Annotated in this window: 52 protein-coding genes and 3 tRNA genes (1 of these 55 only partly in view); 31 read left to right on the top strand and 24 right to left on the bottom strand. The window is 55.8% G+C overall.

The features are described 5' to 3' along the window. From truB to HB393_RS14060, 3 genes are all read right to left on the bottom strand, one after another. Positions 1-822 carry the 5' portion of a tRNA pseudouridine(55) synthase TruB gene (gene truB, locus HB393_RS14070; RefSeq protein ID WP_213805821.1) on the bottom strand. Its footprint begins 60 nt before the window's first position, so 822 of the gene's 882 nt are visible here — the first part of the coding sequence; it begins with the start codon at positions 820-822; its stop codon lies beyond the left edge, outside the window. A gap of 289 nt (positions 823-1,111) precedes the next feature. Continuing rightward, on the bottom strand, positions 1,112-2,071 hold the full coding sequence (locus tag HB393_RS14065; RefSeq protein ID WP_213805820.1) for an alpha/beta hydrolase: 960 nt from the start codon (positions 2,069-2,071) through the stop codon (positions 1,112-1,114). Between the two features lie 162 nt (positions 2,072-2,233). Beyond that, entirely contained in the window at positions 2,234-2,785 is a 552-nt protein-coding gene (locus tag HB393_RS14060; RefSeq protein ID WP_213805819.1) for a YceI family protein, read from the bottom strand. Positions 2,786-3,219: 434 nt separating this feature from the next. On the opposite strand from HB393_RS14060, the gene HB393_RS14055 reads away from it, so the two are divergent. After that, complete coding sequence (locus tag HB393_RS14055) at positions 3,220-4,029, top strand: methyltransferase domain-containing protein (protein ID WP_213805818.1); 810 nt, start codon at positions 3,220-3,222, stop codon at positions 4,027-4,029. Positions 4,030-4,625: 596 nt separating this feature from the next. Here the strand turns inward: HB393_RS14055 and folE are convergent. From folE to HB393_RS14035, 4 genes are all read right to left on the bottom strand, one after another. Then, entirely contained in the window at positions 4,626-5,225 is a 600-nt protein-coding gene (folE, locus tag HB393_RS14050) for a GTP cyclohydrolase I FolE (protein ID WP_213805817.1), read from the bottom strand. Between the two features lie 14 nt (positions 5,226-5,239). Next, entirely contained in the window at positions 5,240-5,671 is a 432-nt protein-coding gene (locus HB393_RS14045) for a 6-carboxytetrahydropterin synthase (protein ID WP_213805816.1), read from the bottom strand. Continuing rightward, on the bottom strand, positions 5,671-6,081 hold the full coding sequence (locus HB393_RS14040) for a 6-carboxytetrahydropterin synthase (protein WP_213805815.1): 411 nt from the start codon (positions 6,079-6,081) through the stop codon (positions 5,671-5,673). The genes HB393_RS14045 and HB393_RS14040 overlap by 1 nt, the downstream gene beginning before the upstream one ends. Before the next feature lie 122 nt (positions 6,082-6,203). Then, positions 6,204-7,307: a glycosyltransferase family 2 protein gene (locus tag HB393_RS14035; protein WP_345945199.1), complete on the bottom strand. Its 1,104-nt coding sequence runs from the start codon at positions 7,305-7,307 to the stop codon at positions 6,204-6,206. A gap of 30 nt (positions 7,308-7,337) precedes the next feature. Here HB393_RS14035 and HB393_RS14030 point away from each other — a divergent pair, with 30 nt between their 5' ends. Further along, a complete protein-coding gene (locus HB393_RS14030; RefSeq protein WP_213805814.1) occupies positions 7,338-7,820 on the top strand; it encodes a redoxin domain-containing protein in 483 nt (160 codons plus the stop codon). Here HB393_RS14030 and HB393_RS14025 read toward each other — a convergent pair. Continuing rightward, positions 7,817-8,419: an HAD family phosphatase gene (locus tag HB393_RS14025; protein ID WP_213805813.1), complete on the bottom strand. Its 603-nt coding sequence runs from the start codon at positions 8,417-8,419 to the stop codon at positions 7,817-7,819. The two genes, HB393_RS14030 and HB393_RS14025, sit on opposite strands and share 4 nt — an antisense overlap. A gap of 61 nt (positions 8,420-8,480) precedes the next feature. Between HB393_RS14025 and HB393_RS14020 the strand changes: the two genes are divergently transcribed. From HB393_RS14020 to HB393_RS13990, 7 genes are all read left to right on the top strand, one after another. Beyond that, positions 8,481-8,759, top strand: coding sequence for a hypothetical protein (locus HB393_RS14020; RefSeq protein ID WP_213805812.1), 279 nt, complete (start codon positions 8,481-8,483; stop codon positions 8,757-8,759). Between the two features lie 64 nt (positions 8,760-8,823). Next, positions 8,824-8,900 (top strand) — tRNA-Arg (locus HB393_RS14015). A gap of 83 nt (positions 8,901-8,983) precedes the next feature. Continuing rightward, positions 8,984-9,060 (top strand) — tRNA-Arg (locus HB393_RS14010). A gap of 238 nt (positions 9,061-9,298) precedes the next feature. Then, the gene (locus HB393_RS14005) at positions 9,299-10,567 is read left to right on the top strand and encodes a Fe-S-containing protein (protein WP_213805811.1); all 1,269 of its coding nucleotides are present in this window, start codon (positions 9,299-9,301) and stop codon (positions 10,565-10,567) included. A 152-nt stretch (positions 10,568-10,719) separates the two neighbouring features. Further along, entirely contained in the window at positions 10,720-12,030 is a 1,311-nt protein-coding gene (locus tag HB393_RS14000) for an ABC transporter permease (protein WP_213805810.1), read from the top strand. Beyond that, the gene (locus HB393_RS13995; RefSeq protein WP_213805809.1) at positions 12,027-13,169 is read left to right on the top strand and encodes an FtsX-like permease family protein; all 1,143 of its coding nucleotides are present in this window, start codon (positions 12,027-12,029) and stop codon (positions 13,167-13,169) included. The genes HB393_RS14000 and HB393_RS13995 overlap by 4 nt, the downstream gene beginning before the upstream one ends. Positions 13,170-13,220: 51 nt before the next feature. Then, positions 13,221-13,982 carry an ABC transporter ATP-binding protein gene (locus HB393_RS13990; protein ID WP_213805808.1) on the top strand — a complete coding sequence of 254 codons (762 nt, stop codon included), beginning with the start codon at positions 13,221-13,223 and terminating at the stop codon, positions 13,980-13,982. Between the two features lie 32 nt (positions 13,983-14,014). Here HB393_RS13990 and HB393_RS13985 read toward each other — a convergent pair whose 3' ends face one another. Together HB393_RS13985 and HB393_RS13980 are read right to left on the bottom strand one after the other, a co-directional pair. Further along, positions 14,015-14,881 (bottom strand): NAD(+)/NADH kinase, encoded by an 867-nt coding sequence (locus tag HB393_RS13985; protein ID WP_213805807.1) that lies wholly within the window; start codon positions 14,879-14,881, stop codon positions 14,015-14,017. Positions 14,882-14,887: 6 nt separating this feature from the next. Continuing rightward, positions 14,888-15,670: a TlyA family RNA methyltransferase gene (locus tag HB393_RS13980; RefSeq protein WP_213805806.1), complete on the bottom strand. Its 783-nt coding sequence runs from the start codon at positions 15,668-15,670 to the stop codon at positions 14,888-14,890. A 199-nt stretch (positions 15,671-15,869) separates the two neighbouring features. On the opposite strand from HB393_RS13980, the gene HB393_RS13975 reads away from it, so the two are divergent. The 3 genes from HB393_RS13975 (at position 15,870) to HB393_RS13965 (ending at position 18,162) form a co-directional block, all read left to right on the top strand. Continuing rightward, positions 15,870-16,436 carry a sigma-70 family RNA polymerase sigma factor gene (locus tag HB393_RS13975; protein WP_213805805.1) on the top strand — a complete coding sequence of 189 codons (567 nt, stop codon included), beginning with the start codon at positions 15,870-15,872 and terminating at the stop codon, positions 16,434-16,436. Continuing rightward, a complete protein-coding gene (locus tag HB393_RS13970) occupies positions 16,433-17,314 on the top strand; it encodes an anti-sigma factor (protein WP_213805804.1) in 882 nt (293 codons plus the stop codon). Before HB393_RS13975 ends, HB393_RS13970 begins: the two co-directional genes overlap by 4 nt. A 440-nt stretch (positions 17,315-17,754) precedes the next feature. After that, entirely contained in the window at positions 17,755-18,162 is a 408-nt protein-coding gene (locus tag HB393_RS13965) for a cupin domain-containing protein (protein ID WP_213805803.1), read from the top strand. An 18-nt stretch (positions 18,163-18,180) separates the two neighbouring features. On the opposite strand, the gene aroA is transcribed toward HB393_RS13965, so the two are convergent. The 3 genes from aroA to miaB all read right to left on the bottom strand — a co-directional run bounded on the left by aroA (position 18,181) and on the right by miaB (position 21,449). Continuing rightward, positions 18,181-19,470: a 3-phosphoshikimate 1-carboxyvinyltransferase gene (gene aroA / locus HB393_RS13960; protein WP_213805802.1), complete on the bottom strand. Its 1,290-nt coding sequence runs from the start codon at positions 19,468-19,470 to the stop codon at positions 18,181-18,183. A 69-nt stretch (positions 19,471-19,539) separates the two neighbouring features. After that, positions 19,540-20,013 (bottom strand): bifunctional nuclease family protein, encoded by a 474-nt coding sequence (locus HB393_RS13955; RefSeq protein WP_255551104.1) that lies wholly within the window; start codon positions 20,011-20,013, stop codon positions 19,540-19,542. A gap of 44 nt (positions 20,014-20,057) precedes the next feature. Next, complete coding sequence (miaB, locus tag HB393_RS13950; RefSeq protein WP_213805800.1) at positions 20,058-21,449, bottom strand: tRNA (N6-isopentenyl adenosine(37)-C2)-methylthiotransferase MiaB; 1,392 nt, start codon at positions 21,447-21,449, stop codon at positions 20,058-20,060. Between the two features lie 201 nt (positions 21,450-21,650). On the opposite strand from miaB, the gene HB393_RS13945 reads away from it, so the two are divergent. Together HB393_RS13945 and HB393_RS13940 are read left to right on the top strand one after the other, a co-directional pair. Then, the gene (locus HB393_RS13945) at positions 21,651-22,514 is read left to right on the top strand and encodes a transporter substrate-binding domain-containing protein (RefSeq protein WP_213805799.1); all 864 of its coding nucleotides are present in this window, start codon (positions 21,651-21,653) and stop codon (positions 22,512-22,514) included. Positions 22,515-23,015: 501 nt separating this feature from the next. Then, entirely contained in the window at positions 23,016-23,336 is a 321-nt protein-coding gene (locus HB393_RS13940; RefSeq protein ID WP_213805798.1) for a hypothetical protein, read from the top strand. Positions 23,337-23,342: 6 nt separating this feature from the next. Here the strand turns inward: HB393_RS13940 and HB393_RS13935 are convergent, their stop codons facing one another. Next, positions 23,343-24,473 (bottom strand): acyltransferase, encoded by a 1,131-nt coding sequence (locus HB393_RS13935; RefSeq protein WP_213805797.1) that lies wholly within the window; start codon positions 24,471-24,473, stop codon positions 23,343-23,345. 391 nt (positions 24,474-24,864) lie between these two features. Between HB393_RS13935 and HB393_RS13930 the strand changes: the two genes are divergently transcribed. Beyond that, complete coding sequence (locus HB393_RS13930) at positions 24,865-25,149, top strand: hypothetical protein (protein ID WP_213805796.1); 285 nt, start codon at positions 24,865-24,867, stop codon at positions 25,147-25,149. On the opposite strand, the gene HB393_RS13925 is transcribed toward HB393_RS13930, so the two are convergent. Further along, positions 25,146-25,538: a hypothetical protein gene (locus HB393_RS13925; protein ID WP_213805795.1), complete on the bottom strand. Its 393-nt coding sequence runs from the start codon at positions 25,536-25,538 to the stop codon at positions 25,146-25,148. The two genes, HB393_RS13930 and HB393_RS13925, sit on opposite strands and share 4 nt — an antisense overlap. Positions 25,539-26,087: 549 nt before the next feature. Here HB393_RS13925 and HB393_RS13920 point away from each other — a divergent pair. From HB393_RS13920 to HB393_RS25695, 4 genes are all read left to right on the top strand, one after another. Further along, complete coding sequence (locus HB393_RS13920; protein WP_213805794.1) at positions 26,088-26,384, top strand: hypothetical protein; 297 nt, start codon at positions 26,088-26,090, stop codon at positions 26,382-26,384. A gap of 318 nt (positions 26,385-26,702) precedes the next feature. After that, positions 26,703-27,989: an MFS transporter gene (locus HB393_RS13915; protein ID WP_275951542.1), complete on the top strand. Its 1,287-nt coding sequence runs from the start codon at positions 26,703-26,705 to the stop codon at positions 27,987-27,989. 87 nt (positions 27,990-28,076) lie between these two features. Then, positions 28,077-29,033 carry an acyltransferase gene (locus HB393_RS13910; RefSeq protein ID WP_255551103.1) on the top strand — a complete coding sequence of 319 codons (957 nt, stop codon included), beginning with the start codon at positions 28,077-28,079 and terminating at the stop codon, positions 29,031-29,033. Next, the gene (locus HB393_RS25695; protein ID WP_345945215.1) at positions 28,922-29,206 is read left to right on the top strand and encodes an acyltransferase family protein; all 285 of its coding nucleotides are present in this window, start codon (positions 28,922-28,924) and stop codon (positions 29,204-29,206) included. The genes HB393_RS13910 and HB393_RS25695 overlap by 112 nt, the downstream gene beginning before the upstream one ends. A gap of 45 nt (positions 29,207-29,251) precedes the next feature. Here the strand turns inward: HB393_RS25695 and HB393_RS13905 are convergent, their stop codons facing one another. Together HB393_RS13905 and HB393_RS13900 are read right to left on the bottom strand one after the other, a co-directional pair. Then, positions 29,252-30,310 (bottom strand): amidohydrolase family protein, encoded by a 1,059-nt coding sequence (locus tag HB393_RS13905; protein WP_213805793.1) that lies wholly within the window; start codon positions 30,308-30,310, stop codon positions 29,252-29,254. 53 nt (positions 30,311-30,363) lie between these two features. Further along, positions 30,364-31,347 carry a carbohydrate kinase family protein gene (locus HB393_RS13900; RefSeq protein WP_213805792.1) on the bottom strand — a complete coding sequence of 328 codons (984 nt, stop codon included), beginning with the start codon at positions 31,345-31,347 and terminating at the stop codon, positions 30,364-30,366. A gap of 76 nt (positions 31,348-31,423) precedes the next feature. Here HB393_RS13900 and HB393_RS13895 point away from each other — a divergent pair, with 76 nt between their 5' ends. Together HB393_RS13895 and HB393_RS13890 are read left to right on the top strand one after the other, a co-directional pair. Beyond that, entirely contained in the window at positions 31,424-32,611 is a 1,188-nt protein-coding gene (locus tag HB393_RS13895) for an SIS domain-containing protein (protein WP_213805791.1), read from the top strand. Further along, complete coding sequence (locus HB393_RS13890) at positions 32,612-33,901, top strand: D-tagatose-bisphosphate aldolase, class II, non-catalytic subunit (protein WP_213805790.1); 1,290 nt, start codon at positions 32,612-32,614, stop codon at positions 33,899-33,901. Between the two features lie 9 nt (positions 33,902-33,910). Here HB393_RS13890 and HB393_RS13885 read toward each other — a convergent pair whose 3' ends face one another. Both HB393_RS13885 and HB393_RS13880 read right to left on the bottom strand, forming a co-directional pair. Next, positions 33,911-34,894, bottom strand: a complete 984-nt coding sequence (locus tag HB393_RS13885) for an aldose epimerase (RefSeq protein WP_218623970.1) — start codon at positions 34,892-34,894, stop codon at positions 33,911-33,913. Positions 34,895-34,927: 33 nt separating this feature from the next. Then, positions 34,928-36,289, bottom strand: a complete 1,362-nt coding sequence (locus HB393_RS13880; RefSeq protein WP_255551102.1) for a Gfo/Idh/MocA family oxidoreductase — start codon at positions 36,287-36,289, stop codon at positions 34,928-34,930. Positions 36,290-36,511: 222 nt separating this feature from the next. Between HB393_RS13880 and HB393_RS13875 the strand changes: the two genes are divergently transcribed. Next, positions 36,512-37,702, top strand: a complete 1,191-nt coding sequence (locus HB393_RS13875; RefSeq protein WP_213805789.1) for a DUF5009 domain-containing protein — start codon at positions 36,512-36,514, stop codon at positions 37,700-37,702. Positions 37,703-37,897: 195 nt separating this feature from the next. Then, positions 37,898-38,638 carry a DeoR/GlpR family DNA-binding transcription regulator gene (locus HB393_RS13870; protein ID WP_255551101.1) on the top strand — a complete coding sequence of 247 codons (741 nt, stop codon included), beginning with the start codon at positions 37,898-37,900 and terminating at the stop codon, positions 38,636-38,638. Positions 38,639-38,719: 81 nt separating this feature from the next. On the opposite strand, the gene HB393_RS13865 is transcribed toward HB393_RS13870, so the two are convergent. Continuing rightward, entirely contained in the window at positions 38,720-42,169 is a 3,450-nt protein-coding gene (locus HB393_RS13865; protein ID WP_213805788.1) for a TonB-dependent receptor, read from the bottom strand. A 759-nt stretch (positions 42,170-42,928) separates the two neighbouring features. Here HB393_RS13865 and HB393_RS13860 point away from each other — a divergent pair. Next, positions 42,929-45,700: a cytochrome P460 family protein gene (locus HB393_RS13860; protein WP_213805787.1), complete on the top strand. Its 2,772-nt coding sequence runs from the start codon at positions 42,929-42,931 to the stop codon at positions 45,698-45,700. Positions 45,701-45,717: 17 nt separating this feature from the next. On the opposite strand, the gene HB393_RS13855 is transcribed toward HB393_RS13860, so the two are convergent. Continuing rightward, positions 45,718-46,137: a DUF3291 domain-containing protein gene (locus HB393_RS13855; RefSeq protein ID WP_213805786.1), complete on the bottom strand. Its 420-nt coding sequence runs from the start codon at positions 46,135-46,137 to the stop codon at positions 45,718-45,720. 146 nt (positions 46,138-46,283) lie between these two features. Further along, the gene (locus tag HB393_RS13850) at positions 46,284-47,504 is read right to left on the bottom strand and encodes a PQQ-dependent sugar dehydrogenase (protein ID WP_213805785.1); all 1,221 of its coding nucleotides are present in this window, start codon (positions 47,502-47,504) and stop codon (positions 46,284-46,286) included. A gap of 353 nt (positions 47,505-47,857) precedes the next feature. Here HB393_RS13850 and HB393_RS13845 point away from each other — a divergent pair, with 353 nt between their 5' ends. Beyond that, positions 47,858-48,934 (top strand): 3-deoxy-7-phosphoheptulonate synthase, encoded by a 1,077-nt coding sequence (locus HB393_RS13845; protein WP_213805784.1) that lies wholly within the window; start codon positions 47,858-47,860, stop codon positions 48,932-48,934. Positions 48,935-48,949: 15 nt separating this feature from the next. On the opposite strand, the gene HB393_RS13840 is transcribed toward HB393_RS13845, so the two are convergent. Then, positions 48,950-49,840 carry a hypothetical protein gene (locus HB393_RS13840; protein WP_213805783.1) on the bottom strand — a complete coding sequence of 297 codons (891 nt, stop codon included), beginning with the start codon at positions 49,838-49,840 and terminating at the stop codon, positions 48,950-48,952. Positions 49,841-50,366: 526 nt separating this feature from the next. Here HB393_RS13840 and HB393_RS13835 point away from each other — a divergent pair. From HB393_RS13835 to HB393_RS13815, 5 genes are all read left to right on the top strand, one after another. Next, positions 50,367-51,335, top strand: coding sequence for an AraC family transcriptional regulator (locus HB393_RS13835; protein WP_213805782.1), 969 nt, complete (start codon positions 50,367-50,369; stop codon positions 51,333-51,335). Positions 51,336-51,475: 140 nt separating this feature from the next. Next, positions 51,476-52,234: an AraC family transcriptional regulator gene (locus HB393_RS13830; protein WP_213805781.1), complete on the top strand. Its 759-nt coding sequence runs from the start codon at positions 51,476-51,478 to the stop codon at positions 52,232-52,234. A 287-nt stretch (positions 52,235-52,521) separates the two neighbouring features. Then, a complete protein-coding gene (locus HB393_RS13825) occupies positions 52,522-53,313 on the top strand; it encodes an alpha/beta hydrolase (RefSeq protein ID WP_213805780.1) in 792 nt (263 codons plus the stop codon). Between the two features lie 556 nt (positions 53,314-53,869). Next, positions 53,870-54,076 (top strand): hypothetical protein, encoded by a 207-nt coding sequence (locus tag HB393_RS25250; protein ID WP_255551100.1) that lies wholly within the window; start codon positions 53,870-53,872, stop codon positions 54,074-54,076. A 233-nt stretch (positions 54,077-54,309) separates the two neighbouring features. After that, the gene (locus HB393_RS13815) at positions 54,310-54,978 is read left to right on the top strand and encodes an alpha/beta hydrolase (protein ID WP_345945195.1); all 669 of its coding nucleotides are present in this window, start codon (positions 54,310-54,312) and stop codon (positions 54,976-54,978) included. A gap of 362 nt (positions 54,979-55,340) precedes the next feature. Here the strand turns inward: HB393_RS13815 and HB393_RS13810 are convergent. Next, a tRNA-Glu gene (locus HB393_RS13810) sits at positions 55,341-55,416 on the bottom strand. A 153-nt stretch (positions 55,417-55,569) separates the two neighbouring features. Here HB393_RS13810 and HB393_RS13805 point away from each other — a divergent pair. Then, complete coding sequence (locus tag HB393_RS13805; protein ID WP_213805778.1) at positions 55,570-56,739, top strand: tyrosine-type recombinase/integrase; 1,170 nt, start codon at positions 55,570-55,572, stop codon at positions 56,737-56,739. The last annotated feature ends 932 nt before the right edge of the window (positions 56,740-57,671 follow it).

The following is a 57,671-nucleotide window of genomic DNA, read 5'->3' as shown; positions in this document are numbered from 1 at the left end:
CATCTCCGTAGGCGAAGTAAACACCTTCACCAGCGGAGCCTCCGAGAACTCCGGCAGATTCACCTGCATCCCATTCCTCAACCGCCCTGCCAACTGGTCATCCACCGTCACCGACGGCATCTCCGGCAAAATCGTCCTCGGATGCGGCAGCCACGCCTCGATCTCCGCGGCATTCGCCAACCCCTTCAGCTCCACGACCGTCACCGCCTGCTCCAGCGTAAACAGCCCCGCCTGCGTCCTCCGCAGACTCGAAAGATGCGCCCCACACCCCGCCAACAGCCCCAACTCATGCGCCACCGACCGCACATACCCACCCGCCGACACATGCATCGTGAACCTTGCCTCGCCCGTCTCCTCATTCAGATCCAGCAACTCGAACCCAAACAGATGAATCCGCGCCGCCTTCACCGGCACCTCCACCCCCGCCCGCGCCAGCTTATGCGCCGGAACCCCATTGATCTTCTTCGCCGAAAAGATCGGCGGCACCTGGTCCATCTCCCCATGAAACCGAGCCGCCAACACCCTCAGCTCAGCCAGCCCCACCGTCAAAGCGGCCCTCGCCCCCACCGCCACCCCATCCGCATCGAAGCTATCCGTAGCAAACCCGAACTGAATCGTCCCCTCGTACTTCTTCTCCGCCCTGCCGAAGAACTGCGTCAGCCGCGTGTACTTCCCCAGCAACAGCGGCAACACCCCGGTCGCCATCGGATCCAGCGTCCCCAGATGCCCAATCGCCCGCTCACCTGTTGCCCGGCGCACAATCGACACCACGTCATGCGAGGTTATCCCCGCAGGTTTGTCCAAAATCAAAAGACCATTCATCCCCACCAGATTACTTGCTCTGCAAACCCCACGCTTCCGTGCTAAATCCTCACCCAACATCAGCACGAAGCAGCACAAAAACGGGTGCCCCACCCTTTTTGCAGCTTCATCGCAAATAGGGTGGGGTATCGTGCGAAGCACGACCGCACTCCTCTCCCAAGAACCAAAGCCCGGGTGCCCCATCCTTCGCGCCTTTGCCTCTCGCGAAGGGTGGGAAGTAGAACTTACCCGCCGCAGCCCCAAAACTCCGCCCACCCCATCCTTCCACGAAGGATTCCAATACCACGCACTACAACTCCCGCAAGAACCGAATCAAAGCAGCATTCACCTCATCCGGCTTCTCCTGCTGAGTCCAGTGCCCACAATCCGGAAGCCGCACGCTCCCTCGCAAATTCGGAACAAGATCCTTCAACCCCGCAACTACCGAATCAAATCCAAGAAAGCGCCCGACAACATCGCGGTCGCCACAGATATAAAGCCCCGGAACCCTTACCTTAGCCCCATCCCACGGCGCCAGAAGCTCCCAATTCCTGTCCATGTTTCGGTACCAATTCAACCCGCCCGTAAAGCCGGTCTTGTTAAATTGAGCAGTGTACTGGTTCAAATCCTCATCGCTCAACCAGGCCGGCAACTCCGCGGGCCGGGGAAAATTAACCAGGAGTCCCCGCACAGGGTCAGCCATGACGAGTTTGTCGTCCGGCAACGTCTCCCCGAATCCAGACCCCATCAACGTATACAGGGACTCCCGGACATCCCGTCCAAACTCCGCGTCGGCCCTCCCATACTCTTGGAAGTACAGCGAATACCAGATGGCGCCCTCCCGCCGCGGCATCAAGGTCGTCGGACGCACAGCAGATCGGGGCCGTATCGGCACACTCAACCCAACAACGCCGCGAAACAGATCCGGCCGCATCAAAGCCGCATTCCACGCCACCGGCGCGCCCCAGTCATGGCCAACGATCACCGCCTGAGATTCACCCAGCGCCTGCACCAGCCCAACCATATCGCCTACATGATGGATCAACGTGTAGCTCTCGACAGCCTCTGGCCGATCCGTCCCCCCATAGCCCCGCATATCCGGCGCAACCGCACGAAACCCAGCCTTCGCCAGCGCCTTCAACTGATGACGCCACGAGTACCAGCTCTCAGGAAAGCCATGGCAGAGCAGAACCAGCGGGCCCTCTCCCTGCTCAGCGATATGAATACGAATCCCGTTGCTCTCGACAGTACGATGTACGATTCCAGCCATGATGCCTCCGGCTTGTAAAGGTATAGAAGTCGGAGAAAAGAACCCTTCAACGATTAATTTATTCCAGCCAAAAACATCCGCCACATCAGCGGAGAACAGAAGAGGGTGGACAGATCACCTGTCCACCCTCTTTGCGGCTTCAACTGCATTTGCAGCGGGAAACTACGCCTTGATCAGCTCAACATCCAAAGTGAGGCTAACCTCATCGCTCACCAGAACTCCACCGGTCTCCAGAGTGACGTTCCACACCAGCCCAAACTCCTTGCGGCTGATCTTGGCCGTCGCCTCCAATCCGATGCGGATGTTCCCCCACGGATCCTTACCCGGAGCGCTCGGTCCTTCCACCAGAAACTCGACGTTATTGGTGATGTCACGAATTGTCAGATCGGCATTCACCACCAGCGTATCTTCCGACTTGCGGGTGACCTTGGTCGACTTCAACGAAATGGTCGGGAACTTCTCCACATCGAAGAACTCAGCACTCTTCACATGCGTATCGCGCTGCTCATCGCTCGTATTGATCGTTGCAACTTCAACGCTTGCGGTTCCATGGGACTTCGTTATATCGCTTTCGTCCAGGCTCAGAACGCCGGAGATGCCGGTGAACTTCCCCTTCACGTTAGAGATCATCATGTGTTTTACCTTGAACTCGACGACCGAATGAGCCGGGTCGATGTTCCAGGTGCTGACAACGGGAGCGGTGCTCGTACTCATGTCTTATTACCCCTTAACGTGTGGAAACCTGCATCCCTATATAACACGAATCGTCTCTGGAAATTCCCGCACAATTCCTGATCGGAAAGCTGATTGTTACTAGATGACAGGAAATCCCGAATTGATTCCCAAACTCTTCTTACTAAAAATTTACGGAGAAGAGCTACTCCTTGTATACCCATCAGTTCAAAGGCAACTGGTACGATCATCATTTTGTGCCATTTGCGATAGATTGATAGAAAGATTATTATTCGTCTCTCCTCGGAAATGGTAGAGCGTCTGTATACAGATAGAAGGCTCGTAACGATACTTTAGGGGCATAGCGGAACAGCAACCCCTTGCGCAATAAGTATCCAGTTCCATGCTTCGAGCCTACCTGGCTCCATAAAAGTTCAATTAACAAGCTGCGCGTCGAACTCAACAAGGAGCTGCAAGTGAAAAGAGTTTCGTTTGATCCGTCTTGGCCAGAATCAGTGAAGACCAGCCACTTTTACGACGAGCTGGAGTTTTGGCAGAGCCGTTCTAATCTGGGCTATACCTACGGATATGAAAATCGTTTCAAGATTACAATCGACCTTGTCAAAAAAGCTGCAGCGGCGCCTGCTAGAGTTTTGGACCTTGCGGCCGCGCAGGGAAATTTTTCCCTGACCTTAGCTGAAATGGGGTATCAGGTTGTATGGAATGATCTGCGGGCCGAGTTGGTCGACTATGTCCGTCAGAAATATGAGTTCGGCTCAATAGACTATCGCCCTGGCAATGTATTCGATCTTCAGATCGAGGAGATCGGATACTTTGATGTCATAGTCGCCGCCGAAATCATTGAACATGTCGCCCACCCCGATCAGTTCCTTAAAAAGTTATCCCTATTACTCAAACCTGGCGGAACCATTGTCTTGACCACTCCGAATGGAGGATACATTCGAAATGGCTTGCCGCGTTTTTCAGACTGCCCGGACCCTTCAATCTACGAATCCGTACAATTCGGGCCAAATTCCGATGGACATATCTTCTTACCCTATGCCGATGAGCTAGAAGTATGGGCAAAGAAAGCTGATCTAAAGCTCGAACATCTCATCCTCTTTGGAAACTCACTTACAAAGGGTCACGCAAAGACAGGAGCGTTGTTGCCTTTTCTGCCGAAGTCATTAATCTTCGCAATCGAGAAGCTAACAAGGACTGGGCCAAAAATCTCTAACTCTCGCCTGAATTCGGCTATGGCAGCATCGCTAACGCGTTCAGCATAATGCTGACAGTCGAGAGCAATCCTGCCTTCATCTAATCTGGCTCGACCTTGTTTTCGGTAGCGCCGTGCGCACCGCAGAAGCAGCACGGCTCGCCTGTGACTCCATTCGGAGTTCGCAGGGCTGTGCTCTACGTGCGAGGCGATACCCGAGGCCTCATAGACAACGCAAAAAGCAACAAACCGCTGACCAGACAATTCGCTTCGACTCTCGCGCTATCTCCGCCCAGAGTTGAAGTTAGAGTGTTGTCCGCCCATTTTCCCAGCAAAAACGCATGTCAAGCCCCAAAACCACCTAACCATAGCAAAACACAGAAGATAAAAGTGGCACGTTAGTTTTGGTCAATTCTCTAAAATAGAAGTAGAAGAAATAAAGCAATTGGCTTAGAGCCAACAGCTCAATGGAAAGTATTTGAAAAATTCCACCTACGCCTAAGACAGGCTCGGGTAGCACTAACCCTAGCTGGCTCACCTTTTTGGACGCAACCAGCCTGGAATCAATATTTTGTCGAGGCCTACCCTCTCCAACCAATTGATTCCACTCGGGTTAGCCCCCGGCAAGGGGGAGGGGGTGCCCAAGGGCCGGTATCGGCATTAGAACTAGCTCTGCCGCCGCACCAGGGAGAGGAACTCATTCCGGGTCTGCATCTGGGTCTTGAACACCCCTACCATCGCCGACGTAACGGTATCCGAGTGCTGCTTCTCCACCCCGCGCATCATCATGCAAAGGTGCTGTCCCTCCAGAATCACGGCCACGCCCTGAGGCTGGATCGCCTCCGTAATCGCATCGCAGATCTGCCGGGTCAGCCGCTCCTGCACCTGAAGCCGCCGCGAGAACACATCCACCAGCCGCGGAATCTTGCTCAAGCCGATCACCTTGCCGTTCGGCACATACGCCACATGCGCCTTCCCAAAGAACGGCAGCAGATGATGCTCACACATCGAATAAAACTCGATGTCCTTCACGATCACCATCTCGTCATAGTCCACATCGAACAGTGCATTGTGCAGCACCTCCGTGACGTTCATCGTGTAACCCCGCGTCAGGAACGCCATCGACTTCTCCATCCGCTCCGGCGTGCGCAACAGCCCATCGCGGTTAGGGTCCTCGCCGATCCGGACTAGCAGCTCCCGGTACAGCTCCTGGGTGGAAACACCCTCCAATGTTGTCGGTTCGATCGTCGCTAACGGGCTTGCCATGGTTATGAACCTTTCTAAATCCTACCGGCAGCAACCGTCTCGTCGCCGGCGTAGTCGAAGGAGTTGTTGCTCGTCTCCTCAATATGCACCCGCTCCAGATGAGCGGCAGAAAACGCTGCAAAGATGCGGTGGATCTCGAGGGACAGATTCTCTGTCGTCGAGACAGTGCCCTGAAAGCAATCCAGGGTATTCAGATTCGTCTGGTCGAATCGCTCCAGCAGATGCGTCTTCGCAAACGCATCCAGATCCCCCAGATTGCAGACCATTCCAGTCACCGGATTGACCGGACCGCTCACCGTGACCTGGACGATGTAGTTATGTCCATGACCATGCGGGTTGTTGCACTTGCCGAACACAGTGCGGTTCTGGTCTTCGCCATACGCCTCGCTGTGCAGCCGATGCGAGGCGCTGAAGTGATATCGCCGGGATAGATATGCCTTAGGCATCAGCGCTCACCATAGTAGTCCGCAAACAGGTCGGGCATCTCGTAAACCCGTATCCTGTGCAGCGCGGCTCCGGGAATCTTGCCCTCCAACCGCTTCCATATGGCGATGGCAATATTCTCCGTCGTCGGAATCGCGGTCTTGAACTCCGGCACCTCGAGATTCAGATGGCGATGGTCATAAACGCTCACCACCTCGCGCTCCACGATGTCCTTCAGCTCCTTCAGGTCGACGACAAAGCCCGAAGTCGGATCGACCTCGCCCGACACCGTCACTTCGAGCGTGTAGTTATGCCCATGGCCATTGCGGTTCGCGCACTTGCCAAACACGCGCTCGTTCTCCTCTGGAGACCATTGGTCGTTCCAGTAGAAGTGTGCGGAAGAAAACTCGGCTTTGCGGGTCAGGAAGATCATATAAAAAAAGCTTTCCAACAAGATCTTTTACTCTTGTCTTTAGTTCTTGTCGTAGTCTCGTGCTCTTGCTTCCCTTCCATTAGACGACGGAAAGCAACCTCAGATTCAACTCGCACCTGCAACTAACTGACACTCTTGTAACTTCGCCCCTTCCAGGTGACCGATTTGTTGATCCTATGATGCACAACGCTCCGTATCAGCAGAAAGACAAACAACGGAATCCCCAGAATCGAAACCGCCACATCAACCACAGGGAAGTTCGATCGCATCACCCTGTTATAAAACCGGAAACCAGTCCGAACCCAAAGCAGCAGGAACACAATCCCCTGGTAAGGAATCTTGGGAGGAACCGTAAAAGCCAGCACCGGAAGACCGAAGAACAGCAGTAGGTCCAAGACGCGCCAAAGAGCCAAAGCCACCGGCGAAGGAAACAGCAACGCCATATTCTTCGTCCAGCCCTCAATCATCGCCTCAGTCGTCCGATACATCCGCGTCGAAAGCGCATCCGGAGCGTACCGAAACCGAATCACCCTCGGCCCGCGCTTGATCGCATGCGCCAGCGCAACGTCCTCCAGCACCGATCGTCCGAGAGCGCGATGTCCTCCAACCGAGAAGTAAGCATCACGCTCGACCATCAGGAACTGCCCGTTCGCCGCCGCAATCCTCAGGCTCGGATCGTTCACCTGCTTCATCGGATACACACTCGCCAACTCCGAGAACACCATCGGCATCACCGCACGCTGCCAGAACCCCGTCACGATCTGCCGCGGCGAGTACGACAGCAGCAGCGCATGATGCCTCTCCGCCTCCCGAATCGCCCGCGAAATCCCGCCCGGTTCGTGCACCGTATCGGCATCGGTAAACAGCAGCCATCGCCCTTGAGCCGCCTGCGCTCCAGCCCAGCAGGCGTTGTTCTTCCCGGTAAACCCGCCGCGATCGGTAAGATCCAGCGCCGGAGCATCCATCACCGTAACGCCTTCACGGCCCGCAGCAGCCTCCTCGGCGATATCCCGCGTAGCATCCACCGAGTCGTCGTTGATCACGATCAACTCCCACTGCTTACCCAGCTCAAATCCCGGTTCGGACTGCGCCAGAACCGATGCCAGCATTCCCGGCAAAGCAGCCGCCTCATTCCGCGCCGGAACGATCACCGACAGCTCCAGCGGTCGTGTCTCAGTCGTCAAAGCCGTATTCTCAGTCAGGATTGCGTCGTCGTAAGTGGCCACGACTTCGTATTATAGGAACTGGAGCAACTTGTGCGCAGACTGCTGTCTACTTTCGCCTGTATCGCCCTTCTCGTCACCGGCTGTGATCGCGGCAACCATCCTGGTCACGTCGGCAACATCGCCCCGCAGTTCACCGTCAGCGATGGCGCCAAAAGCGCCGACTTAAGCAAGCTCCGCGGACGTATCGTCGTCCTGAATCTCTGGGCCACCTGGTGTGCGCCCTGCATCGAAGAGCTTCCCAGTCTCCTGGAGATGCAGCGCAAGCTCCCTCAAGTCACCGTAGTCGCCATCAGCATGGACGAGGATCCCGACATCTACCAGCGCTTCCTCACCAAGAACCACGTCGACCTGCTCACCATCCGCGACCCGACCGCGCGAATCAACACTATGTACGGAACCGCACAGATCCCCGAGACCTACATCATCGACCGCAACGGAGTCCTCCGGCGCAAGTTCGTCTCCGCCCAGAACTGGACCAGCCCCGAGATCCTCGACTACCTCAACCGCCTCTAATGCCTCTTCCACTCCGGAGTAAATACCAGCCGAATATCCCGACCGTCCATCCCCGCCAGCCGAGCCGCCTCCAGCCCCTCGTCCGAGTCCTCGAAGACCACGCACCGCTCCGGAGCCACTCCCATCCGTCTCGCCGCCTCCAGAAACACATCCGGAGCCGGCTTCCCCCGCTTCACATCCTCCGCCGCCACCAGCCCATCGAACAGCCCCAGCAAACCCGTCGCCCGCAGCGTCCCCTCCACGTTCCCCCTCTGCCCATTCGAGGCCACCATCATCGGCACCCTGCCCTTCCACTCGCGGGCAATCGTCGCAATCACCTGCACCTCCTGCAGACGCGACAAACCCTCCTGAAACGCCACGGTATAGCCAGCGAGCACCTTCTCCCGCTCCACCGGGCCAACCAGCGCCTCAAACTCGTCCAACAAATCCTTCGGAGTCAGCCCCACCCGATCGAAATACCACCCACTCTCCATCGCCAACCCATGCGGCTTCAGCCCCACCTGTAGCGCGTAATAGTGCAACGGAGCCGTATCCACCAAAGTTCCATCGCAATCGAAGATCAGCCCTGAGAAACTTCCCTCAACCAAATCTGTGGTCATCTCACCATTCTACGAACTCTCACCTCTGGATAGCCGATCCAGCCACTGCTATCATCAACCCATGACTCAGCTTGACGTTCTCTACCGTTACGGCGCTCCCCCAACGGAACCTGCAACACTCGCCATCGCAAGACTTCGCGAGGTCTACGGCGTCCGCAAACTGGAACTCAACGAGACCGCCCACACCGTCCGCATCGAGTACGATGCCACCCGCCTCACCGAACCGGTCATCCACCAGCTCCTCCGCCGCGCCGGCCTGGATATCGTCGAAGCCCTTCCCATGTTCACCCCACCTCCGCCGGCACCCACTCCTGACCCGATCCCCCCAGCCGCCACCTAGCCTGAAATCACAGCACCCATTGCCAGCGGTCGTTTTTTTAGTTAACGTCACAGATAGGTCCTACGCGCCCGTAGCTCAGCTGGATAGAGCATTTGGCTTCGAACCAAAGGGTCGGAGGTTCGAATCCTTCCGGGCGCACCATTTATCTCGCACAATCCACACTCTTCGCGGTTGCTCTAACCCGCAAACTCCGTTATTCTTGGAAAGTTGCAGCAACGCAACGTGCGCCCGTAGCTCAGCTGGATAGAGCAACTGGCTACGAACCAGTAGGTCGGAGGTTCGACTCCTTCCGGGCGCACCATCCCCTCCAACTTGATCTAAATTTCAAAATTCCTCTAATCTTTCTGCTCCGTTCCGCGCGGCGGAGACGCACTCGATGTGCCATCTCTGATTGACGACCAATTTAGTCCGCATTAGACTGATATTGGAAATGCAGGTTGTTCCAACTCCTGTGAGATCAGACGTCCTAGGGTTCAGTTCGACCCGCAGACTTAGCCGGCACGAGCCTAGAACCCCGCCAGGAATGAGTTAGCTTCTCTATGTTGCAGGCCTTTATCATCACGCTTCGCGAAGGCGTCGAAGCGTCTCTCATCGTTGGAATTATCTTCGCTTATCTCAGCAAGATAGGCCGGCAGGAGCTCAAGCGAACCGTCTTCTGGGCGCTGGGCGCGGCCATTGCCGCCAGCGTTGCGGTCGCGGTGCTGATCTCCCATCTCAACTTCAATCCAGACATCTTCGAGGGCTGGGTGATGCTCGCCGCCGCCGCCTTCGTCGTTAGCATGATCTGGTTCATGCACAAGACCGCCCGCACCCTCAAGGGCCAGATCGAGGGCAAAGTCGCCAGCCTCATCGGCAACACCTCCCGCACCGGCCTCTTCTTCTTCGTCTTCCTCCTGGTCCTCCGCGAAGGTGTCGAGACCGTTCTCATCCTCTCCGCCGTCTCCCTCAACTCGACCGAGCTCCTCAGCTTCACCGGTACTCTCCTCGGCGTCGCCGTCTCCATCGTCTTCGGCGTGCTCTTCATCCGCGGCAGCGTGAAGATCAATCTGCAACGCTTCTTCCGCGTCACCACCGTCATCCTCTACTTCGTCACCTTCCAGCTTCTTGTAAGCGGCCTGCACGAGCTCTCCGAGAACGGCGTCCTGCCCTCCAGCGCCGCCGAGATGCGCCTCATCGGCCCCATCGTCCGCAACGATCTCTTCTTCTTCATCACGATGCTCGCCCTCGCCGGCCTCATGATGCTTCTGGAGTACAAGGGGCGCATCCCGGCCCGGCTCTCCGAGACCGCCACACCAGCGGAGAAGCGTAAGTTCGAGTGGTCGCAGCGGCGCGAGAAGATGTGGATGACGGCCGTCGCCTCCGCCAGCTTCCTCTTCATCTTTCTCTCCACCGCCGAGTTCATCTACGCCAAAAGCACCACCGCCCTCAGCCCGACCACCACCGTCACCCTCGTCGGCAGCCAGGTCGCAGTCCCCACCGCAGACGTCAACGACGACAAGCTCCACCGCTACGGCGTCCGCGTCGACGACGGCAAGGGCGGCCAAACCGAGGTCCGCTTCCTCCTCTTCCGCAAGCCCGACGGCAACATCGTCACCGTCGCCGACGCCTGCAGCATCTGCGGCCCGGTAGGCTTCTACATCGGCTCCCAGGGCATCACCTGCAAGATGTGCGCCTCACCCCTCAACGCAGGCTCCATGGGTCAACCCGGCGGCTGCAACCCTATCCCCCTCAAATCCACGAACACCAACGGTCAGATCACCATCGCCGCCGCCGACCTCCGCACCCTCGCAGCAGTCTTCGAAAAGTAGACGCGACAAGTAGATGAAAACGTAATGTCATCATTCTTCGCCACCAAAGCCGAGTGTCCCCCCTTCGCGCAGCTTCATCGCGCTAAAGTGAGCATTCGCATCAGCGAACCGTCCTCCGCACATCACCTCCGATTCCACTGGAAGGCCGCCTGATGTTCCTCCGCCTCCTCTGGGAATCCTTCGTAAGACAACGCCGCCGCAAACTCCTGGCAGGCATCGCCATCCTATTCGGCACTACCGCCGTCACCGCCATGCTCGCCCTCGCGACCACAATCGGCGATCGCATCCATAAAGAACTAGCCGTCTACGGCGCAAACATCGTCGTCTACCCCAAGGCCGAACAACTCGCCGTAAAAGTAGGTGGAGTAGACATCAAACCCGCCACCGGCAACGCCTACCTTAAAGAGTCCGACCTCTCCAAGCTCAAAACGATCTTCTGGGCAAACAACATCAACGGCATCTCACCTGAGCTGCCGCTGCAACTCAAGCACGTCTTCCCAGACGGCACCACCCCCATCTCTGCTGTAGGCCTGTGGTTCCATCACCCCCTCGGCAGCGGCGCCGCGACTATCACAACCGGCGCAAGCGAGCTACACCCTTCATGGAAGCTCAACGGTTCATGGCCCACCTCCAAAGAAGAGGCCGTCATCGGCAGCAGCTTATCCAACCGGCTCAACCTCCGCACCGGAGATAACCTCCCCGTCATCGCGGCAAACACGCAGAACCTTCACATCACCGGCACCGTCTCCACCGGCGACGAGAACGACGAGAAGCTCCTCCTCCCCCTCGCCACGGCCCAATTCCTCAACAACACCCCCGACGCAGTCTCCCGTGTCGAAGTCTCCGCCCGCACCAAACCCGAAGACTCCTTCGCCCGCACAGACCCCGACACCCTCTCCCCCAAGCAGCGCGAGATCTGGTACTGTCGTCCCTACGCCAACTCCATCTCCTACCAGATCCGCGAAGTCATCCCCGGAGCAGCCGCCGAACAGATCCGCAAGGTCGAACAGACCGAAGGCACCGTCCTCGCCCGAATCTCCGGCCTCATGTGGCTCATCTCGATAGCCGCACTTCTCGCAGCCAGCTTCGCCGTCTCTGCCGCCATGGCCACCGCCATCCTGGAGCGTCGCGGCGAGATCGGCCTCATGCGTTCTCTTGGAGCCAGCAAAGCCTCCATCGCCCTGCTCTTCTACGCCGAGTCCGGTCTCCTCGCCCTCTTCGCCGGAGTCCTGGGCTATCTCTTTGGCTCCGGCCTCGCCGCGTGGCTCGGAGCCCACATCTTCGCCGGCTCCGGAGTTCCCGCCATTGCCGTATCGACCCTCCCCGCGACCTCCATCTTCATCCCTGTCCTCTTACCGGTCGTTGTAGCCACCGCCCTCATCGTCGCCATCGCCGGGTCTACTCCTTCCATCCGCAGCGCCCTCAAAATGGACCCTTCGTCCGTCCTGCGAGCCAACGCATGAGCGAGCCCTCAACACCCGGCCAGTACCACCCGGCAAGCAAGCTCAGCCTCGTCCGCATTCTGCGCCGCTCCCTGGTTCATCGTCGCGCCCGCTCCATATCCGCCCTCGTAGCCCTCACCGTCTCCGCAGGCGTCGCAACGGCGCTCCTCACCCTCTACGCCGATCTCGACAACAAGCTCCACAAAGAGTTCCGCAGCTTCGGCGCCAACATCGTCGTCACCGCCACAGCCAACGCCGTCCTGCCTCCAGATACTCTCTCAAAGGTCCAGCAGGCAGCAGGCCCGGCTGCCCTCACCGCACCCTTCGCCTACGCCGTCGCCACCACCGATACCGGAACCTCTGTCGTCGTCTCCGGAACCGACTTCGCCGCCGTCCGCCGTCTCAATAGCTGGTGGCAGGTCTCCAACTGGCCTGACCCTTCCGGCCAACCGTCGCCAGCCCTCTTAGGCCAACGCGCAGCCAACTTCATTGGCGACGAACACTCCGTAAAACTCACCTTCGCCAGCAAATCCGTAACACTCAACGGCACCGGACGCCTCAAGACCGGAGGCGACGAAGACAGCCGCATCTACATGCCGCTCGAAGCCTTCACCGCATGGACCGGCGTCACGCCCAGCGTCATCGAGGTCCAGATCTCCGGCGGTACTGCTGCGATCGACACTGCCCTCGCTCAACTCAAGCAGGCCTTGCCCGGAGTTCAGGTGCAACCGGTACGTCAGTTGGTCGAAGGCGAGTCGCGCATCGTCGATCGCACCCACGCCCTCATGTACGCGGCGCTTCTTCTGATCGCCCTTACCGTCGGCGTCTCCGTCCTCGCTACCCTCTCCGCCAGCGTCCTCGAACGGCGCCGCGACTTCGCCCTCATGAAAGCTCTTGGCGGAACCCAGATCCATCTCATGAGCATCTTCCTCTTCGAAGCTCTCATCCTCGCGCTCGCCGGGGTCTTCGTCGGCTTCGTCATAGGCTCCGCAGCGGCCTTCGCCATCAGCGAGATCAACTTCCACACCGCCACGCTGCCGCGTCTCTCGGTGATGCCTCTGGTGCTGCTTCTCAACCTTGCAATCGCACTCCTCGCGGCCTTCTTCCCCGCTCGTGTGCTTCGCGGCCTCCAACCCGCGGCCTTGCTCAAAGGAGAGTAAGAGAATCCTCCCGCCAGCCGTCAGAACCAATAGAATCGAATTGAGAACCGTATGTCCGAAGCGAAAGTAGTGGCAGAGATCAAGTCCGACTGGCCCGCCAATACCACCCGGCCGGACTGCGCCGTCATCTCCCTCGAAGGCGTCTGCCGCGAGTACGCTGGCCGCGGCGATGTAGTACGCGCCCTCGAGGACGCCACCTTCTCCATCGTCGCTGGCGAATGGGTCGCCATCACCGGCCCCTCCGGCTCCGGCAAGAGCACCTTGGTCAACATGCTCGGCTGCCTCGACCGTCCCACCCGCGGCGAGCTCAAGATAGACAACGTCGACGTCGCATCCATGTCCTCTACCGAGCTCGACCGCTTCCGAGCAGAGAAGATCGGATTCATCTTCCAGCAGTTCCACCTCATCCCCTACCTCTCCGCCGTCGAGAACGTGATGCTCGCCCAGTACTTCCACTCCATGACCGACGAGAAGGAAGCCAAAGCCGCCCTGGATCGCGTCGGCCTCGGCCACCGCACCGGACACCTCCCCAGCGAGCTCTCCGGCGGCGAGCAGCAGCGCGTCTGCATCGCCCGTGCTCTCATCAACAACCCACCCATCCTGCTCGCCGACGAGCCCACCGGCAACCTCGACGCCGCCAATCAGGCCATCGTCGCCGATCTCCTCAAGGACCTGCACCGCAACGGGCACACCGTCGTCATGGTCACCCACGATCCTGAAATGGCCACATTAGCCCAGCGCCGCATCGCCCTCAGCCACGGAAAGGTCTTCTGCCATCCAGTCGGCGGTCCCATCGTCACCTTGCGACGCTAATACCCACGGCTCGTAGCCCACTACGACAGGTCTTACCGCTCTCCCCACTTCAGCTTCGACCGCAGCACGTTGAATAGCCCGTTCGGATGTAGCCGCAACAGACTGACGCTGTAGTCCGAGCGGCAACAGGTAATCTTGTCGGCGACCCGCAGCGAGACCGCTTCCTGTCCATCCACGGTCAGATAGGTCTCGTTCGGAACTCCTTCTACATCAATGCTTATGGTGGAGTCTCCAGGAACCACAATAGGCCGGATCGTCAGCAGGTGGGGACAGATCGGCGTTACCACCATCGCATTCACGCTCGGCATTACGATCGGTCCTGCCGCAGCCAGGTTGTAGGCTGTAGAACCGGTTGGCGTGGAGACGATGATGCCGTCGGCGCGAAAGGTAGCGACGAACTGCTGGTCGATCTCAACCCTGAAGTCTGCCATGCGGGCGATTGCTCCCTTCGCGACTACGACGTCGTTCAGCGCATCCCACTGCTGGAACAACTGGCCATCGCGGTGCAGCTCAGCGTGCATCATTCTGCGGAGCTCGACCTCGGCGCAGTTGTCGCACCAGGCTTGCAGGGTCGAGTACAGGTCGGAGAGCGGAATCTCGGTCAGGAAACCGAGCGATCCGAGATTGACCGAAAGAATCGGCGTTGTTGTCCTTGCAAAGGCGCGTGCCGCAGCCAGCAAGGTGCCGTCTCCTCCCAGCACGATCACCAGATTCGGTTGATATTGCGGCAGTTCGGGGCGCGGTACTGGCTTGGAGGAGCCTAAGTAGACTGCGCTTTCGGGATCGAGGACGTATTTGTATCCGTGGGACTCGAGCCATGAGACAAGGTCGCGCAGAATCCCGGCGAGTTCCGGCTTCTGGGGCTTCGAGATGATGGCGGCTAAAAGGGTGGATGACATCGAGGTCTAGTGTAACGGCTCCACGCCAGCCGACCCAAACCGGGCGTGAAGCAGGTACTCGTGATTGCCTTCCATGCCGCGAATCGGGGAGTCGATCAGGTCGATCGATCGACCTCCCTGCTCTACGACGCAGGTTCGCACGCGCTCGATCGCCATCTGGCGCGCGTCGGGATCACGGACAATTCCTCCTTTGCCGACGTGCAATCGTCCTGCCTCGAACTGCGGCTTCACCAGGATGACTGCTTCGCCTTGCCATGCTTCGTCGTCCTGCGTGAGCGCTCCGAGGACTGCCGGAAGCACCAGCGTCGCCGAGATGAAGGAGACGTCCATGGACAGGAACGCTGGCACTGATGCGCCTTCGACCAGCAGTTCGCCTGGAGAGAGGAGACGCGCGTTGGTTCGCTCGCGGAGGGAGACGCGCGGATCGTCTCTCAGCTTCTGGGCGATCTGGCCGTAACCTGTGTCGACGGCTAAGACTGACTCTGCGCCGCTTTGGAGCATGCAGTCGGTGAAGCCTCCTGTGGAAGCTCCTATGTCGATGCAGCTCAAACCGGTCAGGTCGATGTTCCAGTGCTTCAGAGCCTGCTCCAGCTTGAGACCGCCGCGACTGACATACTTCAGGTCGGAGCCGAGGAGGCGAATTGCAGCGCCTTCTGCTATGGGAGTTCCAGGCTTGTCGATGCGCTGCTCTTCGACCAGCACGCGGCCCGCGAGGATGAGCGCTTGCGCTCGTTCGCGTGAGGCTGCGTGGCCTTGATCGACGAGCATTTTGTCCAGACGAATCTTCATGAGTTGCGCTTTGCCTCGCGAGCGGTTCCATTCCCAGCTTACATGCGGACTGGTACCGTACTAAGTACGGGGACGATGTGCTCTTCGACCGGCGTTTTGCTGCATCATAGAGTTATTCAGTTCATTCTTTCGAGTGCGATTGCCTGCGGGAGTAAATCTTTGATCGGTCGGCAATCTAATACGAGTTGGGAAGCGTTTTATGTATAGAGAGACAGGAGCAGGGCATCTTGTACCGCCATCGACGCAAGACGATGCCGGGCTGCTCTTGATGGTCCAGAAGGGCGATGAGGCCGCGATGGCCTTGTTGTTCGACCGTTACTCGAAGGTTGTGTACTCCGTTGCACTGCGTGTCCTGCGCGATCCCTCCGCGGCTGAGGATGTGCTCCAGGAGATCTTCATGCAGATCTGGCGCAATCCAGACAGTTTTATTGCGACCCGTGGCACGCTGGGCGGCTGGCTGGCTGTCGTCTCGCGGAACCGCTCCATCGATACGCTGCGGCGCAAGCGACCGACCGAGCAGGTGAACGAGATGTCCCTCGCCTCGCCTTACAATCTCGCGGATGAGGCGGAGCGGAACCATATGATGGAGAAGGCTCGAGGTGTCATTCACCTGCTGCCGACCGAGCAGCGCAAGACGCTCGAGATGGCCTTCTTCGACGGTCTGACCCACACCGAGATCGCGGAGATGACCGGAGACCCACTAGGCACAGTCAAGACCAGAATACGCAGCGCGCTGACGACGCTGAGAAAGGCATTCAAGGCATGAACGCGAACAAACACTTCGAACAAGACGATCTTGCCCTGTATGCCATGCAGCTTCTATCCGCGGAGGAGGTTGCTGCCATTACGCACCATCTGGAGGATTGCGCGGAGTGTAGCCGAGAGCTTGCCGCAGTCCAGGGGGATCTTGCGATCTATGCCCATACCGTCGACCTCCACTCGCCTCCGGCGCTGGCCCGCGAGCGCCTGCTGAAGCAGGTTGCACGCGAGAAGAAGATCGTTCCCATCTCGCGTCCTGCTCCGGCGATCCCTGAGCCTGAGTCGCCCTTCCGCAGTGAGCAGCCGCAGAGAGGCGATAGCGGCTCCAGCTACTTCGATGAGGACGAGCTACCACGGCGGAGCTTCGTCCGCAGGGCGCTTCCCTGGGTTGGCTGGGCCGTCGCCGCAGGACTCGCTGTCGCGGCTGGCAGGCTCTACCAGGAGCGCGAAGCTTTGCGCACTACCGTGGCCAGCGAGCATGGACAACTGGTACGGCTGACCGCCGACGCCGCAGAGGCACGGCAGTTGCTGGACACCATGAACGATGCCACGGCCATGCGGGTGACGCTGCAGAAGCCGAAGGCTCCGCCTGTGCCACAGGGTCGGATCACCTATGTCGCGGACAAGGGATCGCTGGTCTTCCTCGCCAGCAACATGGAGCCGCTGCTGCCCTACAAGATCTACGAGCTCTGGCTGATTCCGGCCGATGGACGTGATCCGATTCCGGCGGGCACCTTCCACCCGGATGCCAAGGGCAACGGCAGTGTCCTGCTGCCTACTCTGCCCAAGGGGGTTGAGGCCAAGGCCTTTGGGGTGACGGTCGAGGACGAGGGCGGAGCTACTACGCCGACTATGCCGATCATCATGGCTGGCACCTCCTCCTAGGGAGGGGTGCCAGCCTTCGCGCCTTTGTCTCTCGCGAAGGGTGGGATTTCGCCCTCCCGCAGCCACAATGCGGGGGCCATATTCTCCGCAGTCTAATAGTGGGGCTAAGATGTTTCCTGACGCCGTATTTTCAGGTTTTGCGGGTAGTTTTGCTTTCGAGTCGTGGCCCGCGCCTGGTAGCGGACGTATCCGGCATCCATGCAAAGTATCTTAGTTGGGTTGCGATCTGGATGGATGACGCCCGCAACGTGGCATCCGAGGCGCTTGACATCAGGCACGTTGGCCCCGCTGGCGGCCAGCGACGGTGGCCCCCTCCGACGGATATATTGGTGTTATCTGGCTCCTATAAACCTCGGGATTGCCCTCGGAGAGTCCAGAGCTAGCCATCCCGAATGAATAATTTATGCAATAAACCCGGGGGGAGGCCCCGAAAGGTAGAGATGAAGATACTGAAGCCCGAAGACCGCCCCACCCGTCCAGGTAACCCGGAGTATTTCACCGGCTCCGTCTGGCTAGACGAAGTCATCGTCAACCAGCCGCCCTCGCGTCTCAAGGCCTTCCGCGTCTCCTTCACCCCAGGAGCACGCACCGCCTGGCACACGCATCCCGTCGGCCAGACCCTCCACGTCCTCGCCGGAACCGGCCTGATCCAGCTCCAGGGTCAACCCGTCCAGATCATCCGTCCCGGCGACACCGTCTCCATCCTGCCCAATGAGCTCCACTGGCACGGCGCATCGCCGAACCACACCATGACCCACCTCGCCCTGCAGGAAGCCGACGAGGCCGGCACCGACGCCGTATGGAGCCAGCAAGTCACCGACGAAGAATATTTAGCCACTCCAGCATAACCGAGACAGCAGCCGGGCCTAACGCTGGCTGAGGGTATCGAGCAGCGTAAAGAACTCCGGAAACGAGATCCCCGCAGCCTCCGCGCCGTGGATCTCGGTCTCCCCGGTCGCCCGCAGCGCGGCGATGGCAAACGCCATCGTAATCCGGTGGTCCGAACCCGAGTCGATCTGCGCCCCATGCAACTGCTGCCCGCCCGGAATCGTCAGCCCGTCCTCGTGCTCGGTCAGTTCCGCGCCCATCGCGCGAAGGTTCTGAGCCACCAGCGCGATCCGGTCGGACTCCTTGATCCGCAGCTCCTTGGCATCGCGGATGGTAATTCCATCCCGCGTATAGGGAGCAATCGCCGCCAGCACCGGCAACTCATCGATCAACTGCGCCGAGAGCGCCCCGCTGATCGTCGTCCCGTTGAAGCCGCCCGGAGTGGTGTTCACCTGAATCGTCCCGATCAGCTCCCCATGTTGCTCCTCGACGTTCAGCACCTTGATCCGTCCGCCCAGCGCCGTAATCACATCCAGCAACGAAGCCCGGGTCGGGTTCATCCCAATCGAATCCAGAATCAGATTCGACTCCGGAAACAACAACGCAGCGCAAAGGAAGAAAGCCGCGGACGAAAGATCGCCAGGAACCGTGGCATCAATAGCCTTCAGCTTCTGCCCACCCGGAATACTGAGCCTCTCGCCAGTCCGCAGCAGCGTAGCGCCAAACGCCCGCAACGCATGCTCTGAATGGTCCCGAGTCCGCACCGACTCTGAGAGCGACGTAGTTCCCTCCGCCTGCAGCCCGGCGAACAACACCGCAGTCTTCACCTGCGCCGAAGGAATAGGAGTATCGAAGTCGATGGCCTTCAACGGCCCTCCGTGGATGGTAATCGGAGCATGTCCATCCACCAGATCCATTCGCACGCCCATCTTCTCTAACGGTTTGCGGATTCGCTCCATAGGCCGCAGCGTCAGCGAGTGGTCGCCGATCATGGTAAACGTATGTGGATGCGGAGCGATCAACCCCGCGAGCATCCGCATCGTCGAGCCGGAGTTGCCACAATCCAGCGCTCCCGCTGGCTGGACGAACTCGCCCGCTGTCCCAGTAACCTCAATCGTCCCATCCTCCTTACGAACGACCGCAGCCCCGAGCGCAGCCATACAATCCAGTGAAGAATGGGGGTCCGCCCCGGTGGAAAAGTTCGAAAGCCGCGTAGTCCCCTCGGCAAGGCCAGCGAGCATCGCGTAACGGTGAGAGATGGACTTGTCACCAGGAAGTGCAACAGAACCTTGAAAATTGAGAGCAGGACGAACGACTTGAATAGACATTGAACTCTATTTTAGGCGACAGCAGCCATTCCCAAAAAACATTCACAGGAATGAAAGGCAAAAGCTCCACTACATCTTGTAGCGACCCATCTCATCATCGTTCAGGTTCTCGAGCCAGCGTCGCATCTCGTCTGCATTCACCGTCTGTGCTCCCGTAGACGGTTGCTTCGACTGCTCCAACACAGTTCGGTTCACATAGATCGGACAATCCCATCGCAAAGCCAGCGCAATCGCATCCGAAGGCCGAGCATCGATCGCAACAGTCTCTCCCGCATGATCCATCCAGATCACTGCGAAGAAGGTCTCGTCACGCAACTCCGAGACCACAACCTTCTGCACCTGCGCATTCAATCCACGCGCAAGATTCTGCAGCAGATCGTGCGTCATCGGCCTTGGAGTTGCCGTCTTCTCCAACTCCAGCGCAATCGCATTTGCCTCGAAGATTCCGACCCAGATAGGCAATACAACGTCGCTGTCTACATCCTTCAGTACGACGATCGGCATATTCGTCACCGGATCCATCATCAATCCGCGAATCTGCATCTCGACTTCTTCGGAACCACGAACTTTAGCTGCCTCAACCATACCTAATTCAACACCACAAACTGCGGTTTGCGAACTGTGGGAATGAAAAACATGCCATCCGAGACGTCAGGTCCCGCTGCAACAGCCTCACCAACCAGGCAATTCGGCAGCGTCTGTGTAATCCTCACCGGCAGATAACTGCCCACTGGAGGCAACACATCCAGAACCGCGGTCGTGAAGTTCACGGTCTTATTCTGCGAGCTGCGACCCACAACCTGGTTCCGCACCAAGTTATGACTCTCCACCATGCACTCCTGCAGCTCGTTTAGATGCCTTCCATAGTGCTCGCGCTGGATCTCCCGCTGACGATCCATCAAGATCCGCAGCCGCTCCGTCTTCACTTCGTCCGGAATGCTGTCCGCCATCGTCACCGCAGGCGTATTCGGCCGCGGCGAGAACTTGAAGGCAAACACGGCGTCATACTTCACCTCGTCGAGCAGCGTAATTGTCTGCTCAAAGTCCTCATCGGTCTCGCCCGGGAAGCCAACGATCATATCGCTTGTAATGCTGATATCCCGCTTCGCCGCCTTGATCCAGCTCATTCGCTCCAGGTACCAATCCCGCGTGTACTCCCGCGCCATCGCCTTCAGCACCGCGCTCGAACCAGACTGCACCGGCAGATGGATATGGTCACAAAGAGTTGGCGTAGCGTCGATTGCCTCCACGATATCCCTGGTGAAATGCCGCGGATGCGAAGTCGTAAACCGTACCCGCCGGATCCCTGGCAACTCACCCACAGCCACTAACAACTCCGCGAACGACATCCGTCCCGAAGGATCGCGATATGAGTTCACATTTTGTCCCAAAAACTGGATCTCCGTGAAGCCCTCGTCCACCATCTTCCGCGCCTCAACCAGCACAGAAGCGGCCGTCCGGCTCCGCTCTTTGCCGCGCGTATAAGGCACAACGCAGTAGGCACAGAACTTATCGCATCCTTCAATAATCGTGATGTAGCCGCGATGCGGATTGGACCGGGCTGTAAACTCCGTCTCGAAGGTCTCGTCCGTCTGCCGGTCGTCCAGACCCGTAATCCGCGTCTCTCCGGCCTCTAGCCTCGCCAGCATCTCCGGCAGATTCCGGTACGAGGCTGATCCGGCCACCAACGAAACATAAGGAGCCCGCTCGAAGATCTTCTCTCCCTCCTGCTGCGCCACGCACCCGATCACGGCGAATCGCTTTCCCTCGCCCTGCATCTTTTTGTATTCATTGAGGCGATGGAAGACCTTCTGCTCGGCCTTATCCCGAATCGAGCAGGTGTTATAGAGAATCAGACCCGCATCCACCTCATCCTGCACCCGCGCGTACCCCTGCCGTTCCAACGTCCCGATCACTTTTTCGGAGTCGTGGGCATTCATCTGGCAGCCAAAGGTCTCGATATAAAAAGTTTTGCTCACACTGTAAGTATATCTGCTGAAAACCGGCTAACCCCAGATATCATCTAGCCGATCAATGCCTCATCTAACCGCCATCTTGGCAAAAGGGAACAAAATACCGTTTAACTTGTTCCTATTCTCATGAGTCACTTACAGGCAGGCATCTGGCGCTGCACCGATATCTTCTATAAGTGATCGCGAACCACATATCAGGAGAATTCTTTGCAGATCGTATCCATCATTCCGCGCAGTCTCAGCGCCAAGAAACGCCTGTTGTTGCTGCTTGCGCTGGTGGCCATTCGTTACCCTCAGGCCAACGCCAGCCCTATCCCAACCGATACCGGGATTGCACAGCAGTCGGATGTAGAGAGACCACCGGCCCCCAACTCCTCCCGTCTCGACGAAATTCTGGCGCGCGGAACCCTCCGTGTCGGTCTGAGCGGCGACTACCGCCCCTTCTCCATTGTCGTAGGCCCTACGATGGAGGGGTTGGAGGTAGATATGGCAGCCTCCCTCGCCAAATCCCTCGGAGTAAAGCTGGAGCTCGTTCGCTTCACCTGGCCCACCCTGATGCAGGATCTGGCGGCTAACAAGTTCGACATCGCCATGGGTGGAATCTCCATCAACCTGCAGCGGCAGAGGGTCGCCTACTTCTCCGTCCCCGTAATGCACGGCGGCAAAACGCCAATTACACGCTGCACAGACAAAGAGAAGTACCAAACCCTATCCGATATCGATCACCCCTCAGTTCGCGTGATCGAGCCGCCAGGCGGCACCAACGAGATCTTCGCCAAGACCCATCTTCATCAGGCCCATATAGAGATCTTCCCCGATAACGCCACGATCTTCGACCAGATCATAAGCGGCAAAGCCGACGTCATGATTACCGATTCCGTGGAAACCCTCACCCAGCAAAAACTACACAAGGAACTCTGCGCGATCCATCCCGATCATCCCTTCAACAACACCGACCTCGCCTACCTTCTGCCTCGCGACGTCACATGGAAGGCTTACGTAGACCAGTGGCTCAACATCATGAACCAGACCGGCGAACGAAAACAACTCGTCGCGAAATGGCTGGAATAGGGCCGTGCCGCGTTTGAGCCCGGACCGTACGAGTCATCAACGATCAGCGATGGCACCCATCTCGCCCGTACCTCGATATCGAGAACGACAAACTTTCTCTATTCAACCCAGATAACGCATGCGAAGTGAGAGGACTCAGTATTCTGGACCGCGTTGGATCATGTCCGTCAAACATCGAAGCTGGCCATCAGCAATGCGGGTTAAGCTCAGTACTTTCGCTGGGTCATAACGCTCATGTTGGATTAGGTAATTAAGATTAACCAAAGCCTCGACGGGGTTAATCATCTCCTGAATTATCTGTTCCGCTCTACCGGAAGGTGAGTTCCGCAAGAAGCCTCCAACGCTATGAAATCAACATCAAACCGCCTTACGTTTGTGTCGTCAAAGCCTCAGATGTGAGGCAAAGCATGAGGGTTGGCCTATACCAGCCTCTGTCGAATGAAAAGCCGCATTAAAGTTGCTGGGCGCGAGCGCACAATCATAAAATTGAAATCAATCTGTATGGCATCCCCCGACTCCAATCCACGCCGCATCCTCATCTATGGACGGGACGCAGTGCTGCTTAAAACTCGCCGAGCGATCCTGGTGAAGGCTGGATTCTCAGTTGTCATCGCCGGAAGTGCAGCAGAGCTCGAACGATGCCTGGACGACGCCCACCCACCCTACCGGCTCTTCATCGCTTGCCACACGGTGGAAGAGTACGAGCAGCAAGCCTTGGGAGAGGCAGCCAACCGGGCCAACACGGAGCTCTACGCGCTCTCCACTGCAATCTCGCCTACAGACTTCTTGCGTCACGTCCGGGAGCTAGTCTCCACAGCGTAGACGTAACTAAGCGAACCTATTTTTCAATCTCAAGGCTGGAAGTTCGATCCATCGGCGCACTGCCACACCAGTTATCACAGACGGAATGAGTGTCGCGCTGAAGACCACCACCCACAAAGGGAAACCACCATGCTGAACCGCTTGCGGGAGTCTGGATTTGAGCAAATCCATCGTCAGGTTGAGAGCCAGGAAGTGTGAGAGATAAACCCAATAGCTGATGTCTCCAAAGAATCGCAGTAACGGAGAGCGAAGTATCGAAAACATCTTTCTATGAGCTGTAACAGCCATTGCTATCACAACAACACTAAAAATTGGCGACGCGCTATAGAGTAATGCGCCTCCCATCCCGCGGGATCGGACGTACAACAATGCACTCGCGAAAAGGAATAACGCGCTTAGCAGCAGAGCTAACGGGAGCTTCTTTTGACGTTCTCTTGTTATCCATCCCGAATACAGGGCGACAGCGAGTAGTCCGCCCCAGGCCATTCCATCGAAGCGATCCCAGGAGAAGTAGAACGTTAAAGTACCTCTGTACGCTTCGTAGATACGAAGCGCCGGAGTCAAGAAACACACTCCGACGCATACCATGGCGATTCCTCGCGGACGAACAAACCGCACCACCCATGGCCAAATCAAATAGAAATGTTCTTCCACGGAGAGCGACCATAGAACTCCATACGCATAAGGAATATGGAATAACGGCGCGAAGTTCGCCGCATAAACCAAAGAGAGCAGTAAGAATGGTCCGCTAAAAGGAACAAACATCCACACCAGCGCGATGATCAATAAATAACAAGGCGCTAAGCGAAGGATGCGGCGAGCATAGAAGTTTCGGTAATAGTGCTTCCGGTCCCGCTTCTTTAGCAGGATCCCCGTGATTAGGAATCCGGACAGTGCGAAGAATACATCCACCCCAAGAAACCCAAATACACAAACATTCAGCACGGCGTGCAGAAGACCAGTGGAATACATCACCACATGCTGAGCCACATGGCAGAAGACGACAGCCAGAGCGGCTATGCCTCGAATGCCGTCAAGTTCGAAGATGTGACGTTCGTACCCGGACCCCTGAGGCTCGTCCAGTGGCAAGGATACGGAGGATCGTTCTTCTGCAAGAATGCTCTGCGATGCAGCCATGGAATAGACACCACTGAATTGACTGATTGGTGCCTGACTGAATTCCCAAGCGCAACAAACATGAGTTGATCCTATGCTTCTGCTTCAGAACGTGGCGAGAAGAATCTCAGTTTTAGGTGGCAACCACTGTTATAACCAGGAATCGCCAACAATATTCCAACCAGGGTTGAAAAAGTTGATGGGCGCTCCAGCCTTAGGACAGTGCTTTCGGCTGCACTCTCAATATAAAAATCTGTGGATGACATACCGAATACTTTCGCCTATTATTCGCCTATGAGTAGCAGCCTGAATCGACGGCCTACACAACCGTTCGGCAAGAATTTACGTCCGCAGCACGACGAGTTAACCAAACAACGTACGAAACCTGAAGAAAGCGCGAGGATATCTTCCAATGGCGAAAACCTACAAACTCGTTGCCGTTCCCTCCCTCTCGACCGAAGGCGTGTTCAAGGGTCGTTTAGAGACCGTTACCTTCGTAGCTGCTTCTGAGAAGGAGTCGCATAAATGGTGGTCGGTCAATGTCGGTACGTTTGAGAAAGACTTCACGAAAGTAGTCTCACCAGAACTTGCAAAGCATCTCGTCAATCAACTTCGTGCCGGGGAGATTGTGGAGTTCCCCAACCGCTATGAACTGACAGAGGTCAAAGGAAAGTTCGGAGGACGCTTCGAAGATTAGATGACGAGGCGCACCACATAAGCTATTCCGAACTCGTCTCTTCCGATTCCCTGTCGGGTGAAAGCTTCGCTAATTGGTCTGGAGTATAGAATCGCATAAGTACAGTCCGAAAAATGAACCATCAATTGGTCTCCATCCAGTCGTTCCGAGTTCAAAATCAACAAAGGTTCTTCCATTCGATCCTCTCCATCTTTGGGGTCCATTGGATACTGTTGAACGAACCTGGTCAGAGAACGGAGGGGATTATGAGCCATCCTTGTAAATTTCAAGACCTCGTCCGGTTCGTATCGCTCTTGCTCGATGAGATAAACCAGGTTCGCCAAAGCTGCAACCGCATTGGCCACCAGGCGAATACTTTGTTCGGCACCTACTTGATCTAAGTTTCGCAAGTAGCCTCCGATGTCATTAATCCGACACGAAACTACTTTCGTTGGTGTCATCAAACGCTGAGATGTAGCGTAAACAAAGATAGTTGGCTTTATTCGCTTTGTGTCGTGTAGCTGACTACTAAATGAGTATCGCAGCGTAGAGTGAGCATCAGTCCTGTGAATCTCTCTCTAGACATAAAATCCTCGTCGCGTTCTGGCCATCGGTCGCGATGAGGAGCTATTACTGACTCGAAAGCTGCCTCTCGAGTCTGCAGGTTTCACCACCGATATCGTGACCACCACCGACGAGTTTAAAGAGCATGCCGTCAAATCCACCATCCCCTACGACCTATTTCTCCTTTGTCATACGGTCTCAATCGAAGAACAACGCACGATTGATGAAATGCTGGTTAGGGCTAAAAAGGTATATCGGCTTTCATCTGTTATCTCGCCTGATGATTTCTTGCTCCACGTAACCCACTTGATTGACATTTGACTGACGATTCGGAAGAAGAACGCAGCCACCCTAAAAAGCGAAATATGCGTCATAGGCTTAAGGCGGTTCATTCCATGCAAATCAAGCTGGCATTCAGCCATACTCCACTCGCATTGTTTCGAGTCACAGCCGTCGTCAATGGCCGGAAGCACGCTCCCCAACCCATCGTCACGCAGTACAGGGACGAGGGTGTGTTTTTGGATTTACTTCTCGAAGCGGAGATAGATCCTGCCACCCATGCGGAACTCATCCAGGCAGTCGCCGCTGCCGCCACCGCTCCAAACTCCGCTGCCTGCTGCGAAGATGTGGATCTCACACCTGAACAGTTGGAGATTCTGCGCCTGGAGCCGGTACTCAGCCAAAGCGACTAATGCTAACGGCTGATATTGAGCCGTAATTGATCCGTTTGTGAACGCAATGTGATCTAAGGCTGTCGCCGGCCAGACATTATAATGTCTGGCCGGTCACAAATTATCTTCTCTACTCATGCGTCAAAATAGTCGTCTCAAGCGAGATCGATAATAGAGCTTGAAAGTTGGCGATCAACCGCCAACCGGAGACGGCTTGACTACGAGAGAGGTAAAGCTTCACTTATCTAAATATAGGGACTTGTTATACGCCTCGAATCACGGGCGGTCGCGCACTAAACTTATATTCGGATCTAATGTCGCGCCAGCCTCGCACCCCTAATGAACGAAAATTCCTCTCCCGCAATCATGCCCGCAGCCGACATACCTGACGCTGTGTTCCAGGCGCAGGAACCCATCCTGTTGTCCGAAGCCCCACAGAGCCAGCCCTCCGGCACACTGCTACGCGTGCTGGCTGCCATCAGCTTCTGTCACCTGCTCAACGACATGGTGCAGTCGCTTTTGCCCTCGATCTACCCCATTCTCAAGAGCCAGTTTCATCTTGACTTCGCTCACCTCGGCCTACTCACCTTCACGTATCAGGTAGTGGCATCGATGCTTCAGCCTCTGGTCGGCCAGTTCACTGATAAGCGGCCCATGCCCTTCGCTCTCCCTGCCGGCATGACGTTTACGCTCCTCGGTTTGCTTCTACTTGCCGTAGCACCGACGTTCGGCTGGCTCATCGCGGCCTCTTGTCTGGTCGGCATTGGCTCTGCAATCTTCCATCCGGAGAGCTCGCGGATCGCGCGTATGGCCTCGGGCGGCAAGCATGGCTTCGCGCAGTCCTTCTTCCAGGTAGGCGGCAACTCGGGGTCCGCCATCGGTCCGCTGCTCGCGGCGTTCATCGTTCTGCCGCAGGGACAGAAAGGGATGGCTTGGTTCGCGATCCCTGCCATCGTCGGCATCGCAGTGCTCTATCGTATTGGCCGCTGGTATAGGGAGCGGCAAGCGGAGAGCTCTGGAACGAAGCACGTCGAAAACACCGCTGTAGCGAATCTCTCAAAGGGCCGCATCGTGACTGCCCTCTTGATCCTCATCGCGCTCATCTTTTCGAAGTACTTCTACCTCGCCAGCCTGTCGAGCTACTACACCTTCTACCTGATCCAGCGATTTCAGGTCTCCGTGCGCACCTCACAGATTATGCTGTTCGCCTTTCTCGGAGCGGTAGCCGCGGGCACACTCATTGGCGGCTCTGCAGGCGACCGATGGGGCCGCAAGCTCGTCATCTGGATCTCGATTCTGGGTGTACTTCCCTTCACTCTTATCCTGCCGTACGCTTCGCTCTTCTGGACCGGCGTGCTCTCGGTGATCATTGGCTTTGTCATCGCGTCGGCCTTCTCCGCGATCCTCGTCTACGCGCAGGAGCTTCTGCCCGGCCGTGTCGGCATGATCTCGGGACTCTTCTTCGGAGTCGCCTTCGGCATGGGTGGCATAGGCGCAGCCGTACTCGGCAAGATCGCCGACGTAACGAGCATCATCACCGTATATCGCCTTTGCGCCTACCTCCCCGCGATAGGCCTGCTCACCGGATTCCTACCCGATGTGGAGCCGCGAAGAGCAAAACGGTAGCCCGCAGAGTGCTGATCATTTCGAAATAATGATCAGCACTTTCGTCGATGCAGATTGACGCTGGCCAATGTATTCTTGTCAGCACCCATGAACAAAGGACCTGAGTCTCTTCAAACCAAAAGTCACTACGAGATCCTCGACGGCTTACGTGGCGTAGCCTCTCTGATGGTCGTGATCTTTCATACCTTTGAAACGTATGCGGGCGGCAGCCCCTTCAAGCAGATCATCAATCACGGATATCTGGCAGTAGACTTCTTCTTCCTTTTATCCGGTTTTGTTGTTGCCTATGCCTACGATGACCGTTGGGGAAAGATGACCCAATGGGACTTCTACAAACGTCGGCTCATCCGCCTGCAGCCCATGGTCATCATGGGAAGCATCATTGGAGCCGCCCTTTTTTACTTTCAGAGCGGTCCCGTATTTCCGCTGGTCAGCTCTACGCCCGTCTGGAAGACGCTGATCGTAATGCTGGTCGGCTTTACCCTGATCCCATTGCTCCCCTCCATGGACATCCGTGGATGGCAGGAGATGCACCCGCTCGACGGCCCAGCCTGGTCCCTCTTTTTTGAGTACATTGCAAATATTCTCTATGCCATCGGCTTTCGCAAGCTCTCCAATAAAGCGCTCGGTGTATTTGTTCTCCTCTCCGGTGGCCTCCTCGTTCACCTCGCGGTCTTCGGGCCCCGCGGCGATGTTATCGGTGGATGGTCTGTAGACCGGACACAACTCCACATTGGCTTTGCACGTCTGCTCTACCCTTTCTTCGCCGGCATGCTTCTCATGCGTCTGGGCAAGCAAATTAACATCAAGGGTGCGTTCTTTGTTTGCAGCCTCCTCCTCATCGCCATCTTTTCCGTCCCCAGGATCGGAGGACCCGAAGATCTCTGGATGAACGGACTATATGAATCAGTTTGCATCATCGTCTTTTCCCGATCATCGTCTCACTGGGCGCAGGCGATAGTATCACTGGGAGATCTTCTACCAGGCTTTGCAAGTTCTTCGGAGACCTATCCTATCCGCTCTATATCACGCACTACCCCTTGATCTATGTCTATACCGCCTGGGTCACGCGCAATAAAATCCCCGCAACGTACGGAGCCGTGATGGGCGGACTGCTATTAGCCGCAAGCATCACGATCGCATATGCCTGCCTCAAACTCTACGATGAACCCGTTAGAGAGTGGCTCAAGCGCCGGTTTCTCGTCCGGGGCACATAAAGACCGACGGCAAGAGATCATGGAGTAGTCAGATCCTATCGATTTTTAACGCAGATGCGGCATAAGCTTTAGAGCGTTCTCTCGGTAGATCTTACGCAGGACATCGTCCGGCAAGAAAAGACCGTAGATATTCCATCGTCCCTGCCTCGATGCATGCGAGGGATACTCGAAGTACTCGTCCGCCGTCTCTAGAAAACGGAAGTAAAGTCGATACATCTCCGTATCTGGCAGGAGGTCGGTGCCAAAGAGTATTCGATCGCAATATTTCAGAAAAAAGGTACGTGCGCTATAGGGCTGGCGGCCGAGTTCGGGGGTACGGGCGCTGATATCGATCTGTAAGTTTGGAAGTCGATCGAGCTGCTGAGAGAGGTATTCAAGATCTTCGCCACTCTCTGCGCAGTGCGCTCCGACAAACGTAGTTCCAGGATGGCGCTCGATAACCCGGTTTCGCTGCTCCAGGAGCGTGCGCTTCGATACAGGCGAGGCAGAGAAACCCCAATCAGGATGAGCCGCCAGTTCCTCGTACCGCTCGTTGAATTCATCGATCGGCTCAAAGAAAGCGCTGGGATCGGCAGTATGGAACATAACGGGAAGACCGAGTCTTCCGCAAGCCTCGAAGATCTCTGCGAAGCGCTCATCATCAATCGGAAAGAGCTTTCCCTGGGGGTCACGCACAGTGAGGCCGAAATCTTTCCAGAACTTGATTCCGCACGCGCCATGATCGATCAGTCGTTGCAAGCGGTCGAGAGTGACCTGCACAAAGTCAGCGCGGTCGACTCCGCTCCAGTCCATCCATCCAATGCTGGAGAAACGAGTCGGCGCTGCAGTGTGAAACTTGTCCATAATATCGAGTGCCTTCTGGCCCACCTGCATGGTGATGTTGACTACGTGTTCCACCCCGCACTGATCCATGATCGAAAGAACTTCTCTGGGATCGGTCGAGTCGAGATGGTTGTGATAGTCGATCACCGGGAATCGGCCGCGTTCGATGGTATGCACAGCCGTGCTCAAAGACGAGCGCGGATGGAAGTCGCTGAGCCTGAGGCTCACTTCTGCCGTCGCATTGACCATGTCTACGAATTTATCTTTGTCGATCGCTTCCATGTATACCTCCTCACCGGTCATGCCATCGGCATTACGTTTCGTCTTATCTCGTTTTATTTTTTTAGGTGCTGCGACAGGAAACTATCGCGAAGCACCGCATCCCGGAAGGCCTCTGTGCCTCCCGCGGCCAATGTAGAAAGCGCACCCGTGATATTGCCCATACGAGCGGCTTCAACAACCGACGCCCCACGCAGATAGGCACTTAGGAAGCCTGCGTTGAAGCTGTCTCCAGCACCAATCGTATCGACAGGAACGACGGGCAGCCCTGGGACATCTTCGCGAGTCTGTCCTTGTTGGACTAGCGATCCGCGTGCGCCACACTTCACCACAATCACCGGAACCCTCCGTCCCATGACCTCCAAGGCATCCTCCAACGTCGAAGCATGGGCCATACGAATGAGTTCTCCTTCGCTCGGTAGAAGGATGTCGACGAACTCGAGAATGTCATCGAGAATTCCTCCCCATTCGCCTTCGGGATCGTCATTCGTGTCGAGAGAGACGGTCAAGCCGGCACCCTTTAGCCTCTTTAGCAGTTCTGGAAGTCCGGGCTGCAACCCACGCTGCAGATACAACGACGAAAGATGGAAGTGGCGGGAAGATTCGAGATAATCCAACGGTAAGCTTTCAGCCGTCAACTTCGCGATTGTTCCCAGATAGGTCAAGATATGCCGCTCAGAACCGTGCGAAAGGAGGACCGTCACGCCGGTTCCTGTTGAACCGCCGGACTGTATCTCCGAAACGTCGACACCACCCTCTACCAGTCTCTCCAAAGCCAGTTTTCCAAAATCGTCTGGCCCAACCCGCGTTACGAATCCTACCTTCATCCCTAATGAGGCTAGATTGTGAGCGACAATTGCTGACGAACCCCCAAGAGTAATCTTGAAATCGGACGCTAGCAGCTCCCGCTCCATTTGCATAACCTCAGGCAAGCCATACAAAATGAGATCGAGATTGATCTCTCCGGCGATTGTGACATCGAAGCGGCGGTTAGTCAGAGACTGCTCGGAAAGCTCTTCTGCAGGAGTTTGTTCTTTCATAATTGGTTTCCATGTTACTATTGTTTGTGTTTGGTTTCATTTACTTTTTATTTGAATCTGTTTTGGAGGCTCGTTCGTGGGCGCCTTGACCAGTTTGCTTGAACTACCGATCGCCGAGCAGGAGTCACGAGGGTTAGCTTTCACACCGCGCGAGATTGCTCAACAGCCCGAGACCTGGCAAAAAACTGCCCAACTCTTCGAATCAAATCAGCAAAAGTTCATAAGTTTTCTCGAACGTGCCGGAGTAACCGGTCCGCTCGAAAAGCGTCCGGTCGTAATGCTGATCGGGGCGGGCACATCTGACTATATCGGGGAGTCACTCGCTCTGCTCCTTAGGCAACGTTGGGGTTGTGAGACATCGGCGGTCGCAAGCACCAGCCTGCTCCCTAGTCTTTCTGAGTACGTCATCCCGGGCCGCCGCTATCTCTGGATATCCTTCTCTCGCTCTGGCGACTCGCCTGAGGGTGTAAGCGTACTGGAACAGGCAATCGAGGTGTATCCCGAGATCTCACACCTTGTAGTCACCTGCAATCCTAACTCGCGCATGGCTGCACTTGCGGCAAAACATCCTCACGCCTGCACGGCAATCCTCGACGATGCGGTCAACGACCGCAGTCTTGCCATGACAAGCTCCTTTACCAACATGGTGATCTTTGGGCAATGCCTGGCCCATGCCTGGAGCTTTGCTGAGTACAAGCCCATCCTTGATACTATGATCGCGGCTGCGAACAAGTTCCTCGCCGACTCCGCCGAACTCTCAAAGAATATGGCAGCAGCCCGCGGAAACCGGCGCATCTGCATGATCGGTTCCGGCTCTCTTGCTGCCGTCGCGCAGGAAGCATCTCTAAAAGTCCTTGAGATGTCGGGCGGGCGGATCAAAACAATGTCGCAGACCTCTCTTGGACTGCGACACGGCCCCATGGCCGCACTCGACAGCGACACCGACTTTATCTGCTTCCTCTCCTCGGAGCGCCCGCGTCTCCTCTATGAGATCGACCTCCTCCGAGAGATCCGAGCGAAGAAGATTACCGCGACCTGTGTCATCGTCGGCTTGAAATCGAGCGAGGCTGAAGCTCGGCCTCTCTGCGACACCTACCACGCAATCGAAGGATCGTTTCCGGATGCTTACCGGCCTCCTGTCGACATCATCTTCGGGCAGCTTCTTGGTCTTTACTCGTCGATCTCATTCGGACTTCGTCCAGATGCACCAAGCCCAGCAGGCGTAATTAACCGAGTCGTGAACGACTTCACGATCTATCGCTAAATGTCTACCACTCTGCAAAGTCACCTCAGACTGCAACAGGATGGTACGCAGCTAGGAATCACCTCCGTCTGCTCCGCCCATCCCCTCGTCGTACGCGCCGCCGCCGAACAGGCTGCCGCTGACGGGAGCTTGCTACTACTAGAGGCCACCAGCAACCAGGTCAATCAGTTCGGCGGATACACCGGCATGAAGCCGGCCGACTTTCGCATCTTTGCAGAAAAGATCGCAGACAAAGCTGGCCTCGCTCCCGACAAGCTCATCCTCGGGGGAGATCATCTCGGTCCTAATCCATGGCGAACCCTGCCCGTTGCGGAAGCCATGGAGCACGCAACCACAATGGTATCCGCCTACGCCGCGGCGTCCTTCAGCAAGATCCATCTTGATGCGAGCATGTCCTGTCTCGGCGATCCGCCGCTCAACGACGAAGGGGTCGCAAATCGCAGCGTACAGCTTTGTCTCGCAGCAGAGGCTGCATGCCCTGCGGGAGCGGATAAGCCTGTCTATGTCATCGGCACAGAAGTCCCAACACCTGGTGGCGCAACACACTCTCTTGATACTCTGGCCGTCACTCCGCCTGAAGCCGCGGCTCATACGCTGGAGGTGCACCGCGCTGCCTTCGCGGCCAATGGTTTGAGTGACGCCTGGAGTCGTGTTATCGCAATGGTCGTCCAACCTGGCGTTGAATTCGACCACGACAGCGTAGTCCACTACCAGCGCTCCAAAGCCGAGACGCTCATCAAGTGGCGCCGCGAGAAGGCCGTCTCCATCGTCCTGGAAGCGCACTCGACCGACTACCAATTTGCGCAGGCTTATACAGAGCTAGTCGAAGACGGCTTCGCTATCCTCAAGGTCGGGCCCGCACTTACCTTCGCCCTGCGTGAAGCGTTTGATGCGTTAGCCTCAATTGAGGCGCTGCTGATTCCTTCTCCGCAACAATCGAATCTCCTTCGGGTCATCGATGACACGATGCTGGCCCACCCGGAATCCTGGCAGCCTTACTACTCCGACGACCTCAAGCAACAGGCTCTCCTCAGACGCTTTAGCTATAGCGATCGCGTCCGATACTACTGGCATTATCCTGAAATTGTCGAAGCCGTGAAACGGCTCACCGACAACCTCGACGCGATCAAAGTTCCCGAGAGCGTTCTCAGCCTCTATCTGCGAGCACAATATGAGCGCGTACGAACAGGCCAGATCGCCGGCGACACTTCCTCGCTCGTTGTAGATAAGGTACGAGACGTTCTTCGCGTCTATGCACAGGCATGCAGACCCACTCGCTCGCATCCATAAGGGAAGAGTTTACCCGGCAACGAGTGCAGCAAACGTCTCTTCACTGATCCCTCCGGCCAAACCTTCCAGATGAAATTCGAGGCTCCACGAACGTATCTCGTGGGGAGACAAGACGACCGCAACTCCATCGCGAACTGCATCCTCAAGCGAACCACGCGGTGCAACCGTAGGCTCGAGCGCAACAGCCACCTGACGTGGGCCCGCGTCAGGCGGCCATCCCCCATAGCAAAGCCAGAGCCCGAGATGAGGCAAGCTGGCAGGATCAAATTTGAGCACCACACCTCGTTGCGCGGCAGCACGATAGAGTCCACACCGGCCTACGGTAAGTGCTTCTGTATAGAGCATGTCCCCGGTGTCGGCATGCGGATCAAGCGTCACGCTAACATCAATCGGCCCAGCCTCGGTTTGAGCAATGGGCCACGATACGGTATCGCCTTTACCTCCCAGACGCCTCCGGTGCGAGTACTCCAAACGCGTCGCTGTCACCTCTGCAGGTAGCACGATGCGGTCGCCCGCATCGATCGCAAACAAAGGATGGCACGCATAGAGATACTCGACATGCGCAGCGCCTAGATTTTCAAGGCTGTACTCGATCCTCAAGAAAGTCGATTGCAGATCGAGCCGCTTTGTGAAGCGCAACGGTCGGCTGGTACCATCTGCAGTGACGGTCACCGATGCCGGGTCCGCGCGCTCGACGATCGTCCACGGAATGTTCCAGTAGTCGCCGTGATCTGGCGCCTCAAGACCCGGCACACCAGCTTTGGACCTAGCAACCGTTGGCAAGCATTCATCCATTCCCGAGCAGGCGCCGTCCTGAAACGCCAGTCCCGGGATCAACAACTCGCTGGGATCAAGTTGATCGGAGAGATTGTAAGGCTGAAGCAGAAACTCCAGCCCACCACCTTGTAGAGATACGATCCTTGCACCACTCCGGGGTGCCAGAACGACTCGTAAGGCACCATTTTCAAGCACGATTCGATCATCGATCCTCATGCACTAAGACTATCTCTTGAGCCAGGAATAGGCCTAAACCTGTGTCGCGATCGCCGAAGCCTTTCGCTGTTGCCACTTGCCTCCGGTGAAGTCAGGAAACTCCATGGGCGCGCTACCGTGGCTTACAGAAGCGATGCTGAGCGGAGTCACCGAAGACCAGGCAGCAGCGTCGTAGACATCCATATCTGGCGGCAGGCCCTCGCGAACGCACTGCAACAACCGATACAACATGATGTAGTCCATTCCACCGTGTCCGCCGAGTTTCTTCGCGATCTCACCTTCGGTCTTCCAAAGTGGATGCTGATACTCCTTCCACTTATCAATCGACTCCCACGACTCATCGGAGTTCTGTCCGTCGAGATAGATGCGCGGAGGATAGTCTTCAAAGATGCCCTTCGTTCCCGCAATCAAATTGATCCGGTCATACGGATGCGGAGTCGAAACCGTGTGCTTCACCGTGATCGTCAGCCCATTGGCCGTCTTGATCAAGGAAGTGTTCATGTCACCCGTAACGTACTTCTCTGCCATGCGAGGATCTCCCGCCTTCAGATGTTCCTTACGGTAAGCATCCAAACCCCGCTGCGGTGTGCTCATAGAAACGATGTGCCCAAACCGGTCTCCGCGCTGAATGCCCATGTAGTTGGCCACCGGTCCAAGCCCATGGGTCGGATAGAGATTGCCATCGCGCTTGGTGTGCTCGGCACGCCGCCACAAGCCCTCACCAGCGTTCGAGAACAGCTCTTCGCGTAGATCGTGAAGGTAAGCTCCCTCACCGTATAGCAGATCGCCGAGTTTGCCCGCATGCACCATCCGCAGGATCAACGTCTCGTTGTAACCGTAGCAACAGTTTTCGAGCATCATGCAGTGCTTGCGTGTCTCTTCAGAGGCCTTTACGATCTTCCAGCAGTCTTCGATCGTCGTAACCGCCGGGACTTCGACAGCGACATCTTTGCCATGCTTCATCCCGAAGACCGCCATCTCCGCATGCCAGAGCCACGGAGTCGCAATCACAACCAGATCTGCATCCTGCCTGCTAAGCATCTTCTCGAAGTCATGCGGTCCATCCGTATATAGCTCTGGCTTCTTCTGCCCTGACGCCACGACGAGAGAAGCCGCGTGCTCCGCCTTCGCCTTCACGAGATCGCACAGCCCCACAATCTGCGCATCGGCAGCAAGCAGGTTTTCGAGCAGATTCGTCCCGCGGCCTCCGGTGCCAATCATCGCCACACGAGGGTTTCGCTTCTCAAAGGGCACACCGATCATCGACGCCGATCCGGACACCTGAGCATGTGCAAGACCTCCCAGGTTAGTGACAACGGCAGCTGCCGCGCCCATCTGCACAAACCGCCGTCTGCTCAACGACTCTAACCCGAGCACCTTATCGTCTGAGTTCAATCGACTCTCCTTAGGCTACCGATGCAATCAATCGCAAACAATCGCAAACAATGTATCTTTCGCATGAGCTTATTCGATGTGGCGAAGGCTGTCAAAATAATAATTAGCCCATCACGAAGGAAAGTGAAAGATAACGAAGGATGGCCATGCTAGAATCGGCGCACCACAGCGCGAGACAAATCTGAATTCGTCCACCGCAGAAACTACCTGGGAGATCCATCTATGGATGCATCCGTAACCGTTCCGCCACAACGCAACGTTGCAGTCGATGCGTATCGTGGCCTGGTCATGCTTCTCATGATGGGCGAAGTCATGCAATTTGAAACGGTCGCTCATTCCTTCCCAAATAGTACCCTTTGGCGGATACTCGCCTTCAATCAGACCCACGTTGAATGGGTGGGCATGGGCCTTCATGACATGATCCAGCCGTCCTTCACCTTTCTGGTGGGCGTCGCTCTCCCCTACTCCTTACGCAGCCGTCAGAAAAAGGATCAGAGCTTCCAGAAGATCGTCGGCCACACCATCTGGCGAAGCTTCCTTCTCGTGGCCTTGGGTATCTTCCTGCGTTCCATTCACAGCAGCATGACGAGCTTCACGTTCGAAGATACGCTCACCCAGATCGGTCTCGGATACACCTTCGCAGTCCTCCTCACCTTCGTTCGGCCGCGCTGGCAGTGGACCGCCTTCGGAGCAATCCTGTTCAGTTATTGGCTCGCCTGGGCCCTATATCCAGCCCCTGGTCCGGACTTCCCCTACGCCAGCGTTGGAGTTCCAGATAACTGGCACCAGCATCTTCTTCATGGCTTTGCCTCGCACTGGAACAAGAACAGCAACCTTGGACAAGTCTTCGATCTCTGGTTCCTGAATCTATTTCCCCGCCCGAGCCGCTTTCTCTTCAACGACGGTGGCTATCTCACCCTCAGCTTCATCCCCACGCTCGCCACAATGCTGCTCGGCCTGGCCGCAGGACGGTGGTTCATCGCAAATCCGCTGGTCATTCCGGTCCGCAAGTTCCTGATCGCCGCGGGTGTTCTCCTTGCCGGCGGATTCCTGCTGCACATAACCGGCATCTGTCCCATCGTCAAACGAATCTGGACGCCTGCATGGACGCTCTGGAGCGGGGGGGGCTGCTTCCTCTTCCTTGCCATCTTCTCCTGGTTTGTGGACGTCAAGAAAAACACACGGATCGCGTTTCCGCTCGTCGTCGTGGGCATGAACTCAATCGCTGCCTACCTGATGGCCCACCTCTTCGAAGACTTCATTCTGAGCAGCTTCCGCATCAACCTTGGCATGCGTGCTCTGAACGTCTTTGGCACTGCGCTTGAGCCGGTGTTTATCGGGGCACTTACGCTCGCTATCTATTGGCTTATACTTCACTGGATGTTCCGAAATAAGATTTTCCTTCGCATTTGAGCCGTCAAGCTAGAAAGAGCTACTAGAAATAAGCTATTCCGAACAATGCCTGAGGTACGAGAATGGCGGGCGTTTGCCGCATATCGATCCAGACACAGATTGGGTGCAATGAAGAAAGAAGTAATTGAAAATCATCTAAATGAAATGCGCACAGAAGAACCACTGCAAGAAGGCATGATGGCGGAAGAGCGCCGCATGCAAATTCTGCAGATCCTTCGGTCAGAAGGCCGGGCCAAGGTAAACGAGCTCGTCCGGCGCTTCAACACCTCCGCCGTGACGATCCGCAGCGATCTCAACGAACTCGACCAACGCGGCCTGGTGCAGCGCTCGCACGGCGGCGCGGTCATCCAGGACACCGTCTTCCGTGAGTCGCCAATCCACGAGCGCATCAAGAGCCAATCCAAGGAGAAGCAGCGCATCGGCGCGATGGCTGCGACCCTCGTTCGCGAGGGAGAGACGATCATCCTCGATTCAGGCACCACTGCCCTCGAAGTCGCTCGCAATCTCAAGAATATTCCGCATATTCAGGTCATCACCAATGGCGTAAACATCGCAGCCGAGCTTCTCAACTCCCGCAATACGCAAATCATCATGATGGGCGGCACCGTCCGCAACGACTCTGCCTCTATCGTCGGCCGTGCCACTGAGGACATGTTGGAGCAGTTCTCTGCCGACAAGCTCTTCCTCTGCGGTGCGGGCTGCGATCCCGACTTCGGAGTAAGTGGCACCAACCTCGAAGAGACCATGGCGAATCGAGCCATGCTCCGCGCCGCACGAGAGATCATCGTAGTCGCCGATGCCAGTAAATTCAGCAAGCGCAGCATGTCTCTGATTGCCTCCTTCTCAGAGGTCGACATCGTCATCAGCGACGTAAGCCTGCAACCAGAGGTACAGGAGAGAATCCGCTCCTTCGGCTGCAAACTAATTCTCGTTTAGTACCACGTTCCCAAAATGAGCCCGCACAAATAAAGACCGCAATGGTGATTAACCATTGCGGTCTTTATCTGTTTGCCCTCTTTAGTAGTAGAGCTTCAGCCCGATCTGAATTAATCTCGGATCTCGAGCAGCAGTCACAACTCCAAAGTTCGTTGAACCGAACGTAGTCGCATTATTGGAGTTCTGCGGTCCCGGCGCGGCAAAGAGGAAGTTCGGATGGTTGAGCACATTGTAGAACTCTCCGCGTAGTTCAAAGCGCCTTGCCTCGCTGACCGGAATTGTCTTCAATATCGAGACATCCCAGTTTTTGTTTCCAGGTCCATTCACCGTATTCATAGAGACATTGCCATACGATCCAAGCGCGGGGTCCTGGAAAGCGCATGTGTTGAAGAACGTCCCGGCAATACACGGCTTCCCTGAGGCCTTTTGGCCCTGCACAAAGTCAGGTCTCTGCTGCCCATCCGAGTTTGCAAAGTTTGCGTTGGAGTCGGTAACGGTGAACCAGGTCCCCGAAGACAACGTCGCAATCCCCGAAAGCTGCCAATTGCCGATCAAGTAATTCAATGCAGGCCCTGCGCTCCCTGCAAAAGCAGTTCCCTTTCCAATCGGAAGATCCCACGAATAACCTGCCGTAAACCGATGCCGGTTATCGAAGTCCAGATTTCCATACTCGCTTATCAAGCGCTCATTCCTGAAGGAGTCATTGTTCTGTGCGCCCAGATTTGCGTTTGAGGAATTTCCAAGCGCATGGCTATACGTATAGTTCACAATCGCTGCCACACCATGCCTCAGATGCTGTTCCAGTTTCAACTGAACAGAGTTGTAGTTTGAGAATCCATTCGAGCGCAACCACCCAATCGATGTATCGAGTTTTTGGAACGGTCTGCGTGGCGCCGAAGCCGCCGAAGAATCCGCCGTGGGTGAAGCCTGGTTCAAATTACCGAACGTATAAAGGTGCGATCCCTTCGAGCCCACATAGGCGACCTCGACAGTGGTATGCGGCGTGAGTTCGTGCTGCACGGTCAGGTGCCACTGCGCCACATAGGGCGTCCTCAACTTATCCTCAGAAAATAGATTCGGCGTATTCGGATCGCTCAGAGCATTGGCCGGAAATCCATTCGCAAGCGTACGAAGCCCGGGGACAGAACAATCCAGCACCGCCGCATACGATGCGAGGCTACAAGGCGCCACAAAGTTTTGCGAGGCGAAGTAAGGTGGATTGAAGCCTGGGCTCGGATTACTGTAAGGTCCGCTCTCCTCTCCATTGAAGAAGAGCCCCGAAGCCGCCCGCACCACCCAACCTTTCTTGAACTGGTAAGCCAGTCCGAAACGGGGAGAGAAGTTCGTGTAAGTCGGAGGAATGAGGCCATTCGAGGCCGTTCTATTTACCGTCAATAAACTTGCAAGCGTCGGCGTGAGTACAGCATTACTGCTTCGAGGAATATCGAGCTGCCCTGTAATCGGATTGAAGTTCGCCTGCGAGTTATGACGTTCGAGAATGGCGGAGAAGATGTCATAGCGAATGCCCGCATTGATCGTCAATGCAGTTGTGACACGCCAATCATCCTGCAGAAATATGCCATAGACCTTACGGTTATAGTCGACGTTGTTAATGTTGTTTATCCCACCACCATCAGGCTGTCCTGTAAGTAGAGTCGCGAAACCGCTCCCGCCTGTTCCCTGGTCGGCGGGATTATCAGTGAATTGCGTTCCAAAGTTAAGCGTCCCGCGTGGAGCAGCAGGTTGGAAGATGGTGAACTCCTCCGGACGGTACTCCCCACCGAACTTGATACTGTGATCGTGCACAATGAGCGTGAACGTATCAGACAGAGAATAGGTATTCTGAATTTCGTTCGATGGCAGGTATGTCGGACTACCCAGCGTGGCTACATCGTTGAAGAACATCTGCGGCAATCCACCATTGTTCGTGCCCGCTTGATAGGGTACCCCTGGGAATCCAATCTGACCCGAAACGTCCGTCCCCGAGTTGAACTGGAAGCGATTCGTATGCAGCCGGTTGTAGCCCACACGAATCTCGTTCACTCGCGTGGGAGAGAACACATGCGTCTCACTCACGGCAATCGAATAGGCCCGGTTATCCCCTACTCCGCTGAAGAAGCCGCCACCATCCGCCAGCCCGGGAAACGTAGCCGGAATCGTTGACGGAGCGCGGCTCATGCTGAACCGATAGAAGATATTATCGCTATGCGCGAGCACCTGGTCTACGCGCACATCACCCTGATTGGCGTTGCGTAGCAGCTTTGGGTTCGATACGTAGTTATAGCCTGCCCCGTTCGCATTCGGCAGCGGATATAGAGCCGCCAACTTCGCGCCAAGCGTATCGATGCCCGATCGAGGGATCACGTTTGAAGGGGTCCCATCCGCGTTATAGCCAAAAGGCACACCGCAATAACCAGTCGGGCTCGCCGCAGAAGCCTGAGTGTTCTTGGTATCGAAGAGTTCGCCATTGTAAGTGGCTCGGCCATTGCAATCGGCGACCCCGGTGGGAGATGTGAGGTCGAGTTGGCTTGAGAAATCTCCTGACCGTTGTGCAGCAGTCGGAATGAGGGCAGTATAGGTCTGTCCCTGCGATAACCTCAAACCTTCGTAGTCCGCAAATAGGAAGAGCTTGTCATGCAGGATCGGCAAGCCGATCGTCGCACCAAACTGGTTCTGGTGATACGGAGGAAGTGTCTGATCGAAGTAGTTCCGCGCATCAAACGCCTGGTTGCGTAGAAACTCATACAGCACACCATGGATATGGTTCGTACCGCTCTTGGTCGTTGCGTTGATCACCGCCCCCGTCGCACGGCCAAACTCTGCGGAGTAGGAGTCCGTTTCGAACCGAAACTCCTGAAGAGCATCCACCGACGGCATCACCACATAGTTCGCTTCATTCAAAAGGTCAGGAAGATTTGAGTTGTTATCGATGCCATCAAGCAGAAAGTTGTTCTGCAAAGAACGCGCTCCATTCGCACTGAAACCATATCCTTGCTCATCGCGGGCCCCGGGCTCGCTGACCGTCACACCAGCAGACAACTGCGCAAGCTGCACCGGATTCCGCCCATTCAATGGAAGCGTCCGCATCGTGCGGCTATCGATGAGCTGGCTCCGCTCAGAGGTAGCCGTCTCCAAAACTGGCGCAGTATCCGTCACTTCCACAACTGAACTGACCGCCCCCGTCTGCAGTACAAGGTCGATCTGTTGCCGTTGCTGAACGCTCAAAGTGAACGGACCGGCAACCGATTGGTTGAACCCCGGCGCCCTCACCGTCAACTTATAAGTGCCGATATGGACCGGGCTGATCGTCCACTCACCATTTGACGCGCTCTTGGCGTGATACACGAAGTTCGTCTCGGTACTGGTCACCTCGATGTCCGCCAGTGGCACAGTCGCGCCCGACCTATCGGTGACGCGTCCGGCGACCGTGGCAGTATCAATCTGCGCTTTCAACCGGCCCGTTAACGCAAAAACCGAAAAGAGACCAAGTGCAATGAAGTGATTCTTCTTCAGATTCCTTCGCATGGACATAGAGGCTTCCTTTCAGGCTTCATGAATTTTCATTTGTTTACGTATTGTTGTGAATGTTACGCATTTATGTTCTATTGTCAATATTTAAAAAAGACAACTCCCTGCCCATTAGGCCGACGCCATTTCTGGATCGAGCGGGATCGACGTTATGGCTGCGGAGTTTTTCCACCGGCTACGATCTACAGCAGAAATCATGGAGATCGTTCAAAAGCTAGAACAGACGCACTTTCGCCACGCCAGGTCGACAATGCCGGCCAACCAAAACCAACTTCGGAGTACCAAAACTGAGCTAGCCACCAGGTGAATGGCAGGGCGCCATCAAAGCCCACCAACTTTGTTGTTGACACCAGTGTGCGGCTCCAGCAAACTTTCGCTGACCCATGTAAGCGAGGCACACACGATGAGCACCACCTGCCCAGCTCAAATAGTCATGATTCGGCATGGAGAAAAGTCGGATAATCCCGACGACACGGCCACGGTTTTGCTCTCCCGCTTCGATGCAACCAGTCCCAGATGGGACTACATCCATACCGCAAAGCATCTGAGTTCCACTGGCAAAACAATCCTGATCTTCCGGCATCCCAGTTGTATCCGTGAGTCGACCTCAGCCCTTCACACAAAACATGCCAGCCGCATCGAATCCGCATATTCGATGGATATGGCAGATCCGAAAGCCGCAATTCCTAGCGCTAAACGGTCTTCATCGTCACAAGGAAGTTTGAGTTAGACGCGGGCCCGAGCCTGCGAAAGGATCGCACGATGCGATGGTTCGCCTTTCCACTCTTTGTTGTATTGATAGCTGCTGCCCACGCTCAGGAGATTCCAAACCCTTGCTCGAAGGCGCTGCCCGTGCCGACGCAAATGAGGCTTCCGGCGCAGCTTCCACCTGGCGAACCGGTGAAGTTTGAGAAGCAAGTTTTGGCGTATCTGAATACCCTTGGTTACAGAAAACTGGGCTGGTGCAAAGATAAATGGGTCCGGGATACCGGCCCTCTCATGAATGGCGTCTCGGCCACAGTTCATCCCCCGGTCCATATTTACTACTCTCCAGAGGTATCGAATTGGCTTCTGCACGGCCGCCAGGGTGACATTCCAGATGGCGCCGTCATCATCAAGGAGCAGTTCGCTCCGGGTCCTGCGGCCCACTACCGTGATATCCCCATCGATGGCCTTGGATGTTCCAACGACTGGACCATCATGATCAGGAACTCAAAGGCCTCGCGCGACGGCTGGTTTTGGGCTGAACTCTGGAACGGCAGCAAGCCCTCAAACTCGATGAACTTCTCCAACGAGTTTCAATATCCGAATGCTGGGTATGGGCTTTACTGCCTTCGCTGCCATGCGTCCGCAGAAAAAAATCTTACCTTCTCGTCACTGAGCAATATCGAAGGCGCACCCGGCTGGCCGCTGCAGTTCCGGGTGGACAATAGCTGGAGAGATGCAAGCGCCGAAGAGCCGCCCAAGACATGCGGCTTCGGGCATACTCTCATCGATTATCTTCAGAAGCCAAACCTCTCGCTTGTCGACGACAAGGCGCTTCCGAACGAACAGTTGATTCAGCCATCCCGTTTTCCATCCCATCAGCAGAACGCAGCGATTCAAGAGGACATGCGAGGGCTCTTCCTCAAGGGGGTAACGAAGCCGCCTTCCATCGAACGATTCCCTCCCGAAACCTTCGACGACGTTCTCGCCAGACCGGCCTCGAACCCACACGATGCCACCTCTCCCAATTTCGTCACCTCGTCGCAGTGCCTTGGATGCCACAGCGGCCTTACAAACGTCAGTCTGGGCCCTTCGATGATTCTTCCATCGAAGACATCGTCCACCATCAACGTCTCGCCCTACGGCGAGTGGCGCTGGTCGCCGATGGGACTCGCCGGTCGCGATCCGGTGTTCTACTCGCAACTGGACAGCGAGTTAGCCGCCCAACGCGAACCAGCCAAGAAGCAGCTCATTATTGACACCTGTATGACCTGCCACGGCGCCATGGGCAAGAGAACCTTTGCCGCCGAACACCCCAACCAGGCGTTCAAAGTCGACTTCGTCTACGAGACTGATCCAGCGCACGAGGGATTCAAATATGGAGGCCTTGCACGCGACGGCATCAGCTGCGAGGTGTGCCACCGAATGGCGGCTCCCAAGGAGCCGACCCTGAGCTACTTCCTCGACCATCAGATCAATGGGGTCTTCAACCTCACGCCCTCAGACGAGTTGAACGGTCCCTTCAAGGATGACGTCGTCACAACATATCCCATGGACACCGGCTTAGGCGTGAAGCCGAAGCACAATGCTTATCTTCAATCGCCGCAGATGTGCGGTACCTGTCACACCATCCTCCTTCCCGTGCTCGATAGTATGGATTCGAACAAGAAATCGGTGGAACAAGCGACCTATCCCGAGTGGCTCAACAGCCAATATCGCAACGAATACGGCTCTGTGGGTGCGACTCCGAAGACATGTCAGGAATGCCACATGCCTTCGGGCTATGTAAACGACCGCACCCACGTCAACGTGGCAAAGATCACAGACAGGATCGCCATCGTGCAAGACCTCACCTATCCGGTCACGGATCATCTTGCGACTCCCGACCAACTCAACGTGAGATATCGCGAGGACGGCTACAAGCGCCACGAGCTACTCGGAACCAATGGCTTTCTATTGCAGATGTTCCTCCAGCCGGTCAACAAAGAGAACAACAATGAGACGCTCGGCGTCCGGCTAGCCGACTACATGACGGGCCTGGCGACAGATCTCAACGCGGCTTCGAACAACCTCGTGCAGCAGGCCCAAAGCATCACTGCAACGGCCGCGATCAGTAAGTGGGAGGTCCGTGCAGACAAACTGATCGTGGAAGTCACAGTCACCAACAAAGCCGGACATCGTTTCCCTAGCGGCGTCGGTTTTCGCCGTGCTTTTCTGGAACTCCAAGCGACCGCGAATGGAAAGCCATTCTTTAGCTCAGGCGCCACAAACGAGAAAGGTCAGTTAACTAACTTCTCCGGGCAAGTGCTACCCACCGAGTCGTTCGTGGGTGGCGCGTATCAGCCACACTTCAGCCAGTCCAATCCTATCCGGAACTCCGACCAGGTACAGATCTACGAAGAGCTGACGCAGGACGTGGAGCACAAATTTACAACCAGCTTTACCCGCCGCGACTACGATATCAAAGACAACCGCCTCCTGCCGATCGGCTGGTCGCTCCACGGGCCAGCGGACTTGCATATGCCTGAACCCTATCTGCACGCGACGCAACCTGTGGGCGATGCGCTCGAAGACCCAGCGTACCTGGCCGGCAAAGGCCAATCCATCGTGCGGTACGAGATTCCGATACCTACAGGGACCGATCCAAAGAGCCTGAACGTCACAGTCAATCTGTATTCGCAGACGATACCACCCTACTTTCTCGCTGACCGAGACCGTACAAAAACAGCAGCGACGGCACGCCTGAATTACCTGACGAGTTCACTCGGCACATTGGCCAATACCGACTACGCAAACTGGAAGCTGCTGATCGCCTCCACCAAGAGGTAAAAACGGAATCGTCACAGTCAGATGGCGCCGCCGCCGGAGGTTCGCGGCTTGCGATAGTTTAGGCTGGCATGCTCAGGACTTGGGTGGTTGACTTTCGAGACACGGCCGGTCTCTCGCATGCGCCGGTCGGCCTCCTCCCAGGAAGGCAGGCTACTCTCCTCTTGCTCCCAATGCGCAACTGAAGACTCATCGCACCAGTGCATCAGGTGCGGCATCGCCCTCTTATGAGCCGCCGTGGTCATATAACGACGCATACTTTCAGGGTCGTCCCAAGCCGTCATAGTCCAGAAGGTCCAGTTCCGATCGGGCAAAAGCGAACCCTTTTGAAATCCAGGGGCCTTCTTCACCTGTCGAAGCGTCTTCTGGGCATGGATCGCAAACAGGGGCAGGTAGCGGATAGAGCGAATACGTAAGCGAGTAAGGCTAACAAAGGTCATGGGAGATACCCTATCTGCCCTATGCTATCCCTCCGCAACCATTGTCATCATGCCATCAGATGGCCAGTTGGGCACACGGACGAATAGCCCGAAAGCCTCCTGGACTCACCGTCGGTAGGACGGTGAGCCTCAGGAGGGTTTAGAGCTTACTTCGGCGTCACGCGGAACAGACCGCCAGTCCTGGAATCCTCGATCATCCACAGCGCCCCATCGGGACCAACCTCCACGTCGCGGATGCGGTGACCGACCTCCCAGCGTTCGGCTGGCTTGGCCTCGCCCTTAGGGTCGAAGGTAATGCGGAGAAGCGCCTTGCTCGCCAGACCGCTCACGAAGGCGGAACCTTTCCATTGCGGGAACATCGCACCGTTATAGAAGATGAGGTTGCCAGGCGCGATAATCGGCGTCCAGTAGATGACCGGCTTGGTCAGATCAGATCGCGTGTCCGGGCTTGGGATCGGCACATTATCGTAGTTGACCGCATAGGAGACCAGCGGCCAGCCATAATTCTTGCCCGGCTCGATCAGGTTCAGCTCATCGCCACCCTTCGGACCATGCTCCACCTCCCACAACCGTCCGTCCGGCGCGAAGGCCAGACCGTAGGGAGTACGGTGTCCGCTAGTCCAGGTCTCCGCCGGCGTCAGGTTCGGCCCGGGGAAGGTATACGTTCTCACAACCGGAGCAGTCTTCGCAGCTTCGGTATCTGCCGGCGGGTCGATTACAGGCACGCTGGCAGCGCCCTTCTTCCCTGCCATCGGATTACCCTTGGCTGGCTTGCCATCCAACGTCAGACGCAGAATCTTGCCGAGTGGCTGGTTTGGATCCTGGGCTGGCGTCATGCGCTGCCGGTCGCCAACCGTAAGGAAAAGATACTTTCCATCCGGAGAAAAGGCTATCTGGGCCCCAAACTGTCCTCCATCGCCCCTCTCGCCATCTCGCCAGATGACCTTCAGCCCGTCAAGGCTCGCCGAATCCTGGCCAAGCGTCAGCGTGGCTCGCGCAAGGGCCAGGCTCGAACCGCCCTCGCCGGGCTCCGAATAGGTGAGGTAGACGTTGTGATCCTTGGCATAGTGCGGCGAGAGAAAGACACCCAGCATGCCGCCTTGTCCTTTGCTAAGGACGGCCGGCACATTCGCGACAGACGTCTTGGCTCCCTGCTGCGTTACCAACTGCATGCCGCCGACCTTCTCGGAGATCAGCATGCGCCCGTCGGGCAGGAAGGCAATCCGCCAGGGCAGATTGAGAGTCGCCACTTGGACCATGTTGAAAGGCACGCTAGGCTCTGGCTGCTGCTCGCCTGCATTGATCTGCGCCTCTACCTGGGTTGCCGCCAGAGCCACAAATAGCCCCGCGATCGCTAACTGTTTCATCTCGTCTTCCCTCTATCTCGTGATCGGTTAGGCGTTCACTAACCGTTACATCATCTTTTCTTCGCGGTGTTCCCTGCGATACAGGCCCTTATCAGGGATCCGGTGTCGGACGGACCAAAATCATTCCCTGGTTGATATCGAGAACAACTCACCTAAGCATAGGACATGACAAGGAGTCTTCCAGATTCTTATTGTGGAGTTAATGCCGTATGCAAATGTAAAAATATTGGTAATGATAAACTGCACGTCTTGTGAGCTAAAGGATCGTAAGGCTACAATTTAATCGATTACCTCTCCAGGTGACTTTGCTCCCGCAGCACTATCAGCATACCTAGTATGCTGGTTGAGCGACTATGGCATACCCCACAAATAATCTCAGGATCAAATCCAGCAGAATTGTCCTTCCTCCAATTTTTCTTGAGGAAGAAATGCCTGTCACCGAGAACGCTTCGCGCACTGTTTTTGAGGCGCGCCGTCAAATCGTAGACATCCTCGACGGATCGGATGACCGTCTGGTGGTCGTCGTAGGTCCCTGCTCGATCCACGATCCTATCGCTGCCAGAGAGTATGCGGGATTGTTGAAAGAGGCCATCGCAGAGCTCTCCGACGAACTCATGATCGTGATGCGAGTTTACTTCGAGAAGCCGCGTACCACCTTAGGCTGGAAGGGGCTGATTAACGATCCCTACTTCGACGAATCCTTCCGTATCAGTGACGGACTGCGCATTGCACGTCGCCTCCTCCTCGATCTGGCAGATATGGGAGTCCCCGCTGGCACGGAGTTCCTCGACATGATCTCGCCCCAATACATCGCCGACCTCGTGAGCTGGGGAGCCATTGGCGCGCGAACCACCGAGAGTCAAGTCCATCGCCAGCTCGCATCCGGACTCTCATGCCCGGTTGGCTTCAAGAACGGTACATCAGGTAATGTACAAATTGCGATTGACGCCATTCTTTCCGCTAATCACCCACATACATTTCTAGGAACCTCTGAATCCGGACAAGCTGCAATCCTCCTCACCTCCGGGAATCCAGATTGCCATGTCATCTTGCGCGGTGGCGGCCACACCACAAACTACGACTCCGAATCTGTCGCTTCGACCTCTGAGCAGATGAAAAAGGCAGGAGCCAAACCGCGCATCATGATCGACTTTAGCCATGCGAACAGCGGCAAAGATTATCGCAAGCAGGGTTCGGTATGCCGTTCCGTGTCAGAGCAGATCACGACCAGCGAGGAACGCCACATCATGGGCGTCATGATCGAAAGCAATCTCGTCGCGGGCTCCCAGTCTCTTGTCCACGGCAAAGCCCTCGTCTATGGCCAAAGCATCACCGATGCTTGCATCGACTGGACCGAGACCCAAATACTCCTGCGTGAACTCGCCAGTGCCGTCCATAAACGACGAACCATCCATATCAAGCAATCATAGCGCCCAAAACCCGCGCTACTTGGGCATGGGAACCGATACGGCCTTGCCAGCCCCGCGCTCGGCGATCCAGAGAGTATCGCCTGCGGGTTCGACCCCGGTCGGCGTCTTGAGTCCTTCCCGAATCACAGTGACGCTTGCCTTATCCCCATTGATAGTGAGCACGGAAACTTTTCCGCTACCGTTTTCGGCGACGAAGATCTTACCGTTCGCGGCACGCATGCCATCAGGCCCCTTTACGGGCTGGTCCATCCAGATATCGACAGGCGTCCCAGGTTTCCCTGCAGCATCCACCGGAATGCGGTAGAGCTTGTTGAAGACGACGTTGTTCACATACAGCGTGCCATCCAGGAAGGTGATGCCATCAATACCCATGAGCGTCCGATGCTCCAGGTAGAGCTCTGCGATGGAGGCCCCAGCCGCCAGCTTGTAGATTCTGCCGGTTCCGGTGTCCGTAATATAAAGTGCCTTATCCGGTCCGATCGCAAAATCGTTGCACGTAGTATTGTCCCCCGGCAGGTTCCAGCGGACCTTCGGCGTGCCGGTAGCGAGGTCGAATCCTCTCAAGGCGGTGTGCCGCTGCGCTGGTGTGGTGTTCGGAACCGGGGTTAGCTGACACGTCCACAACATATTGTTGGAGACATCCGCCAGCATGCCGAAGAAAAACGTCCCCGTACCTTCGGCACTGGCATCGATAAACTTCTCGGCAACAGACGAACCCGAACGCACCTTATAGACAAACGGCGAACTGGCGCTGCCAACGATCATCACGCCGCCCGGGGCCACAGTCAAACTTTCGGGCTGCGACTTCGCATCGACAATCAAAATGTCAGCGGCTGACGCGGCTTGCGAAAGGCTCGCCACGAGTGCAACGCAGATGGCGAAACGTCCGGCGTTCGAAATAAACATCGTAAAAATCTCCTCGGAGTTGATCTTTCATCCCACCGACAGAGGTTGCAACAGTCAGAATTCAAAAGAAGTGCACAAGCCATGTCTGATGGGCCAGCCCAGTATACGGAATCATTCTGATTTACGCCGCCTGCCAGTGCAATAAGGAGCTACGCCAATTATCCACAGGCTGCAGTCACCCGAAGTCTCCACTTCGATCGTCGACGCTACTCAAATGGAAGGGAGTTTGGCTCTGATGGCATTATCATAATTTTATGCGTTAGACAAACACTTACCTTCTTCCAGGTCTATGTTTGCTCACATTTTATTTGTAAAATCACACTCCTAAGGAGAAACCCAGGATGCCGCTTTGGGCCTACATGCTAATGGACATGTGTGCCTCACAAGCAATTCTGGCTTCACGGTTGTTAGTTGGCAGATAGCAATCGACAGTTCTCTTTTCGGGTAGGTCGGCTCTTTCTTCCAGCCGCCTTCAACGATCTATCGACGCTTTGGGGCCATCTCTAAGGAAAGGTTAGATCGGGTTATGGAGACGTCCATCGAAGTCCCTACGTTCTGGAATCAACTCGCCAAAAACATGTATCTCAGGGATTCTCCTACTGCGGAAGTCCAGTTGTCCGAGATTGCCTCGTTCTCGTTTGGGAGGGTTCAGAGCAGCGAAGGTCTTCCAGAATTTGCACCTCCGCTCATTGGTGAGCATGGCTATCTCGTTGCATTGCAACTCAAAGCTATACCTTTTCTCGAGCAATTTTTTGGGCGCAAAAAGGTATCGAGCGGTCTTTACCCAATTGGGAGCGTTAGTGCAATCGACTTACAAGAGGAGCCCGCACTTTTCCTACCAAATCCCTTCGACGCATTGGTGGTGTATATCACTCAAGCTGCTCTCGATGAAGTTGCATATGCCCATCGATTGCCGCCTGTGAAGCGATTGGTCTGGCCGCTTGGAGCATTTGATACTGTCGTCTACCACTTGGGGAAGACTCTTCTGACCTCGCTAGCGCAACCCAATCATGTTTCGAAGATCTTCCTGGATTATATTTTGCATGCCTTGAACTGTCATTTTGTCTCCTCGTATGGCGGTGTGACGATATCGGCTCCGAAGTTTGAAGGTGGACTCTCTTTTCTGCAGATGCGAAGAGCAACAGAGTTATTGGAGGCTCATCTGGACGGCAACATTGCCCTCAAGCAAGTTGCCGCAGCATGCGAACTATCAGTGAGCCACTTCGCTCGGGCCTTCAAACAAACTTTTCGCCGGCCGCCTTATAAGTGGTTGACGGAACTTCGGGTGGATAGGGCGAGAGATCTTATGACGAATTCCCGGCTGCCCCTCGCGGAGATCGCCATTCAGTGTGGATTTGCGGATCAATCGGCACTCAACCGCTCCTTCAAGCGAATTCACAGGGTAACTCCCGGAGTATGGCGACGGGTGATGACTCGCGACCGCACCAGTTCAAGCGATGGCGACGCGCGCCTCCACAAGGAGTTGCGATCATGACCAGCGAACAAGGGGCATACGGCACAAAATTTGGGAGATACTTCCATCTCTCCTCTGCTCCAACGCTGACTGTTTAGTCAGCCAGACAACTTCAATTTGCAGTAACTGAACTCCGTTCTGACGGGATGCCTGAGCTCCCTTTGCCTGTACCTGCTGAAGAAGCATTCTCAATCCATCTTCATCTGCGGGAGAACAACAATAGCTCCCTATGGGTTCGCGGACGGCTTGCCCTGGAAGAGAAACTCTCCGCAGGTTCTGCTTGTATCTCCGACCTTGAAAAGCCGCCGGTTCTTTACCTTCCAGAGCCATATTACTTTCTTCAGTTCTACATACCTCGTAAGACTTTGAACGGATTCTGCTACGACAACCAAATGAACCCAATTGATAATCTCCTGCGGGGCAGGAAGGGTGTCGATGAAACTCTTCATTCCTTAGGCCTGGCTCTTTTGCCCGCATTGAGAAATCCCCACTCTTCGTCTCAATTATTCGTGGATCAGGTAGGACTTGGAATCCTCGCGCATGCTGTACATCGTTATGGAAGAGGCTTCGAAAAAGAGACCTCAACCAGAGGTGGATTGTCGGCGTGGCAAATTCGTCGAGCTACTGAGTTTTTGGAGGCGAATTTGCAGGGCAAAACTTCGCTCTATTCCGTGGCTGCCGAATGTGAATTATCTGTCAGTCATTTTGCCCGCGCGTTCCGAAAGACTTTTGGGCGCCCCCCTTATCGTTGGCTCATCGAACGGCGAATCGATATGGCAAAGACCTATCTCTTACATTCGGATCTTCCACTCGCAGACATCGCACTCCGCTGCGGCTTCCCGGATCAATCTGCTTTGAATAAATCGTTTCGGCGATTCTTAAAGCAGAGTCCCGGTGAGTGGCGCAACTCAAAAAAGTAACCTCGAATAAGTGGACTTAAGTACCCGATCCATCATGCAAGTGGCCCGCCGTCATGGCGGGTCTTTTCTTTTCCGTCACCTTGATATTTCCAGCAGGAATGGCCAGTTTTTGATAGTTTTCGCCTAGATGCCTCCCCTCATCCAGAACTACGCTCAGATGAAACAGGATAGCGAATGTGAGAATGGCCACAAGAACTGTGTGCTTGTTCGCATTGGCAGTCCGTACGGGGTCTGACAGAGCAGCTGCGAGTCTTGTGCGGACCTTCCGTTCACCAAGGAGAAAGATAATGCAAGCATTCAAGTTTGTTAGGAATGTGATGGCGACGTGCGCCACACTACTCGCGATCACCGTTCCTGCGACTAAGGCGACGGCACAAACGCAACCCAATGCAGCGGTAAAAACCGTACTGCTCATTCACGGGGCATGGGCGGACGGTTCGTGCTGGTCCAAGATCATTCCATTGCTGGAGGCGAAGGGGTTGCATGTTGTTGCTGTTCAGATCCCGCTAACATCATTCGCGGACGATGTTTCAGCAACGCAGCGGGCTATTGATCTCGAGGACGGGCCGGTATTGCTCGTCGGTCACTCCTACGGCGGAGCTGTCATCACCGAAGCCGGAAATGATCCGAAGGTCGCGGGACTCGTCTATGTTTCGGCAGTCGCACCGGATAAGGGAGAATCCGCTTTCGGCCTCATCACGAGCGTTGCAACACCCGTAGGCTCAGAGTTGCGTCCAGACAAGAGTGGTTTCCTCAAACTGACTCCTAAAGGGATAGCTGAAGATATGGCGCAAGACCTTTCCCCCAAAGAAATTGCCATCCTCACGGCTACCCAAGTGCCAACGAGCGTTGGCGCCATGAAGGGTGAGGTCACAAATCCGGCGTGGAAGTCGAAACCCTCGTGGTACATCGTCGCTACAACCGATCGGACGATTTCACCCGAACTCGAAGCCGCTCAGGCAAAAAAGATCGGCGCGACAACCACTACTGTCTCCTCCAGCCACGTAATCATGCTCGCTCAACCAGCGAAAGTTGCTAATGTGATCCTCGATGCGGCATCAAAGGCCGCTTCGAAGTAGAACAAGCTGTTGTTCTTCTCTCACACAATAGCGGAAGTGATGCTATCTGACGTACCTTGCGAAACAGGATGCGTCAGATCATCTCTTCTTATACAGAGACAGCATGAACGACGCTATCCGATCTCGCCAGAACCGGTCTCCTCTATTGCTGAAAAATTCAAGGGGTATACCGGAGATGGAATTGACTGCCTCGTCTTCCTTGCGCTGAGTCCACTTTATTCTGGGAACCTTCTTCCTCCAACAGCCTAAGGACAGGCTCTTTTTTTACCTGCCGATTCGCCGAACCATCTTTTAAAGGAGAACATTGTATGTCCGTCTTAATCTCGGCCTTCGTAGTGGGTGTTGCGTGTGGTCTTCGCGCTCTTGTTGGCCTCGCGGCTGTTAGCTGGGCAGCTAGCTCCGATAAGTTACCCCTTCAGGGGACATGCTTGCATTTTTGGGTTTTAGAGCAACGCCGTTCGTTACTAGCCTGCTCGCGATCGGTGAGCTAGTTACCGACAAGCTGCCCAAAACCCCAAGCCGGCTTGTTCCTCCGCAATTCGGTGCTCGGATGTTGATGGGTGCACTCACTGGTGCGGCAATAGGCGTCTCACACGAACATCTTCTTATGGGAGTTCTGGCGGGAATCGTCGGCAGCATTCTCGGAACACTCGCAGGTTCCAAGGCGAGAGCCACTGCCGCGCGATTATTTGGGCGCGATCTGCCGGCGGCTCTACTTGAGGATGTTGTCGCGATCGCCCTAGTCTTTCTGGCGCTCCACTGAGACAAACACCACCGACTCTGCCAACACTCGCAAGCCTGGCATTCTGTCGAATCACTCATGTCCCATCTTCACTAGAAGACTAGAAGGGAAAGGACCACTAGATGTTCAAATCCACTTTATTTAATGGCTCCAAACCGCTTATCCTTGCCGCGCTCGCGCTGAGCGGCTGCACTTCTCAGAGCTCACCGGTCGTACAAGCATCGGGGCCTTCAGGTATCAAGAATGTACTACTAGTGCATGGCGCGTGGGCCGACGGATCATGCTGGGATGACGTCATTGCGACGCTGCATGCAGACGGCTACAACGTAACGGCAGTTCAACTACCGCTTACGTCGCTGGCAGATGACGTGGCAGTCGTACAGCGCGCCCTGGGACGTGAAACTGGCAAGACCCTGCTCGTAGGCCATTCGTACGGAGGGGTGGTCATCACACAGGCCGGCGTCGATCCCAAGGTTGCAGGCATGGTATATGTGTCTGCCTACGCGCCTGATTTGGGGGAATCTGCGGTATCGCTAAATGGTACGGTCCCATCAACCCCTATCAACAACGATTTCTCGATGGATACCTCTGGCTTCCTAACGGTATCCGACACGGGAGTTGCAAACGATCTCGCACAGGATCTGTCCGCTGCCGATCAGACGACAGTCGCGGCAACACAAGGACCCGTTTCAGCCCCGAATGCGCTTAATGCATCCGTGACACAAGTGGCTTGGAAGCTTGTTCCTACCTGGTATGTCGTTGCGAGCAACGACAGAGTGATCTCTCCGACACTCGAGGCGACAATGGCAAAGCGAATGAACGCCACGACACTCACCCTTCAATCGGGACACCTAGCCATGATAAGTCACGCTCCAGATATATCGGCTCTCGTCGAGAAAGCCGCCAGTTCGCTTCAGCCATAAACCTCTGACGACTCACATTGTAAGAAAATAGCTCGATCGTGGGTTTAGACAGGAACGAAGGTCCGAATGCTCGGATCGAGAAACAGGTTAACCTTTTGGGGAGGCCCAGGGCCAAAGGAACGATCAAAATTGCTGCCTTGCCCTGCTTCCGAGCCGGTCGATTCCAAGCTCTGATCGTCTCCAAGAGTTTGAGGGAACAACGATCCGAACCAAACGGTAGATTCGCTCGGACTCACATTCTCCGGGCACCCTTAATGTTTCCGCCGTTGCAGGTTCGAACGCCGAACCCAACACCTTCCGGCTAGCTCCGCCAAAGATGCACCCGCAGCTCTCGAAGGCGTATCTCGTAAGTGATTGATTTTTGGTAGCGCCACCGGGGCTCGAACCCGGACTCTCAGCCTTGAAAGGGCCGGATTTATGGAATTTGACCATTTCGCTTCTGCAATGAGATGCAACGAAACACTGCGTATTCATTGGATATTATGAGTTTTGTCTCCATTGCACTTCCCTGCCACATAATGCCATTACTAGTACGAATGAACCCTTTTGAACCCCGGAACGGTGATAACGTAGACCCAGAGGCTAGGAGTTATGGCGCGTAAACCTAAAGCAGTTTCCGGCGTATTCGAGAAGGTTCCAGGCAGCGGTATTTGGTATATCCGGTACAGGTTTGATGGAAAGAACGTCCGTAGACGAATAGGCTCTCAATCTGAGGCAGAGGCCGAACTTGCCAAAACGAAACTCATCAAACGGGGTGTCGTCCCTGGAACTGTCGCCAAGTCAGCCAAGGAACAGACGCGAACCCTCTCTCAAATAGATGGTGTTCAATCTGGGATCACAATCAACCAGCTATGTGAGGATTATTTAGCCTTTATAAGCAGCCCTTCGTGCCCCAAACCACCGAGAGACCAGTCCAGTCCTAAACAACGCGTAAAGGCGATTCTGGAGGGCTTCAATGGCCGTTCTGCTGCATCGATCAAAGGCTATGAAATAAGGAATTGGCTACTGAGCCTGAATAAGAAACCCGCTACCCTGAACAGGTATCGTTCTGTTCTCTCCAGCGTCTACCGCGTTGCCATGGATTCGGGGAAGGTAGATCACAATCCCGTACGGGATCAGCAACAGTTCCATGTAGAGGCACCTGACCATCCTCGCCAACTTCGGCCAGAAGAGGAAGAGGCGATTAGGAAGGTCCTAGACAAGTGGATTGCTGAATGCCCAGAACACCACAGGCTCCGCAAGCTGTTCCTTCGCTGCCACCCTCATGAGTTGACTCTAGCCCTTGGTACTGGACTACGTAAAAGCAATCAATACAACCTAAAATGGTCCGAACATATTGACTTTGACAATCGGGAGCTGCATATCCCTCCAGCCATGAACAAGACGGGCAAACCTCAAACCATACCCATGATTGATGACGTGTACGAAGCCCTCCAGGAGCTTCGTACCATTCAGGAGGAGATTACCCGTCTCCAAGATGGCGAACGCCAGAGGATGTCTTCTGATGGCCGAGTATTCAACATTGCAGTTAATAGGGAATGGTGGACAGATGCACGCAATGAGGCGGGTATAAAGCAATTCAGATGGCACGATTTGAGGCATTCCTTTGCCAGCCGTCTGGTTGCAGCAGGAGTCAATCTAAAAATCGTACAGATTCTGTGTGGTCATGGCTCCATCGCCACTACTCAGCGATATGCGCATGTCGATAACGAGCAAATGCATGAAGCAATGGCGAAGATAAACCGATCCAGAGCTGCATAGTAGGATTCACCTCTGTTCAGGTGAGATTGGGAATGGATAGTGGCCTCCGTAGTGCCCCCTCACGGCATTGCCTCCGCTCGGGGGCGTAATTTGGACTACGGATTATCGTTTGGGGGAACGTTTCGTTTGGGACAGAGCAGATGCGATGGGGCCACGGTCTGCCTTTGGGGTTGAGGGTTTCCGCAGGTCCTTCCCGGCCTGCGATGCTTGTTTGGGTGATGTTGCCATGATTGAAGCTCCTGTGGAAAAGCAGATTTAATTACAGTTGCAGCCGTAAGGTACCGCTACCCAATGGGGTCGTCAAGTATAAAGGCGCAACGTATTGTGGCCACATGCGAGAATCCCCATATTCACTGTTCAAATCATGCGGCAAACTTAATAAATCCCAGATATCCCTGTGGAAGTCTCCAATTTTCCTTGTATTCATTGAGGAAGGACGTCTTTATCCATGAGAGTTTGATTACCCCTCAATATCCAAAGTCAGATTGAGGTCTTTCTTTGCACTCACGGCCATAAGGACTTGCCGTAGTGACCGAGCGATACGACCTCCGTTCCGATTCGGGAGAAAATATCCGGCTTGAATCGGCGCAAGACTGCTTATAGGCACAATCAATACGATGCTTTTACGAGTCTGCTCTATACTCTCCGGCATGGATGCCAGACTTCTAATTACCCGTGCAACGGAAGGTTATAGGGTCCTCGTGTTGGCCCCGGCGAAACCTGTTCGGAGTTGGCTGAAGGTCTACCAAACCAAGTCATTCTGCATATGTGAACTTCTATGCGCCGAACTGATCAACCCTGAGGAATCCGAGGAAGCGCTATCTGAGGACTTCGATTCCAATTGCACGATGTTGGTCTTTCAGAAGAATGTCCCTCTAGACGTATTGAGAGCGATTGGATTTGTGGAGCAGAAAATAGACCGACCGAACTAG

The organism is Granulicella sp. dw_53, assembly GCF_018449545.1.
Lineage (GTDB): Bacteria > Acidobacteriota > Terriglobia > Terriglobales > Acidobacteriaceae > Edaphobacter.
Note: the sequence above shows the minus strand (reverse complement) of the source record. Positions and strands in the feature narration are given on the sequence as shown.

Coding starts and splice junctions, on each gene's coding strand:
- HB393_RS13920 (WP_213805794.1), top strand. CDS start 26,088: ATGCAAATCAAGCTGGCATTCAGCCATACTCCACTCGCATTGTTTCGA.
- HB393_RS13870 (WP_255551101.1), top strand. CDS start 37,898: ATGCAAATTCTGCAGATCCTTCGGTCAGAAGGCCGGGCCAAGGTAAAC.
- HB393_RS14040 (WP_213805815.1), bottom strand. CDS start 6,081: ATGATCTTCCTGACCCGCAAAGCCGAGTTTTCTTCCGCACACTTCTAC.
- HB393_RS14065 (WP_213805820.1), bottom strand. CDS start 2,071: ATGGCTGGAATCGTACATCGTACTGTCGAGAGCAACGGGATTCGTATT.
- HB393_RS13865 (WP_213805788.1), bottom strand. CDS start 42,169: ATGTCCATGCGAAGGAATCTGAAGAAGAATCACTTCATTGCACTTGGT.
- HB393_RS14060 (WP_213805819.1), bottom strand. CDS start 2,785: ATGAGTACGAGCACCGCTCCCGTTGTCAGCACCTGGAACATCGACCCG.
- HB393_RS13970 (WP_213805804.1), top strand. CDS start 16,433: ATGAACGCGAACAAACACTTCGAACAAGACGATCTTGCCCTGTATGCC.
- HB393_RS13965 (WP_213805803.1), top strand. CDS start 17,755: ATGAAGATACTGAAGCCCGAAGACCGCCCCACCCGTCCAGGTAACCCG.
- HB393_RS13850 (WP_213805785.1), bottom strand. CDS start 47,504: ATGAAACAGTTAGCGATCGCGGGGCTATTTGTGGCTCTGGCGGCAACC.
- HB393_RS13985 (WP_213805807.1), bottom strand. CDS start 14,881: ATGTCATCCACCCTTTTAGCCGCCATCATCTCGAAGCCCCAGAAGCCG.
- HB393_RS14000 (WP_213805810.1), top strand. CDS start 10,720: ATGTTCCTCCGCCTCCTCTGGGAATCCTTCGTAAGACAACGCCGCCGC.
- HB393_RS14005 (WP_213805811.1), top strand. CDS start 9,299: ATGTTGCAGGCCTTTATCATCACGCTTCGCGAAGGCGTCGAAGCGTCT.
- HB393_RS13980 (WP_213805806.1), bottom strand. CDS start 15,670: ATGAAGATTCGTCTGGACAAAATGCTCGTCGATCAAGGCCACGCAGCC.
- aroA (WP_213805802.1), bottom strand. CDS start 19,470: ATGTCTATTCAAGTCGTTCGTCCTGCTCTCAATTTTCAAGGTTCTGTT.
- HB393_RS13855 (WP_213805786.1), bottom strand. CDS start 46,137: ATGACCTTTGTTAGCCTTACTCGCTTACGTATTCGCTCTATCCGCTAC.
- HB393_RS13990 (WP_213805808.1), top strand. CDS start 13,221: ATGTCCGAAGCGAAAGTAGTGGCAGAGATCAAGTCCGACTGGCCCGCC.
- HB393_RS13890 (WP_213805790.1), top strand. CDS start 32,612: ATGTCTACCACTCTGCAAAGTCACCTCAGACTGCAACAGGATGGTACG.
- HB393_RS13915 (WP_275951542.1), top strand. CDS start 26,703: ATGAACGAAAATTCCTCTCCCGCAATCATGCCCGCAGCCGACATACCT.
- HB393_RS13805 (WP_213805778.1), top strand. CDS start 55,570: ATGGCGCGTAAACCTAAAGCAGTTTCCGGCGTATTCGAGAAGGTTCCA.
- HB393_RS13840 (WP_213805783.1), bottom strand. CDS start 49,840: ATGTTTATTTCGAACGCCGGACGTTTCGCCATCTGCGTTGCACTCGTG.
- HB393_RS25250 (WP_255551100.1), top strand. CDS start 53,870: ATGGGTGCACTCACTGGTGCGGCAATAGGCGTCTCACACGAACATCTT.
- HB393_RS13930 (WP_213805796.1), top strand. CDS start 24,865: ATGGCGAAAACCTACAAACTCGTTGCCGTTCCCTCCCTCTCGACCGAA.
- folE (WP_213805817.1), bottom strand. CDS start 5,225: ATGGCAAGCCCGTTAGCGACGATCGAACCGACAACATTGGAGGGTGTT.
- HB393_RS13845 (WP_213805784.1), top strand. CDS start 47,858: ATGGCATACCCCACAAATAATCTCAGGATCAAATCCAGCAGAATTGTC.
- HB393_RS14020 (WP_213805812.1), top strand. CDS start 8,481: ATGACTCAGCTTGACGTTCTCTACCGTTACGGCGCTCCCCCAACGGAA.
- HB393_RS14045 (WP_213805816.1), bottom strand. CDS start 5,671: ATGCCTAAGGCATATCTATCCCGGCGATATCACTTCAGCGCCTCGCAT.
- HB393_RS13955 (WP_255551104.1), bottom strand. CDS start 20,013: ATGCAGATTCGCGGATTGATGATGGATCCGGTGACGAATATGCCGATC.
- HB393_RS13995 (WP_213805809.1), top strand. CDS start 12,027: ATGAGCGAGCCCTCAACACCCGGCCAGTACCACCCGGCAAGCAAGCTC.
- HB393_RS13825 (WP_213805780.1), top strand. CDS start 52,522: ATGCAAGCATTCAAGTTTGTTAGGAATGTGATGGCGACGTGCGCCACA.
- HB393_RS13935 (WP_213805797.1), bottom strand. CDS start 24,473: ATGGCTGCATCGCAGAGCATTCTTGCAGAAGAACGATCCTCCGTATCC.
- HB393_RS13875 (WP_213805789.1), top strand. CDS start 36,512: ATGGATGCATCCGTAACCGTTCCGCCACAACGCAACGTTGCAGTCGAT.
- HB393_RS13885 (WP_218623970.1), bottom strand. CDS start 34,894: ATGAGGATCGATGATCGAATCGTGCTTGAAAATGGTGCCTTACGAGTC.
- HB393_RS13975 (WP_213805805.1), top strand. CDS start 15,870: ATGTATAGAGAGACAGGAGCAGGGCATCTTGTACCGCCATCGACGCAA.
- HB393_RS13900 (WP_213805792.1), bottom strand. CDS start 31,347: ATGAAAGAACAAACTCCTGCAGAAGAGCTTTCCGAGCAGTCTCTGACT.
- HB393_RS13835 (WP_213805782.1), top strand. CDS start 50,367: ATGGAGACGTCCATCGAAGTCCCTACGTTCTGGAATCAACTCGCCAAA.
- HB393_RS13905 (WP_213805793.1), bottom strand. CDS start 30,310: ATGGAAGCGATCGACAAAGATAAATTCGTAGACATGGTCAATGCGACG.
- HB393_RS14025 (WP_213805813.1), bottom strand. CDS start 8,419: ATGACCACAGATTTGGTTGAGGGAAGTTTCTCAGGGCTGATCTTCGAT.
- HB393_RS13910 (WP_255551103.1), top strand. CDS start 28,077: ATGAACAAAGGACCTGAGTCTCTTCAAACCAAAAGTCACTACGAGATC.
- HB393_RS13940 (WP_213805798.1), top strand. CDS start 23,016: ATGGCATCCCCCGACTCCAATCCACGCCGCATCCTCATCTATGGACGG.
- HB393_RS13860 (WP_213805787.1), top strand. CDS start 42,929: ATGCGATGGTTCGCCTTTCCACTCTTTGTTGTATTGATAGCTGCTGCC.